General features: G+C 57.9%; 57 protein-coding genes and 1 tRNA gene (2 of these 58 running past the window's edge). 39 read left to right on the top strand and 19 right to left on the bottom strand.

All coding sequences use genetic code 11. From position 1 onward, the window contains the following. From Mal15_RS10620 to Mal15_RS10455, 34 genes are all read left to right on the top strand, one after another. A protein-coding gene (locus Mal15_RS10620) for a DNA polymerase (protein WP_147867737.1) crosses the window boundary here: on the top strand, positions 1–776 show its final stretch. It extends 1,348 nt beyond the left edge of the window; 776 of the gene's 2,124 nt are visible here — the last part of the coding sequence; the start codon falls outside the window, past its left edge; its stop codon occupies positions 774–776. Between the two features lie 229 nt (positions 777–1,005). Beyond that, the gene (locus tag Mal15_RS10615; RefSeq protein ID WP_147867736.1) at positions 1,006–2,127 is read left to right on the top strand and encodes a site-specific DNA-methyltransferase; all 1,122 of its coding nucleotides are present in this window, start codon (positions 1,006–1,008) and stop codon (positions 2,125–2,127) included. Beyond that, entirely contained in the window at positions 2,124–2,402 is a 279-nt protein-coding gene (locus Mal15_RS10610; RefSeq protein WP_147867735.1) for a PDDEXK family nuclease, read from the top strand. The genes Mal15_RS10615 and Mal15_RS10610 overlap by 4 nt, the downstream gene beginning before the upstream one ends. Further along, positions 2,399–3,796 (top strand): DEAD/DEAH box helicase, encoded by a 1,398-nt coding sequence (locus tag Mal15_RS10605; protein ID WP_147867734.1) that lies wholly within the window; start codon positions 2,399–2,401, stop codon positions 3,794–3,796. Before Mal15_RS10610 ends, Mal15_RS10605 begins: the two co-directional genes overlap by 4 nt. Next, positions 3,759–5,726, top strand: a complete 1,968-nt coding sequence (locus Mal15_RS10600; protein WP_147867733.1) for an AAA family ATPase — start codon at positions 3,759–3,761, stop codon at positions 5,724–5,726. Before Mal15_RS10605 ends, Mal15_RS10600 begins: the two co-directional genes overlap by 38 nt. Positions 5,727–5,957: 231 nt before the next feature. Beyond that, complete coding sequence (locus Mal15_RS10595; protein ID WP_147867732.1) at positions 5,958–6,230, top strand: hypothetical protein; 273 nt, start codon at positions 5,958–5,960, stop codon at positions 6,228–6,230. A 30-nt stretch (positions 6,231–6,260) separates the two neighbouring features. Further along, positions 6,261–6,605, top strand: coding sequence for a hypothetical protein (locus tag Mal15_RS10590; protein ID WP_147867731.1), 345 nt, complete (start codon positions 6,261–6,263; stop codon positions 6,603–6,605). Positions 6,606–6,618: 13 nt separating this feature from the next. Then, the gene (locus tag Mal15_RS10585) at positions 6,619–7,362 is read left to right on the top strand and encodes a hypothetical protein (protein ID WP_147867730.1); all 744 of its coding nucleotides are present in this window, start codon (positions 6,619–6,621) and stop codon (positions 7,360–7,362) included. 1 nt (position 7,363) lies between these two features. Beyond that, a complete protein-coding gene (locus Mal15_RS10580) occupies positions 7,364–8,305 on the top strand; it encodes a hypothetical protein (protein ID WP_147867729.1) in 942 nt (313 codons plus the stop codon). A gap of 88 nt (positions 8,306–8,393) precedes the next feature. Then, positions 8,394–8,990, top strand: coding sequence for an SAM-dependent methyltransferase (locus Mal15_RS10575; protein ID WP_167546723.1), 597 nt, complete (start codon positions 8,394–8,396; stop codon positions 8,988–8,990). A 77-nt stretch (positions 8,991–9,067) separates the two neighbouring features. Beyond that, on the top strand, positions 9,068–9,367 hold the full coding sequence (locus Mal15_RS10570) for a hypothetical protein (protein ID WP_147867727.1): 300 nt from the start codon (positions 9,068–9,070) through the stop codon (positions 9,365–9,367). After that, a complete protein-coding gene (locus Mal15_RS10565) occupies positions 9,364–11,706 on the top strand; it encodes a G8 domain-containing protein (protein WP_167546722.1) in 2,343 nt (780 codons plus the stop codon). The genes Mal15_RS10570 and Mal15_RS10565 overlap by 4 nt, the downstream gene beginning before the upstream one ends. Further along, entirely contained in the window at positions 11,706–12,149 is a 444-nt protein-coding gene (locus tag Mal15_RS10560) for a hypothetical protein (RefSeq protein ID WP_147867725.1), read from the top strand. The genes Mal15_RS10565 and Mal15_RS10560 overlap by 1 nt, the downstream gene beginning before the upstream one ends. Before the next feature lie 92 nt (positions 12,150–12,241). Next, entirely contained in the window at positions 12,242–13,462 is a 1,221-nt protein-coding gene (locus tag Mal15_RS10555) for a hypothetical protein (RefSeq protein ID WP_147867724.1), read from the top strand. 4 nt (positions 13,463–13,466) lie between these two features. After that, on the top strand, positions 13,467–13,874 hold the full coding sequence (locus Mal15_RS10550) for a hypothetical protein (protein WP_147867723.1): 408 nt from the start codon (positions 13,467–13,469) through the stop codon (positions 13,872–13,874). 15 nt (positions 13,875–13,889) lie between these two features. Then, positions 13,890–14,567, top strand: coding sequence for a hypothetical protein (locus Mal15_RS10545; RefSeq protein ID WP_147867722.1), 678 nt, complete (start codon positions 13,890–13,892; stop codon positions 14,565–14,567). A 20-nt stretch (positions 14,568–14,587) separates the two neighbouring features. Further along, a complete protein-coding gene (locus tag Mal15_RS10540) occupies positions 14,588–15,106 on the top strand; it encodes a hypothetical protein (protein ID WP_147867721.1) in 519 nt (172 codons plus the stop codon). Continuing rightward, positions 15,096–17,087: a terminase gpA endonuclease subunit gene (locus Mal15_RS10535; protein WP_147867720.1), complete on the top strand. Its 1,992-nt coding sequence runs from the start codon at positions 15,096–15,098 to the stop codon at positions 17,085–17,087. The genes Mal15_RS10540 and Mal15_RS10535 overlap by 11 nt, the downstream gene beginning before the upstream one ends. 485 nt (positions 17,088–17,572) lie before the next feature. After that, positions 17,573–19,348, top strand: coding sequence for a phage portal protein (locus Mal15_RS10530; RefSeq protein ID WP_147867719.1), 1,776 nt, complete (start codon positions 17,573–17,575; stop codon positions 19,346–19,348). Next, on the top strand, positions 19,345–20,598 hold the full coding sequence (locus Mal15_RS10525; RefSeq protein WP_147867718.1) for a hypothetical protein: 1,254 nt from the start codon (positions 19,345–19,347) through the stop codon (positions 20,596–20,598). The genes Mal15_RS10530 and Mal15_RS10525 overlap by 4 nt, the downstream gene beginning before the upstream one ends. A 57-nt stretch (positions 20,599–20,655) precedes the next feature. Then, the gene (locus tag Mal15_RS10520) at positions 20,656–21,063 is read left to right on the top strand and encodes a hypothetical protein (protein ID WP_147867717.1); all 408 of its coding nucleotides are present in this window, start codon (positions 20,656–20,658) and stop codon (positions 21,061–21,063) included. Between the two features lie 60 nt (positions 21,064–21,123). Beyond that, on the top strand, positions 21,124–22,056 hold the full coding sequence (locus tag Mal15_RS10515; RefSeq protein WP_147867716.1) for a Mu-like prophage major head subunit gpT family protein: 933 nt from the start codon (positions 21,124–21,126) through the stop codon (positions 22,054–22,056). A 77-nt stretch (positions 22,057–22,133) separates the two neighbouring features. Continuing rightward, positions 22,134–22,487 (top strand): hypothetical protein, encoded by a 354-nt coding sequence (locus Mal15_RS10510; RefSeq protein ID WP_147867715.1) that lies wholly within the window; start codon positions 22,134–22,136, stop codon positions 22,485–22,487. Positions 22,488–22,496: 9 nt separating this feature from the next. Next, positions 22,497–22,934 (top strand): hypothetical protein, encoded by a 438-nt coding sequence (locus tag Mal15_RS10505; protein WP_147867714.1) that lies wholly within the window; start codon positions 22,497–22,499, stop codon positions 22,932–22,934. Further along, entirely contained in the window at positions 22,934–23,479 is a 546-nt protein-coding gene (locus tag Mal15_RS10500) for a hypothetical protein (RefSeq protein WP_147867713.1), read from the top strand. Before Mal15_RS10505 ends, Mal15_RS10500 begins: the two co-directional genes overlap by 1 nt. Further along, entirely contained in the window at positions 23,479–23,964 is a 486-nt protein-coding gene (locus tag Mal15_RS10495) for a hypothetical protein (RefSeq protein ID WP_147867712.1), read from the top strand. The genes Mal15_RS10500 and Mal15_RS10495 overlap by 1 nt, the downstream gene beginning before the upstream one ends. Continuing rightward, positions 23,961–24,908, top strand: coding sequence for a hypothetical protein (locus Mal15_RS10490; protein WP_147867711.1), 948 nt, complete (start codon positions 23,961–23,963; stop codon positions 24,906–24,908). The genes Mal15_RS10495 and Mal15_RS10490 overlap by 4 nt, the downstream gene beginning before the upstream one ends. A 38-nt stretch (positions 24,909–24,946) precedes the next feature. Further along, the gene (locus tag Mal15_RS10485; RefSeq protein WP_147867710.1) at positions 24,947–25,264 is read left to right on the top strand and encodes a hypothetical protein; all 318 of its coding nucleotides are present in this window, start codon (positions 24,947–24,949) and stop codon (positions 25,262–25,264) included. Positions 25,265–25,280: 16 nt separating this feature from the next. Continuing rightward, the gene (locus Mal15_RS10480) at positions 25,281–26,072 is read left to right on the top strand and encodes a hypothetical protein (protein ID WP_147867709.1); all 792 of its coding nucleotides are present in this window, start codon (positions 25,281–25,283) and stop codon (positions 26,070–26,072) included. A gap of 18 nt (positions 26,073–26,090) precedes the next feature. Continuing rightward, a complete protein-coding gene (locus Mal15_RS10475) occupies positions 26,091–29,096 on the top strand; it encodes a coiled-coil domain-containing protein (protein ID WP_147867708.1) in 3,006 nt (1,001 codons plus the stop codon). Continuing rightward, positions 29,093–29,515, top strand: a complete 423-nt coding sequence (locus Mal15_RS10470) for a hypothetical protein (protein ID WP_147867707.1) — start codon at positions 29,093–29,095, stop codon at positions 29,513–29,515. The genes Mal15_RS10475 and Mal15_RS10470 overlap by 4 nt, the downstream gene beginning before the upstream one ends. A gap of 9 nt (positions 29,516–29,524) precedes the next feature. Further along, positions 29,525–31,672: a hypothetical protein gene (locus tag Mal15_RS10465; RefSeq protein WP_147867706.1), complete on the top strand. Its 2,148-nt coding sequence runs from the start codon at positions 29,525–29,527 to the stop codon at positions 31,670–31,672. Continuing rightward, positions 31,669–31,965 (top strand): hypothetical protein, encoded by a 297-nt coding sequence (locus Mal15_RS10460; protein ID WP_147867705.1) that lies wholly within the window; start codon positions 31,669–31,671, stop codon positions 31,963–31,965. Before Mal15_RS10465 ends, Mal15_RS10460 begins: the two co-directional genes overlap by 4 nt. A gap of 10 nt (positions 31,966–31,975) precedes the next feature. Beyond that, entirely contained in the window at positions 31,976–33,259 is a 1,284-nt protein-coding gene (locus Mal15_RS10455; protein WP_147867704.1) for a hypothetical protein, read from the top strand. A gap of 389 nt (positions 33,260–33,648) precedes the next feature. On the opposite strand, the gene Mal15_RS10450 is transcribed toward Mal15_RS10455, so the two are convergent. From Mal15_RS10450 to Mal15_RS10435, 6 genes are all read right to left on the bottom strand, one after another. Next, a complete protein-coding gene (locus tag Mal15_RS10450; RefSeq protein ID WP_147867703.1) occupies positions 33,649–33,990 on the bottom strand; it encodes a hypothetical protein in 342 nt (113 codons plus the stop codon). A 1,501-nt stretch (positions 33,991–35,491) separates the two neighbouring features. Then, entirely contained in the window at positions 35,492–35,650 is a 159-nt protein-coding gene (locus Mal15_RS34010) for a hypothetical protein (protein WP_167546720.1), read from the bottom strand. A 57-nt stretch (positions 35,651–35,707) separates the two neighbouring features. Continuing rightward, positions 35,708–36,382: a GP88 family protein gene (locus Mal15_RS35250; protein WP_449336652.1), complete on the bottom strand. Its 675-nt coding sequence runs from the start codon at positions 36,380–36,382 to the stop codon at positions 35,708–35,710. Positions 36,383–36,405: 23 nt separating this feature from the next. Then, positions 36,406–36,642 carry a hypothetical protein gene (locus Mal15_RS10445; protein WP_147867702.1) on the bottom strand — a complete coding sequence of 79 codons (237 nt, stop codon included), beginning with the start codon at positions 36,640–36,642 and terminating at the stop codon, positions 36,406–36,408. Beyond that, the gene (locus tag Mal15_RS10440; protein WP_233903395.1) at positions 36,642–37,430 is read right to left on the bottom strand and encodes a JAB domain-containing protein; all 789 of its coding nucleotides are present in this window, start codon (positions 37,428–37,430) and stop codon (positions 36,642–36,644) included. Before Mal15_RS10440 ends, Mal15_RS10445 begins: the two co-directional genes overlap by 1 nt. Before the next feature lie 341 nt (positions 37,431–37,771). Beyond that, positions 37,772–38,347, bottom strand: coding sequence for a hypothetical protein (locus Mal15_RS10435; RefSeq protein WP_147867701.1), 576 nt, complete (start codon positions 38,345–38,347; stop codon positions 37,772–37,774). Positions 38,348–39,017: 670 nt separating this feature from the next. Here Mal15_RS10435 and Mal15_RS10430 point away from each other — a divergent pair. Then, complete coding sequence (locus Mal15_RS10430; RefSeq protein ID WP_147867700.1) at positions 39,018–39,425, top strand: hypothetical protein; 408 nt, start codon at positions 39,018–39,020, stop codon at positions 39,423–39,425. Continuing rightward, positions 39,400–40,581, top strand: coding sequence for a site-specific integrase (locus Mal15_RS10425; protein WP_147867699.1), 1,182 nt, complete (start codon positions 39,400–39,402; stop codon positions 40,579–40,581). Before Mal15_RS10430 ends, Mal15_RS10425 begins: the two co-directional genes overlap by 26 nt. A 372-nt stretch (positions 40,582–40,953) precedes the next feature. Here the strand turns inward: Mal15_RS10425 and Mal15_RS10420 are convergent. Next, positions 40,954–41,028 (bottom strand) — tRNA-Val (locus Mal15_RS10420). 235 nt (positions 41,029–41,263) lie between these two features. Then, positions 41,264–41,458 (bottom strand): 30S ribosomal protein S21, encoded by a 195-nt coding sequence (gene rpsU, locus Mal15_RS10415; RefSeq protein WP_094417928.1) that lies wholly within the window; start codon positions 41,456–41,458, stop codon positions 41,264–41,266. A gap of 407 nt (positions 41,459–41,865) precedes the next feature. Between rpsU and Mal15_RS10410 the strand changes: the two genes are divergently transcribed. After that, the gene (locus Mal15_RS10410; protein WP_147867698.1) at positions 41,866–42,201 is read left to right on the top strand and encodes a hypothetical protein; all 336 of its coding nucleotides are present in this window, start codon (positions 41,866–41,868) and stop codon (positions 42,199–42,201) included. A gap of 314 nt (positions 42,202–42,515) precedes the next feature. Here the strand turns inward: Mal15_RS10410 and Mal15_RS10405 are convergent, their stop codons facing one another. From Mal15_RS10405 to Mal15_RS10390, 4 genes are all read right to left on the bottom strand, one after another. Continuing rightward, positions 42,516–43,778 carry a (Fe-S)-binding protein gene (locus Mal15_RS10405; protein ID WP_147867697.1) on the bottom strand — a complete coding sequence of 421 codons (1,263 nt, stop codon included), beginning with the start codon at positions 43,776–43,778 and terminating at the stop codon, positions 42,516–42,518. A 2-nt stretch (positions 43,779–43,780) separates the two neighbouring features. Then, positions 43,781–44,929, bottom strand: a complete 1,149-nt coding sequence (locus Mal15_RS10400) for an FAD-binding protein (RefSeq protein WP_199773841.1) — start codon at positions 44,927–44,929, stop codon at positions 43,781–43,783. Next, positions 44,922–46,367 (bottom strand): FAD-binding oxidoreductase, encoded by a 1,446-nt coding sequence (locus Mal15_RS10395; protein ID WP_147867696.1) that lies wholly within the window; start codon positions 46,365–46,367, stop codon positions 44,922–44,924. The genes Mal15_RS10400 and Mal15_RS10395 overlap by 8 nt, the downstream gene beginning before the upstream one ends. Before the next feature lie 446 nt (positions 46,368–46,813). Beyond that, complete coding sequence (locus Mal15_RS10390) at positions 46,814–47,893, bottom strand: pyridoxal-phosphate-dependent aminotransferase family protein (protein ID WP_233903394.1); 1,080 nt, start codon at positions 47,891–47,893, stop codon at positions 46,814–46,816. Positions 47,894–48,125: 232 nt separating this feature from the next. Here Mal15_RS10390 and Mal15_RS10385 point away from each other — a divergent pair, with 232 nt between their 5' ends. Continuing rightward, positions 48,126–48,341 (top strand): SlyX family protein, encoded by a 216-nt coding sequence (locus tag Mal15_RS10385; protein WP_167546719.1) that lies wholly within the window; start codon positions 48,126–48,128, stop codon positions 48,339–48,341. A 53-nt stretch (positions 48,342–48,394) separates the two neighbouring features. On the opposite strand, the gene Mal15_RS10380 is transcribed toward Mal15_RS10385, so the two are convergent. The 5 genes from Mal15_RS10380 to Mal15_RS10360 form a co-directional block, all read right to left on the bottom strand. Further along, positions 48,395–50,731: a hypothetical protein gene (locus tag Mal15_RS10380; RefSeq protein ID WP_147867693.1), complete on the bottom strand. Its 2,337-nt coding sequence runs from the start codon at positions 50,729–50,731 to the stop codon at positions 48,395–48,397. A gap of 552 nt (positions 50,732–51,283) precedes the next feature. Beyond that, positions 51,284–51,730: a hypothetical protein gene (locus Mal15_RS10375; protein WP_147867692.1), complete on the bottom strand. Its 447-nt coding sequence runs from the start codon at positions 51,728–51,730 to the stop codon at positions 51,284–51,286. A 376-nt stretch (positions 51,731–52,106) separates the two neighbouring features. Next, positions 52,107–53,384 carry a hypothetical protein gene (locus Mal15_RS10370; RefSeq protein ID WP_147867691.1) on the bottom strand — a complete coding sequence of 426 codons (1,278 nt, stop codon included), beginning with the start codon at positions 53,382–53,384 and terminating at the stop codon, positions 52,107–52,109. Between the two features lie 272 nt (positions 53,385–53,656). After that, the gene (locus Mal15_RS10365) at positions 53,657–54,289 is read right to left on the bottom strand and encodes a TVP38/TMEM64 family protein (RefSeq protein WP_147867690.1); all 633 of its coding nucleotides are present in this window, start codon (positions 54,287–54,289) and stop codon (positions 53,657–53,659) included. Next, positions 54,282–54,743 carry a pyridoxamine 5'-phosphate oxidase family protein gene (locus tag Mal15_RS10360; protein ID WP_147867689.1) on the bottom strand — a complete coding sequence of 154 codons (462 nt, stop codon included), beginning with the start codon at positions 54,741–54,743 and terminating at the stop codon, positions 54,282–54,284. The genes Mal15_RS10365 and Mal15_RS10360 overlap by 8 nt, the downstream gene beginning before the upstream one ends. Before the next feature lie 126 nt (positions 54,744–54,869). Here Mal15_RS10360 and Mal15_RS10355 point away from each other — a divergent pair, with 126 nt between their 5' ends. Next, positions 54,870–56,096, top strand: a complete 1,227-nt coding sequence (locus tag Mal15_RS10355; protein ID WP_147867688.1) for an outer membrane protein assembly factor BamB family protein — start codon at positions 54,870–54,872, stop codon at positions 56,094–56,096. 125 nt (positions 56,097–56,221) lie between these two features. Here Mal15_RS10355 and Mal15_RS10350 read toward each other — a convergent pair whose 3' ends face one another. Both Mal15_RS10350 and Mal15_RS10345 read right to left on the bottom strand, forming a co-directional pair. Beyond that, positions 56,222–57,490 carry a lactonase family protein gene (locus tag Mal15_RS10350; protein WP_147867687.1) on the bottom strand — a complete coding sequence of 423 codons (1,269 nt, stop codon included), beginning with the start codon at positions 57,488–57,490 and terminating at the stop codon, positions 56,222–56,224. 171 nt (positions 57,491–57,661) lie between these two features. Then, on the bottom strand, positions 57,662–57,671 hold the 3' portion of the coding sequence (locus Mal15_RS10345) for a BPL-N domain-containing protein (protein WP_167546718.1). The gene runs 1,631 nt beyond the window's last position; 10 of the gene's 1,641 nt are visible here — the last part of the coding sequence; the start codon falls outside the window, past its right edge; the stop codon is at positions 57,662–57,664.

The raw sequence follows: 57,671 nt of genomic DNA, 5'->3' as shown, positions 1-57,671 counted from the left end.
GGTCGTTCCGGTCGGCCTGTAAACTGATGGCGGGCGTTCTGATCGATAACAAGTTCGCGCGCCAAGTTGTGAAAACTTACCGCGAATCTAACTCGGCAATCAAAGACTTTTGGGCATCGATCGGTACCGCGTGCGTCCGCGCCGTGGAAACACACCAGCCGCACCGGGTGGGACGCCTGGAGATCACGGCCAATGCGAAATGGATGCAAATCAGATTGCCCAGTGGTCGCCAGTTGCATTACTGCAAGCCTCATCTGGTGGATGTGGTGGCTCCATGGAGCGAAGGGTACTTCGGTGCCATCATCGCCCCCGAAGAGGCGACTGAGCAACTCGAAGACATGGGCATTGATTTGGGCGAACGGCAGACGGATCGATGGATTGAATGCAGTGTTCCTAAGGGCGGCAGGACGCTACTACAAAAGGCGAACATTCGATCTGAACTGCAACCGAAAGAACCCCAGTACATCAAGCAGATTCAGTTCTGGGCAGTCAATTCAAAGACCCGCAAATGGTCCAAAGAACGGACCTATGGGGGCAAGTTGACGGAGAACGTGGTCCAGGCAATCGCCCGTGACTTTCTTTGCGAGGCGATGCTGCGGGTCGAGCGTGAACGCTACCCGATCGTCGCCACGGTACATGACGAAATCATCTGCGAAGTGCCCGATCAATTCGGCGATTTGAGAACGTTCGAACGCATTATGAAACAAATCCCGGTATGGGGCCGGGGGTGTCCCATCGAAGTCGAAGGTTTTGAAGCAAAGAGGTACCGAAAATGACCGGTTTGACCGCTAGACAGTGGACCAAAGTGGCGAACGAAGTGTGCGAGTACGACGGCGCGATAAAGGTGGCGGAATCAGGAGACGCCGAGCACCTATTCCCTAAGGATGAGCACGTACCAGGGGTGGGGGGGCTTCGAAGGCGAATCAGGGAAAGACCTGAACTGATTGTTGAAGCGTGCCGCGTGGCTCGACGTAGAAAGATTGGCGTTTTTAAGGAGCAATAACTATGAAATGGGAAGTTTTGCAAGGCGATTGCAACCAGTTGGCTGAATCGCTAGACGACGAATCTATTGATTGTGTGGTTACCAGTCCGCCGTATTTCAACCAGAGAGTTTACAGCGAGTTTTTCGATGGCAATGAAATCGGAAACGAAAAGACTCTTGGTCAATACGTTGACGCACTGGTGGCACTGTTTGGCCGTCTGCGACCAAAGTTGAAACCGACCGCAACGGTCTACCTGAACCTCGGGGACAAATACAAAAACAAGCAGTTGCTTGGCGTCCCCTGGAAAGTCGCGTTCGCACTCAGTTCTTACGGATGGGTTTTGCGAAATGACATCATTTGGCATAAACCAAACCCGATGCCCTCGAGCGCGAAAGATCGATTCACGCCCTCGCACGAATATGTGTTCTTTTTTGGCAAAAGTAAGAACTACTATTTTGAACAAGTGTTGGAACCTATAACGTATGACTTCCGCAACAAACGCGACGTGTGGAGTATCAAACCAGCCACAGCAAACGGCGTCCACACTGCGGTCTTTCCCGAGGAGCTGGTAGAGCCTTGCATCGAGTCCGGTTGCCCGATCGGCGGGACGGTGCTGGACCCGTTTTCAGGCCTTGGCACAACCGGAAAAGTGGCCAAGCGTTTGGGGCGTTCTTACATCGGATTCGAGCTAAATCCAGAATTCGCCGAGACCTCACGTCATTGGATCGCCGGTGCGGATCTGCCGAAGTTGGACCCGACTAAATCACACGCAACGATGCAACGGGCCAAGGTCGCTCTCGGTGACGACGCGTCCGAGGAAGATTTGCATGATCTGATTCACCTCGTCTGCGATGTGATGCGTGAATACCAGGACGACGCGGAGACGTTCAATCAGTTGATCACGAATCTGTTGGGGTTCGGAGTTTCGTTGAATGAAATCCGCAGGGCCGAAGACCCAGATGGCGTTTGCGGGTTTGATGAAATCGTCGACGTGGTTCTACGTGATCCTGGCACGTATGGGCGGATCGGATCATGCGAGCAATCGATTTTTGAAACTCTACGCGAAGGCAAACGCCCCGTTCCCACGCTCAAGGATGAATGGGTTTGGGATCTTGCCATGGATCGCATGGTTCAGTTGCTATGACACTTGAAGCGGACATTGAATCAGCCTTTGTCGCTTACGCCGATCGCAAAGGCTGCCTGGCTTTGAAACTACGCATCGACGGGGCCAACGGATTCCCCGATCGCACGGTGATAACGCCCAGGGGCATTTTCTTTGCAGAGTTCAAAAAGCCAGGTGGCAAGCTCCGGCCGGCTCAAAAACGCATCGCAGAGGAATTGAGAAGGCTTGGTTTCCAAGTCATCACACCGACGGAAATAGGGCAAGCAGAAAAGGCATTGGATGAGTTTTTGCAGTGAAGTTTTTTAGCCCTCACGAATATCAACACCACGCCCTGGCTTGGCTTATCCGACGCACCATCGTCGAAGGTCAATCAGGCGGGGCATTATTCCTCGACCCTGGACTTGGAAAAACCGCTACAACGCTTTGTTGGCTGCGTCTTTTGAAATCGCTCGGCCTATCGCGCAAGACTCTGGTGGTCGCTCCGCTGCGAGTGGTCTACAGCGTTTGGGGCCAAGAGTGCAAAAAATGGTCTCAGTTCGCTGGGATGACGTGCTCGATCGTGCACGGGTCTAGTACGCATCGCATGAAAGCCCTGTCAGTTGATGCCGATTTGTACCTGATCAATCCAGAAGGCATCCCTTGGTTGCAAACCTACTATGCCAAGCGACCTTTGCCATTTGGCACCCTGGTTGTGGATGAATCGAGCAAGTTCAAAAACTGGTCTGCGTTGCGTACTAAAGCCCTCCGCAAGATGCTTGGCGGATTCCGGTACCGATTGATTTTGACCGGGACGCCATCACCAAACGGGATCGCCGATTTGTTTTCCCAGGTGTTCATTCTCGACCAAGGGGAAGCCTTGGGAACAGGTGTGACCAAGTTCCGTAACCGGTATTTTTATCGGGGTGGATTTGGAGGCTACAAGTGGATTCTGAATGAGGGCAGTCAAAAGCGGATCGAACAGAAAATTGATCATTTGTGCTTGCGACTTTCGGCTGAAGACCATTTGGACCTACCTGAAATGCTGATCAATGACGTTTGGATTGATCTGCCGACCAAGGCGCTCAAGGAGTATCGCCGTCTCGAACGCGAAATGTTTCTGGAGCTGGACGCGGGTGATGACCTTGTTCTTTCCAATGCCGGGGCCAAATACAACGCCTGCCGTCAAATGGCCGGAGGCGGGATCTACGACGAAGACAAGAAGGCGACTCCGTTGCACTCCGCCAAAATGGATGCGGTGGTTGATCTGGTTGATGAACTGCAAGGAAAACCGGCGTTGGTCGCATACAGTTACACGCACGAACTGGAGCGACTGCGGAAGGTATTCCCTTCGTGCAAAGCCATCTATGGAGCGACAAAAGGAAAGGAAGCTGATGCGTTAATTGAGCAATGGAACAAGGGCGAGCTGCATTTGCTCGCAGTCCAACCGAAGTCTCTCAGTCACGGGATCAACATGCAAGCGGGGCCTGGCCGCGACATCATTTGGTTTGGCCTGACGGATAACCTCGAAGACTACCAGCAACTCAACGCGCGAATCCACCGGCAAGGGGTTGATGGCAACGTCCGAATCCACCGCATCCTTGCGCGAGAAACCATAGACGAAGCAATTGCGGAAAGAATCGAATCAAAAGACCAGGCACAATCAGCCCTACTCGATGCACTCAACAAATACAGGGGCCGGTATGGAGCCTAAGCCCGACACAATCGGCGTCCGACTGGACAAGATCCCCGAAGCGATCCGAGTCCTCGATCGGTGGATACTTTGGAGCCTCGAATGGAAGAGGCGAGGCGACGGGTCAGAGAAGTGGACCAAGATCCCAAAGCAGCCCAGTGGCCGTTGGGCCGCGGTCAATTCACCCGAAACATGGTGCTCATTCGATGAGGCCACGCAGGCGATGGAAAGTGGGAAGTTTTCAGGCCTTGGCCTCGTCCTACCCCCTGGGATCGTCGGCGTCGATCTGGATGACTGCTACAGCGGTGAGGGGTTCAGCGAACAGGCCAAGATGATTCTTGCCATGATGCCGACCTACGCCGAAATCAGCCCCAGCGGAAGCGGCGTTAAACTCCTGGCCGCCGGGGCGCTGAGTGCCGAGATGCGAAAGATCTCACACGGCAGGGGCGTGGAGCTTTACGACGGGGCGTCCACGGGTCGATTCTTCTGCATTACAGGCCATGCGCTCGAGAAGGAGAGGCATCACCAAATCACGTCTCAACGGGACAGCCTGCACGCCGTTCAGGCGATGATCAGTGAACCCAAGAAGCTACAGGAAAAGTACGACCGAGACCCGGCCAAGATCTCCAAGGCAATCGAGTACCTGGAGCATTTGGACGAAAGCCGGTGCGAGGAATACTCCGATTGGCTGAGTGTCGGGATGGCTTTGCATTGGTGCGATCCCTCGGAGGAAATGTTCCGGCACTGGTGCCGCTGGAGCCAACAGAGCGCCAAATTCGATGAAGACGACGCTTTGCAGACGTGGGAATCCTTCCGTCGCGAAGAAGGGGAGCGGGTCATCACAATCGGATGGCTCGAGCGCGCCGCGAAAGATGACGGGTTTGATCCAGACCGCTTTCGAACCGGGATGCAGTCAGGTACGAGCTTACTGGCCAAGAAAATCACCCGAGATTTCCTGGTTGAGGATTTCATGGTCCGCGGGGAGCCAATGATCATTGGCGGTGCGGCCAAGGCGCTAAAAACAACCGTGGCATTAGAGTTGGCGGTATCGATCGCCACAGGAACGCCGTTCCTGGGGACGTACAACGTACCGAAACGGGAACGAGTGCTATTCATCAGCGGGGAGTCGGGAGAGTCGACATTGCAGGAGAATCTGCGTCTAATCGCCGAATCCAAAGGGCTATCGGGGGCTGATTTGGCGGATTTCCAAATCAGTTTCAAACTGCCAAAGCTGGACGATGCAACGATTGTGGAGGATCTGATAGAGGAGCTGCGTGAGTCTGAAGTGGACATCGTTTTCGTGGACCCACTTTACAGGTCGTTGCGGGTCGGGGATTCCGCCAGCAATGTTTACTCCATGGGCGAGCAGCTGGAGTTGATCGCCGAACAGATTCACCGGGCCGGAATTACGGTGGTGCTGTTGCACCACTTCAAAAAACAGGGCAAGAGCTTCGCGGACCCACCGGAGTTGGAAGATTTAAGCCAATCGGGCGTTGCCGAGTTCGGCCGGCAGTTTCTTCTGATCAAACGCCGCGAGGCGTATCAAATGGATGGCAACCACACGCTCTGGTTCCACTGGGGCGGATCTGCCGGGCACCAAGGGATGAAGATGCTCGAAGCCTGCACGGGAACGCGCGCCACGGGTCTGACGTGGGCCACGACACTGCGGAGCCCCCAGGAGTGGAAAGCAGTCCGCGAGGAGCTACAGGCCGCTGAAAAGGACCAGGAGAGTGAAGATTTGAAAGACCGGGTCTACGCATTCATCGGTCAGCATCAAGGATGTACCAAAGCCGAAGTCGAACAAGGCATCGCAGGACGAGGAAAGCAAATCCGTGACGTAATTGCAGCCCTTATCAACGAGGACGAAGTGGTGGTTAAAAAGGGCGCCCACAATAAACATCTACTTTTCCAGATCGTCCCGGACGAACTGGACGAACTGGACGAACTATGAAACACAGATCCCTGAAACACCCAATTCCAGTTCGTCCCGTTCAGTTCGTCCCTATAGATAAATACAACGGGACGAACTGGAAAACTGAGCTACCAGATAGAACGTCCCAGTTCGTCCCAGTTCGTCCCGACAATTTGTCATTCGACCCTCGAAGGGCCACGGTAGGAGGGAGTCCGCTGCGCTCCCTCCTACCTACCGGGAGCCCGAAGAGAAAGGGTCAAGGCGGCCGCCATGCTTGAACTCCACCGCGTCGATCTCCGCATCGTTGAAGCCGCTGGAGGGTTCCGCCGCGGCGCGACAGTTCAGCAGATTCAAACTGCTATGGCGGACCCGGTGTCGATCGATTCGATCAAGAGGCATCTGCCCGGCCTGGTCCGCCTCGGCGCGCTGCGGGGCGCCAAAGACTTCCGTGACGAGCAGATGGTGACGGTCTGGATTTCCATCCCCGCCGAACGGGAGAGGGAGCGGACCCAACTTTTTTCCGCAAACTCACAGAATGCGTGAGAGAGCGATGAAATGCGTAGGGGGTTTGCCATGATTGCGGGTGCACGCTCCCGGGGTTGGCGATCGTTGGGTGCGATCACCGCCCGCGGGGGCATCTATTCTCGCACCACGATCAATCGGATGACTCGAACCGGCGAATCGACCAGTGAAGTGATTGCAGCGATCGTGATCGCGATTGTGTTCTTCACTGTGTCGCTGCTCCTGGAGCCGTTGGCCAATTCTTACCGTGCCCGCGATTCTCGCGGACGGGAATATCGCATCCACGCCGACGATGTGCCGTGGTATCGCAAAGAGCAGATCCGCAGCGGCGAGCGAGAGTACGCGGTAGACCGATGGGGCGCGCCGGAAAAAGAAGCCAATTATTGGGGCAATTGAAAAGAGGGAAATCATGAAACGAGTGATTTGTGGATTGTTGATCGTCACCACGATGCTGACTGCTGTCGGGTTCTCCGACGGCCCGCTTCGTCGGTTGTTCTTCGGAAACCGCACGGCTTCGCGTGAAGTGACGCGAAAGGTGTGCACCGGGCCGGACTGCCCGCTGGTTCAGACCAAGATGTGCCCTGGGCCGGACTGCCCACAGGTGCAGACTTATGCGGTCACGCAGTCCCACTCATCACGACTTGCCAACGGTTCGGTTGTCACGGGCGGCTACGTTTTCCCGACCGAAGTCACCGGGACACAGCGTCCGGTCAAAGTTCTTACGGTAAGCGATCCCCCGGCGTTCACGCCGATCGTTGCCAAGACGGAACCGTATCGAACACCACCGCCGGCCGACCGAGATTTGACTTTCACGTCGATGTCGGATCACTTCATCGAGACAGAAGCAACGGACGGTTTCCGACGATCGGTGATCAAAGCGGCTCGCGCCGCGGCGAAATCGGGAACGATCACGCGCCGTGATGCACTTCGAATCCGAGTCGCGATGTTTTCGCCGGCATTTCGCGAGCAGGCGCAAGACCTTTGCGTCGTGCAGATGGCGTTTTCCGGCGAAGCTGCTGCCGATGAATTGCCGCGAAAAGCAAACGGCGAAATTGACCAAGCGGCAATCGATTGGGATCAATTCGCATCCTTCCTGGAGCGAATCATCCCGATCATTCTCGATCTGCTGATTGCCTTCGGCGCGGGGGCATAGCATGAGCAGCGAACATGACCTGGGCGAATTGTCCGCCGAAGAACTCGCCAGCCATTCAACGACACCGTTTGGTCCATCGTCCGATTCGATCTGCCGTGTGACCAACGGCAACGTTTGCGGTTCCGGCTGCATCGTCGGCCAACGTGGCGGCAAGTCGTTGATTCTGACCAATGCTCACGTCGCCGGCACCCGGATCGGCAAGCTGGAGTCTTGCTACTTTCCGAAGCTGCAGAAAAGCTATCAGGTCCGCGTCATCATGGCCGGGTACTCCGACCGCGTGATGATGGACTGGGCGATCTTGGAAGCGGAGGAAGTCATTCCGCTGCCGATCGTGAAGCTGGTCAAAGAGACGCCGCAGGGCGACCACTACACCGGCGGCTATCCACGTTGCCGCGGACCATACTACCAGCGTCTCGAAACCCGAGGTTTCACCTACAACGGCACCGTTTGGAAGTGGCAACCGAACGCGATCGGCGGCCAATCTGGATCGAGCGTCCATTCGTTCCGGGACAACCTTTGCTATGGGTTGCTGACCTGGTCATGGGGCGGCGACGGTGCCGGCCAGACGGTTCGATCGATCTGGTTCCAATATGCCAATCGTTCGGTCATCGGTTTTCCGAAGCCACCGGATCTGATCGAGCTGGCCGACAACCGGCCGCCGGCGGATGAGTTGGAGGAGGGGTTCTTTCAGCAATCCAACATCACGACGTTGCCGATTTGGGCACACCTGGATGAGCCCGATGATCCGGCAGACCCGGATGACCCCGATGAGCCCGGTGTGCCGAATGACGAAGCAGTCAAGTCGATCGGCGAATACCTGGAAGCAACCAGCAAGGATCGCGACAAGCTGATTGAGGATTATCGACGGTTCAAGGGGACGGTCGATAACCCGGCGGATGATGAGGACAACACGCAATCCGATGGACCTTTGTTTGGGCTGTAATATGATTCGATTCGCACTCATCGTACTGCTCGCATGGTCAACGGCGAGCGCCGGCTGGCCGTGGTATCGGACGTCCGACGGGTTCGTGATGTCCGGTCGCAAATACACGTTGGGTGTGGACGATTATTGCTGCGGTCGCGCGTCGTGCCGGATGCAACGTGAGCTTTGGGCCGCGTTCGAAAAGGCACGAACGTCCCCGCCGACGATTCTGGATGCGATGGATCCGCTGCAGAAGGTCCGGCATTCCTTCGCCCCGAGTCCGACGACGGCGGTGGATGCACTCTGGCAGATCATCCGGCCGCAGTCGGGTCAGATCATCCTGGATCCTGGATGCGGTGATGCACGCATCCTGGTTGACGCCGCGCGTCGGTTCGGTGCGTATGGCATGGGAATCGAGATCAATCCGCAAACCGCGGCCCTTGCACGATCCGCGGTGCAGTCGGCCGGCGTGCGGTCCCTGGTGTCGATCACCGAGGGGGACAGCCGGCGGTATCGCTTTTACAAAGCGGACTACGTCGTGATGTACCTCTACGACGATTTGATTCGGGAACTGTTGCCGAAACTGAAGTCGTTGCGGCGGGGAACTGTGGTCGTTTCATACCTGCATCCGCTTCCGGCGGAACTGCCCGGACAACAGCGGATCACGGTTGGTGAGCATGTTTTCTTTGTGTGGATTCATCCATAGGAAGGACGCAGACTTAGTCGAACACTTCACACGAACAGCCGGCGACTATCGGCGGAGACGAGGCAGTGAGTAAGGACATGCTGGGCGACGGGCAACTATCAGAACTCGGACAACACGGCATCGTAGCGATGATGGCTGGTGTGATCGGATATCTGTTCCGTCTCTTGCAGACTCACGAAACGCGTGAACGCAATCAACTGATCAAACAGCACAGCAAGGAAATTGAAACGCTCCGATCAGACATGACCGTCCAAAAAGAAGAAACCCGAAAGTGCAATGAGCACCGCGAGAAACTTCAGCAGGAAGTGAACCAATGCAACGTCCAGATTGCGTTGCTTGGCGGATCTGCTCAATCAAATCCAAGCGAACACGAATGAAAACGCTACTCATCTGGCTGGCCCTTTCAGGCGTCGCGTCAGCTCACATCACCGTCACTGATTCGGAAATCATCACCCACCACGGCGAGCACGTCCCACGCTTCGCCTCCAACCCAGACTGCGTCGCGGTTCAATCCGGTCGATGGAGTGATCCGGAAACCTGGGGATCAACTCCAGTGCCCGATTGCGACAACGAAGAAACGGCACGGGCCATCGAGGCCGGCATCGATCCCCTGGTCGCTCACGAAGGCCACGACGTTTACATCCCCGAGGGTTTCGTCGTCACGTATGACCTGCGGTCGACCGTCAAACTCGGCTCGATCGAGATCGCGGGGACCCTTCGCAATGACGCGGACAACAAGACGCTCCTCCACTGCGACAACCTGGTCATCCTGCCGACGGGGACGTTACAGCAAGGGGCACCCGGTCAACCTGCCGTGATGAAGGTCGTTATCAACGACAAACCGATCGACCTGGCCGTCGATCCCGGCCAGTGGGGACAGGGCGTTTTGAACTTCGGCGGCCAGTGGGTGATCTATGGCAAACCCAAAACCGCGGCCGTCTGGTCCGTCGGCGGCATCGATCCCGGTCAAATGACGCTGCATCTAATGTCGCCCCCCGAGGGTTGGGAGGTCGGCGACGAGCTCTATTTGCCGGACACCGAACACTGGGGCCAAGAAAAGAGCGTCGCCAACGGGCCGCGATACGGATCACCGCCGGCACCGATCCCACGCTGGTACGCCGACCGTGCCGAGACCGGTTCGGATTGGTTGCTTGGGTATCGAAAAGGGTCGATCCGATGGGAGAAAAACCCGGTCTATCGGCTCGGCGAATCCGTCACGGTTGCCGCGATCGATGGAAACGTCGTCACGCTCGAAACTCCGATCGTCAACCGCCACCCCGCCGCGATCGATCCCGACGGCGTGCTGCGGATGCCGCCGATCGTTTTGAACAAAACCCGCTCGGTCGAAATCACCAGCGAAAACCCCAACGGAACCCGTGGGCACACGTTGAACAACGGCGCCGCGATCGTCGACCACAACTTCGCATCGTTCCCGGCGATGGGTCGGACCGAGATGGCCTGGCCCATCAACGTCAGCTACGCCGACGTCTTCGACATCGGTATCGAAGGGACGAACATCAAAGCGCGCTACAACTGGCACCTGCACCACGTCAGCGGCCGCGGTCCCAACTTCGACGGGTTCATCGGCCGGTGCCGCGGCTGTGTGACTTGGGACGGGCCGAAATGGACCCATGTCGTCCACGGGACCAGCCATTTTTTGATCGAAGACTGCATCAGCGGCGATTCACTGGACGCGGCGTTTACGACCGAGGACGGCAACGAGACCGAAAACGTCTACCACAACTGCCACGCCGCGGGAATGTGTCGCCGCGGGTACTGGGCCGCGGGGCACGCCAATTCGTGGATCAACTGCGCCGCCCACGGGACCTCGACCGGTTGGTGGATCGGCAAAGCGGGCTACCGCAAAATGATGGCCCACGACATCCACGGCGACATGCAGCCGTTCGACTATCCGACACATTCCTGGATTGAATTCCGGGGCTGCTACGTCATGGGCGTCGGCGAAGCGCTCGGCGTCTCCGACCGTGTCGGGGACTGGACGGACGGGCTCCGGATCCGGCCCGACACTCGGCGGAACATTATCCACGATTTCGGCTGCTACCACTCGCAACGCTGCGTCGGCAACTACGGCGAAACGTCCATCGAAATCGACGGGCTGGTTCACATCGCAGCGCTGGAGCCGCTGGAAAGCCGCTATGGTCCGTCCAAGTGGTGCATCACCAGCAACGGATCGACGACCGTCGAAGTCATCGTCCGAAACGGCTACATTGCAAACTGCGACCTTGCGATCCGGCTGCGATCGCGCGGCAATGCGGAGCTGAACCATTTTGAAAACCTGACGCTGGTCAACAACCAAACCGCCGTCCACCGGATGACCTGGACGCGTGACGGTTTCAGCGGACGCGGGATCGTCCACCGATTCGTCGATTGTGATTTCATCGACAACGACATCAACATCGACTGCGACTTCGGCTACGGCAACAAATCGACGTTCCACCTGTTCGCGCCGGACCGAATGTTTCTCGAAACCGACGGTCAAGTCTCCCAAGTGTTCTTTGAACCGCAGCGACCGGGCTGGGTGATCGGCGATCAAAACAACCGCGACGCGGCAGGGGTTTTGCATGACGCCGACGGACTGACCACTCGGCAAGCCGCCGACCAGCTGGGCGTCGCAGTCCTGGGCGACATCGCCCCGGCCGAAACTCGCGTCGACAAATTCCAAAACTGTTTCGTCTGCCCGGTGGAGAAAAACTGATGGCATTTCGTGCAAGCAACGTCATCCCAAGCGAAGCGTACACGCTTGTTAAGCGTGCGGCGGTGCAGCTGAAGCTGTCACTCCAGGGATTCAACGCTCAGTTGGCCGCAGAGGGTGCCGACTACCCTTTTCTTCTAACGATCTACTTGACGCTGGATCGTGCGGAAAACCAGTTCATCACCCTCAAAGACACGCCGGGCCTGTCGACGTTTGCGAAGGAGCAAGAGAGCGATTTACTCTACAGCGTCACGGCAGAGTTTGCGTCGATGCTTTCGTCGATCACCGCGGCGAAAAACTGGATGGACAGCAACGTCCCGACAAACGTCACCATCAAAAGCCCTGCTCAGTGGAGCGAGGGCACGATGATTTTGAGCACGTTTACCGCTGGGCAAACAGCAGGTCTTCGAACAGCACTCTCCGCGGTGATCTCAGCGATTGAATGACTTTCGTACAAGCATGGACGACTGATAGCGGTGCGAGTGCCGGGACCACCGGGACCGTAACCGTATCAGGAGCCACAGCAAACAATTTGCTAGTGGCTGTTGTCGCATGCCGGTTTGGCGAGGAGCCATTTACAACGCCGTCGGGGTGGACACTTCTTGAATCAGGGGACGGATCAGACGGGGCCGGGGCAACCTATTATCGTGTTGCATCGGGCACGAGTGCCGACAACTTTTCGCCGTCGTGGACGAACACCGCACGCTACAAACTGATCGTTTGCGAATACTCGGGGCTTGATTCGACGCCAGTGATGGAGGACAGCGGACAGACGCTGAACATGTCGTCCGATGTCGACACGATCGGGACCGGTTCTGCAACACCAGCGACCGCCGACGGCAAGGCGATCGCGTTTTTCGCCTGTGCGTGGGACTTCTTGAGCCCGACCATCGACGGCGGATTCACGGTTAATCAGAACCTTGCCTCCGATCAGTCGTTTCGGCCTGGTGCAGCGATCGCGAGCGTGGATTACTCGTCCACGTCACCCATTAGCGCCACATGGACGAAGCTGTCCGGATCCGGTGGCCCGGCGTTTGGGGCGATAGCGGTTTTTAAGGATGCGGGCGGCGGTGGTGGCATCACTGGCACGTCAGCGATCACGCTCGACGACGTCACGACGACGTCCACGGGTGGACTGGCGATCGATGCGTCTGCCACGGTCACGATCGATGACATTACGACCGCGTCAGCTGGTGAACTGGCAATCGTCGCAACAGCGTCGGCAACCCTGGACGACATCACGACTACGGGCACCGGCGTCTCTTCCAACTCCGGTTCTGCAGCAATTGTGCTGGATGACGTCACAGCGTCATCGGCGGGCTCACTATTAATTTCTGGCATCGCAGCGGCGACACTCGACGACGTAACGAGCGATTCCGATGGGACAAGCCAATCGACCGGCACGGCAGCGGCAACACTCGACGACGTGACTTCTAGCGCTGCGGGCGAACTCGCAATTGCAGGATCGTCTGCGTCGACCCTGGACGACATTACGAGCGACTCGGCCGGAAAGGTGTCGATCACGGGGGCATCGGCGACAACGATCGACGACATTACGACCGACGCAGTTGGGGCTTCCGCAAATACAGGATCGGCATCGGTTTCGATTGATGATCTAACAACGACCGCTGCCGGAGCGTTGCAAATCCGAGGATCTTCTGCGTTTTCACTCGACGATTTCACGGTGGATGCTCTGGGCGGCGAAACACCCCCGGTACATCCGGCGTATTACTACTACACCATGCTCTTGGGAGCCTAGAAACATGGCAATCAAACTTTCTGAAGCCGTCCGCAATGCAATGCTCGATGCGATTGAAACCGCAATTGGCGCATCTGCGATTCTAAAAATTCGAACGGGAGCAGCCCCGGCCAATGCAGCGGCGGCGGACTCGGGCACCGTGGTCGCAACGCTCAACCTACCGTCTGATTATCTTGCGGCGGCGTCTGGTGGCTCAAAAGCCAAGAGCGGCACCTGGGATGATTCGTCAGCAGATGCCGACGGGACCGCCGCGCACTATCGGCTGTATGCCAACGACGGCACGACGTGCCACCTGCAGGGAACTGTCGGAGGGACCGGAAGCGGCGCAGACATGGAAGTCGATAACACCAGTTTTGTCACCGGCCAATCCTTCACGATCACGTCGTTTTCGATTGGCGCTGGAAACGCATAACCAAGCTGTAGAGCCATGCTCAAGAACACCGCCGGTCAATTCTGGAGAGTCTTCGCATTCGTCACGGCTACCGGTGCACCGATGGAGGATGACCAAGACAACATCACCGCGACAATCAAGCTCGATTCGGGATCGCCGGCGGCGACGAATGACGTCAACCCGACGCAAGCGGTTGGCAAGGGCGGCTACTACGATTTTGCTTTGACGCAGGCGGAGACGAATGCCAATCAGGTGTGGATCACGCCGGTGTCGGCAACGTCTGGCGTGACGGTTATCGGTGTGCCTGGGGAGTACTCGCCATCGGTCAACGTCGCCCCTGTCGCACCGTACACGTCGCGCACGAGCAAAGTAACGCTGACCAAGCTGTCGGACTACAAGACCGGCACGCCGGTTGGCCCGCTGCAGATCCCGATCACCGCCATCAATGTTGCGGTCAATGACGTGGTTGCGTTCGGTGCGGAACTGTGCGATGAGAACGGTGTGACCGATCGGATCTACATCGAGGGCGTGGTGGTTTCCAGCGGCGGTTCGTTTTACGCCCAGTTCGAGATTGAAGGGTCGACAGACCTGGACGTGACGCCGTCACCGTTTTGGCATTGGGGGCTGGAACACACAAACGACGATGGCGACGTGTCCGCGATCGTTGGAGACAAGGAATTGATCGTGCTGCCCGACCGGGTGGTGAGTGCTTAGTGATTGGCTGCGACTGATGGATGAGCGACGACGTACAACCTGTATTTGCCGAGACGATCGCCGAGGCGGCCAAGTCGCTGGGGGTCCATGAACGCACGCTGAAAAGCTGGCTGGCCGAGGGGGCGCCGCCGAAGACCGACGACGGGTACAACGTCGATGCAATCCTGCAGTGGCGGGCGGCAAATCGGAAGACTTCGGATTTGTCGCTGGAGGATCCGGACGAATTCAAGCTCCGCATGGCCCTGGCGAAGCTGAAAGAGCAAGAGGGCAAGGCCGACAAGGTCACCGAAGAGGCGGCCATCGCGGCCTACAAAAAGCACCTGCTGGCCGAGGGGCTGATTCACGCGTCGTCGGCCAATAACACATTCGCCAACGCACTCAAGAACATTCGCAACCGCTTGCAGAGGATCCCCGTTGAATTGGCCGCAGGATACGCACCGGAAATCCAAAGGCAGCTGGAGCGTGATCTTGCTCAGCGGATTGATATCGCTCTGCGCGCTCTTCGCATCGAACTCGAAAGCGGGATCGATGATGATTGAAATCGCTCCCTACGTGCCCGATTCCCGCACGCTCGATTGCATCCTGCCGATCGAACCGATCAACACGTGGGAGTGGATGAAGGAGAACAGCTACACCAAGAAGGGTGTGCCGTTCAACTATTTCGACTACCCATGGGTCAAGGGCATCGCGGAGGCGTGGGACAATCCCGATGTGAAGCGGATCTTCTTCATGGCCGGTAGCCGGCTCGGGAAGACCGAAGACGGTTTGTCGTTCATGCACGCCGCTCAGGACCACAATCCCGACGTCGGGATGATCATCGGGCCCGACCAAAAGATCGTGGAGGAAACGATTGGTGACCGGTTTTGGCCGATGTTGGAGAAATCGCCGAAGACCCGTGGTTTGTGCCCGCATCCATCCAGGCGGGCGAAGCAAAAGGTCAAGACAGCAACGTTCACAATCTACGGCGCGTGGTCGGGATCGCCGGCGACGTTGGGCGACAAGGATCCGCGATACTTGGCCCTGTTCGAGATCGACAAGTACACCAAGGACAAGTCGGAAGAGTCCGACCCGTTCAACTTGGCAATGGCGCGCGGTGCGGAAATCCCCGACCGCAAACTTTACGCGGAATCGACGCCGACGATCGAGGGGCGATCGCGGATCGCGAAGTACGTCGCACTGGGGACCAATCGGAGATTCCACGTCCCCTGCCCGCATTGCGGTCACCACCAAGAATTGGTTTGGAACGAGGGGACGGACCGCTCGGCCGGCGGGTTGTGGTGGGATCGCGACGAGAACGGGAACGCCAATCCTAACGTCGCCGCATCGACCGCGGTCTACATCTGCATCGAATGTGGTGACGAGATCAAGGAGGAGCAACGCCGGGCGATCATTAGCCGCGGGGTTTGGTGTGCAGAGGGTCAATATGTCGACGACGATGGCAAACTGGTCGGCCGCCCGGTCAACGATGGGTCCGATGAATCATTCCAGATTTCACGACTCTACGGCCCGACATTCAGTTTCAGCGAATGCGCGAAAGCCTACGCCGAATCCCGCGGGACCCCGGAGGGAGAGCAATCATTCGAGAACGATTGGCGGGGCATGCCTTGGGTGCCGTTGGTCGTCCAGATGCAAGCCGAGGACCTGGCCAAGAAACTCTGTGTCGGGGATTGGGACGTTGGAACGGTGCCGAAGCCGTGTGTGTTCGTCACGACGGCCGTCGACGTCCAGTTGGACCACTTCGTGCTCGGGACCTTTGGATGGGACCGTCAGGCGACCGGCTATCTGATTCGACACGACACGGTCCCCAGTTGGAACGATGTCGAGGCATGGCTGAAAACACCCTGGCCGCACGAAGACGGGCACCCGATTTTCAGCCTGATCAATCTGGTCGACTCGAAAGACGGCAACCGGCAAGAAGAGGTCTTTTCGTTTTGCATGTCGGTGAACAATCCTCGCAGTCCTTGGACCTGGCCGCTGGAAGGTGCTCGGTACGGCCACATGGGCGTCAAGATGTTCAACAAACGTGAACTGGAGAACAAGTTCGGCAGCAACGGCAACAAGAAGAAACGCAAGAACGAAATCGCTGGCCTGCATTGCATCCAGGTCAACACGATGATGACCCAAAACTGGCTGGACAATGCGATGGTCCGCCGGATGCCGGGCGACCCGATGTCGATCATCCTTCCGCGCCAGATCATTGGTGACACTGATTTGTTCGACCAGCTGCTCAATGAACGGTACGACCCGCGCGAGGGCAAGCACGTCCGGATTGACGAATCGACGATCCCCGTCGACTTCCGTGACGTGTTCCGATATTCGCGGACTGCGGCCGAGGTGTTCACGAACGGACGGTGGGAGCGTCTTCCGAAAGATCGCCCGGTGAGCTCAGGATTGAATGTTGGTGCTGCAAGTCAGCAGTTTCAGACACCTCGAGTCATCAATGCTGATTTAGACGACGCGGTTACGAAGCCAGGGTTCATTCGCAAGCCAAAGAACCCATTTTTGAGGGGTCGCCGATGAACGCCAACATCTGCCCAAGCTGCGGAATTGGAACTCTCCGAGTGGAAACGACGAGAATCAACGAGCAATCGGAGACTCGTACGCGATGGCGGAAATGTTGCTATTGCGGGTATCGGCCTGATCACAAGCAGATTGTTCCGCTGTCAGCTGCGCCGCCGCGAATCGCGATGAAGCGAGTCTGGAAGCGTCGCAGGTAGATGCAAGTCCTAAATATAGGACTTACGCGGTTGAATGAGATATTGAGTCGGTAATGCTTTTTGCATGGCGCAAACTCGACTCGCACGACTGACAAGCCTCCGCGACTTCATTGAACAACAACTCGATGATGGCAAGGACTACATCGAGCTCGAGGTTCGTGGCAGGCGTGTCGCTCGGAAAGATGCAATTGATCGTCTTGAGTATCTCAACTCACAGATCAAGGAACTTCAACGGGTTGCAAATGCCCGCCTTGGTCCAGCAACCAATCGCGCGAGGTTGCATCGATCATGATTCCGTTATTGATGTGGGGAAAGAAACGGCGGAAGCGTCCGCCGGCTGAAAAGAAACGCTGGTCAGAGCGACTTGGTGCGACAATTGATACACTCGCAGCCGACTTAGCGCCGGCATGGGGCAACAAGAGGCAGTCATGCCGTCATCGTCGCCGGATGATGGAAAAGCAGATCTCATTGCTGGACAAAATGGGATCCCATTGGCCGGGTGTCACTGAAAGTAGCTTGCGTGACAATCGCTACATCGGCTCGCAAGTCAGCCCAGATGGTGCGATCGAAGATGATCTCGAGGAACTCCGAGAGCGATGCGTTGAACTCTACCGCGGGAATACGGTTGCTCATTCAGCGGTCGAGGGTCGTGTCGCCAATGAAGTTGGAACCGGAATCACTTGCCAGCCGCGAGTCCGCGAAAGCGAGTCCATCAGCAAAGAACGCGCTGCCGCGATCAACGACAAGCTCAAAGAGGTTTGCAAGCGTTGGAGCGATCACGGAGTTGATAAGCGTCGTCGACTGTCGCTTCCGGCGATTCAGCGACTGATCTGCAGAACCTACGCGATTTACGGCGAAGCGTTCCTGATCCTCGGTCAGGCATCGTTCCGCGGCAGTATCGGACTGACGATCGATGTGATTAGTCCGGAGCGGGTGGAAACACCGCCCGAATTCATGACTGATCCGCAGGTTCGGATGGGGATTCGTTACAGCGAAAACGATGACATCATCGGTTATTACGTGCGTTATACGCACCCACACGAAGATGGCGTTCGCTATAGCACCGATTACGAGTTCGTCAAGCGATTTGATGAAACCGGCCATGCAAGGATGATCCACATCTTCGACCCGATGTTCCCCGAGCAATCACGCGGTATTCCGTGGATGGCTACGGCGATGAATCGGCTGAAAGACTTGGACGACTTCTTCGAGGCAGAACTGATCGCCAAGCAAATCGAGGCAGCGTTCGGGCTGATCTTTAAGCATGGCGAACGCGGCGGGGATCCGTATGACTATGCGCTCGGTGCGACATCAAATCGCCCGACTAGCAATGAGATGAAAGAGCAGGATGTTCATCCTGGGTTCATTCACCACACCTACGATGATTCAGATGTTGTAACCGTCGATCCTCAACGCCCAGGATCAACGTTTGTTCCGTTTGTGAGTTCATCACAGCGGACAATTTCCGGTGCGTTGGCGTATCCCTACGAACTGTTGGCGAAGGATTACAAGGGCGTGACGTTCTCGAGCGGCCGTCTGTCGATGCTCGACGGCTGGATGTCGTTCTCGATGCGACAGTCGGTGATCATCGAACAAGGGCTTCAGCCGGTTTACAGACGCGTCGTCAACGATGCTGTGTTCATTGGCGAAATGGACGGGTTGATCGACATCGTCGAATACCTTGAGCAACCGCACATTTTTGAACGCCACAAGTGGACTGGTCAGGGCAAAGGGTTCATCGATCCCGACAAGGAAGTTCGGGCGCATGTTCGTGCCAACGAGGGAGGGATCGAAACGAAGTCGACGATCTACGGCGAGAAGGGAGAAGACTGGGAAGACGCCGAAGAACAGCTCGATGCCGAAGAACGCAAGAAGACCGAACTCCGAATGGATCGTGAAGTCTGGGAAAACGAAGAACGTGAAAAACGTGGTCTTCCACCATTGAAGCGAACCTATACCGAGAACATCGGCGGCGCGAGCAAGGAATCGACGGATCTGGACGCCGAAACTGACGCAGAAACAGAACCGGCTGATGCCGAAGAACCAGCAGGTGCGGGAGCATGAAGTTCGAAATAACTAAATCGCCGCATATGTTCCGTGCCGGCACCGTCGCCAGCGACAAGCAGGTGGGCGTTGACCGCAAGTCAAACGTCATCCGCGGCTATGCCGTCGCCGAAGAGGGGCGAACAAAGACACCTGGACGCGGGGAGTTCGATCTCGAGTCGCTCGAGACACTGAAGAAACTTGGTAATGCAGATCCCCGAGGCGTTCGCATCCGCTTTCAGCATCCGTCGATGAGTGATGACGGACTGGGGAAATTTATGGGACGCGCCAAGAACTTCCGGATCGACAAACGCGAGGGGCGTCACATCCTGCGTGCAGACGCTCATATCGACAAAACAGCAATGGAACCTGGTCCGGATGGATCCAAGGCACGCGGAGCGTATTTGATGGATTTGGCAGAGTCCGATCCAGGTGCGTTTCAGTCAAGCGTCGTCATCACCACCGATAAGCTCGAGCGTGAACCAGACGAGGATGGCAATCGACGGCCGCCGCTTTTCCGTCCGACAAAGTTCTGGGCAACCGACTTTGTCGACGAAGGCGATGCCGTTCACGGCGACATCTTCTCGAGCGAAGAATCACTCGATGAATTCTTCGAAGGTTCCGCGCGACGTCTGCCGAGCAAAATCGCTTTGGCTGCGTCGCAGTATTTGGACCAAATCTTTCCTGATTCGGATCGCGAGGTCGTTGAATCTCGATTCAACGCGTTTCGCGATCGCTACCTTTTGCGGCGGTATGGTTCCGCCGAGTTCTCCATTGAACCCGAGGATCCTGGCATGGACCAAGAAACCAAAGACGCGTTGAACAAGACGAACGAGGCTCTCGAAAGTCTTGCAAAGTCGACCACCGAAAAGCTCTCCGAATTGACGGAATTGATTTCCCAGGACCGCGCCGAGCGAAAAGCCGAGCTCTCCGCAAGTGAGCGGGCATCAGAAATCACTGGCATTTGCGAAATGTCAGGATGCGTCGAGAAAGGCGAAGCGGCCAAGTGGATTGCTGACGACAAGATGTCAGCCGGTGACGTTCGAAAGATCTTGTTCGGTCGGATGTGCGAGAAGAATAAGCCTGTCGGAGACGACAAGAGCGACAAGTTCTCGACCAAAAAGGCAGCGAGAGACGAGAACGAAAAATTCCGTCAGGAGTACGCCGAGCACCAGTCGATCCACGAGCAACTCGGTGTGTCGATTGATCGCTACATCGCCGAACGGCGAGAAGAGGAAGGGCTGCCGGTCCAAGAGTCGGCCGCAGCGTAACCGACTCTCTGATACGCGTTCATCACAAATCAATCGCACTCAATTCAGGTAACAGACGTGGCAACCACAACCAGTAAGAAAATCGAGCGGGCCGACAGCAACAAGGGGTTCATCCCGGTAGCGGCCACGATCAAGCTCCCTCAAGCGTCGTTGGTTTTCCGTGACGCGAACGGATACGGGACCAACGTCATTAACTCGGGGGCAAACCCGTTCGTCGGCGTTGCTGAGACGGAGGCAGACAACACCAACGGCGCAAATGGCGACATCAACGCTGAGTTGTTTCAGGAAGGCAAGTTCCCCGTGATCATGGCCGGATTGACTCAGGCGGACGTCGGCAAGAAAGCCTACGCAACCGACAACGACACCGCTTCGTTGACGTCAACGAGTCGCACCTACATCGGAACGATCGCCGAAGTGGTTTCCGCCACGAAAGCGTTCGTGCAAATCGACATTCAACTTCCGTAATCGTGCGGGTCTGTTGCTGATTAACCGCTTTCCAAAATTCCTTTTTTAGAGTTCAAAATCATGTCCACTGGAGTTGCATCCTACAAGGCGATCGCACGAGATGTGACCGTCAAGGTGAAGGACGGGATCAAGTCGGCCACGCCGTTTTACCCACAACTTGCCACCATCGTTCCGAGCACCGGCGCGAGCGAGAAGTATTCCTGGCTCGGTTCGATGCCGGGGATGCGTGAATGGCTCGGCCCTCGTCAATTCAAGCAAATTGAAGGGGCGGACTACGAGCTCAAAAACAAGAAATGGGAAAGCTCCCTCGAGTTGCTCAAGGACGACATTGACGACGACCAGATCGGCATGTTGGGAAATCTCGGCATGCAACTGGGAACAGAGGCAGCGTACCACCCTGATGAGCTGATGATCGATGTCATGACAGCCGGCGAATCTTCGCTTTGCTTCGACGGCCAGTATTTCTTCGATACCGATCACGTCTGGGGCGACTCGGGAACGCAGTCGAACGACCTGGCCAAGACGGTTGTCGACCGGGATGACATCACCCCGGCGGAATTCCGTACCCTCTGGCATGAAGCGTTGGTCGCGATGCTCGGTTTCAAGCGTGACAACGGGAAACCGTACATGCGTCCGCGGATCAAGCAACTCGACGGATTGATCATCGCGGTTCCGTTGTCGATGTATATCGTTGCGGAAAAGGCGTTGAATCAGCCGATCGTTGTTGAAGGCGGCGCAGGCGTTAGCAATTTCGTTGTCAACAAACCGATGTTGCTGCCGTTGGCAACGATGCCGGATTACAAGTTCGACTTGTACCACACCGCGGATCCGATCAAGCCGTTTACGTTCCAGGCTCGAAAGCCATTAAAAGTCCAAACCAAGGGGATGGACGATATCGAGTTCAAGGAAATGAAGGTCATGACCGAGGCTCGCTACAACCTCGGCTATCTCGCCTGGTTCAAGGCAGTGCGAACGACGATCAGCACCGCGTGATCGGTTGCCGGCGCTTTGGTGCCGGCCGGTAATCTTGCTGGCCGGCTTCTCGTTCTCATTCGCAAACACACTGAATCATGGCAAAACAGAAATCAAAATCGACCGGCGTCTTGGTGATGCTTCGCCCAGGATCGACAACTCCGTTTCGTCGGAGTCGTCGTGACAAGATTGGCAATGTCTTGGAGACGCAGGTCTTTGAACCGGGCCAACCATTTGATGTCACCGAAGATTGGCTCGAACCGCTTCGCCGAGACATCGGTCGCGCGTTGGTGATCGTCAACTTGGTCGAAAAGAACGGAATGCGACTCCCGCGTGTTGATCACAAGGCGACCGAGGATGTCGTCATCGATCGAGACGGCCCGCAGACCGAACCAGAAACTTCAGCAACCGTTACGGAAGTGGAAACGACGTCCGAAGACGACGCCCAATAGGTCACTCTCTTGTCACTCCACGATGCCATTTCCGAGCTGAACGACATCATCTTCGACACCGATGGGTTTGCGGAGACGATCGAGTATTGGCCGTTGGGTGTGGAGGCGAACAAGTTTGAGGTTGATGCTGTCGTCGATTGGAGCGACGAAGAGGGGTCCAACCAGGTCCGCGGCGACGGCCGCAGTAGCTTGAACGCGGACAAGGGGCGTGAGGTCCGGCGAACTGCGATCATCGAATTGCCGATCGAACGGGTCGATGACAGCGGGGCCACGGTTCGTCTGTCGGTCAGCGAATCGGGGAAGGACCGGATTGTAGTCACCGAGGGCGATTCGCAATTCAAATTGCGGGTCAAGCGGATCATCGGGCATGACGAGGCGGTGCAAACCGTGTTGGCGACTCGATCGACGGAGTACCAGGCCGGCAAACGTTTTGAGCGAAAGGGCTGATGTACACTCCGACCGGAATCTTTTCGACCAAACATCAGATGCGACTGTTGCTCTCGCAATGCGCAACGGTTCAATCGGTGCTCGGCGCGGCCGACGCCGCCGAGGCATTGCCCAAGATCCAAACGCACGCGCCGATGTGGATTCCTGACGATGGTGGGACAATCCTGGTTCCGCCGTTCCAGTACCCGCGGTTCATGATCGACAGCGAAGGCGTCGAATTCGAGACCAGTCCCGAGGGATCGATCACCGACGTCGGATCCCGCGTCATGATGATCGCCGCCGGTTTCTATGTCCCCGATCTTGCGGAGATCGAAGACGAAAGTGACCAAGAGGCGTGGGTGGACGATCAATTCGGATCGATCCTGGAAGAGGCGATGACGCTGCAGGGGACCGGCGAGTCGATTCCCGGCCAATCGCACCTTTGCCTATTGAATCCATCCTACGGCGGCGCGACACCCCAAGCGGATGACGAACGGGACGAGGAAATGGATTCCGATCCGGACCGGCCGCGATGGCTCGGCATGCTTCGATTTGAGGTGCGCTGATGGCAACGCTGCAGAACCATATCAAGATCCACGGCCCAGGTGTCGGCCGCAGTCTTCGCCAAGCGTATGTGGCCGCGTCAGAGCCGGCCTGGAAGGACACAGGACAGGATTTCCACGTCCGCTATCGACCCAAACGGTTCACGCACGCCCACGCGACTGAGGCCGGGTATGCGAAGCGAAAAACGAAATACGTGCGTGAAAAGTTCCGCCGGTATGGGCACACCTATCCCCTGGTCAAAACCGGCGAGGCCCGCCGGCTGGCGGCAACGGCCCGCATTACGACCCGATCCGGCACCGGGCAAGTCGACAATCGTGGCGGCGTGAAAATCAGCTATCCATCGCTGCGCAAATTGAATTTTCGGCACCCCGATTCTGACATCAACATGGCGGACGAATTCCGCCGCATTCCTGACCGGGAATCTGTTTTGCTCGGTCACTATTTCATCGCCCGATTTGTGCCCCGATTTGAAGGAAATTTCCGATGACACGTAACACGTCCTACGCCATCGAACTTCGCGCCGGCGATCCGCTGCCGGCGTCATCGACGTGGATCGGTGGCATTTCAAACCAGAGCATTCGGCCCGGTGTCCAAGTCAATACGGAAGTCACCGCGGGAAGCGAGAACGCGTCCTACGGCGAGATCGGCAATATCCAGCCCGATGCGACGTTCACAACCATGGACATCAAAACGCTGTTGACCGCGATCGGCACGAAAGGTGAGTGCTTGATCGGTGTCAATGATCTCGGATTCAAGATGTGGGCGATCAAACGCAAACCGTGTGGAACGATCGACACGTCCGGAACGCCTGGCGTGCACACCAGCTGGACGATCCCCAATGGGTTGATCATTCCGCAGACGTTGTCAGTGTCCCACGGAAGTCGCGCGTCACTGTCCGCCCAGGTGTTCTCGTTGTGGGACGAATCGAACGACTCGTTGATCATCGCCGAAGACCTCGCGGCGCCTTCGCCGGCGTCGCCCATCCTGGACGTCAACGGGTACCACCTCGGCCCTGTCAATGTGGCCGGAATCTCGATGACCGAAAAGACATCGATCTCGATGGGATTCGGGATGGTGGTTCAGCCGCAGTCGGCCGACGGCGATGTGAACGCCAAATCACTGTTCGTCGCGGAACGCAAACCATTTGTCCAAATCACCTGCTATGACGTCTCGAAGTTCGCTGACATCGAATTGGTCGGCAAGCATGCGACCCACGCAAACACAGCGATCGTGCTGCGCAAAAAGCTGCTCGGAAGTGGGGCATTCATGTCCGGGGCCGAGCATGCGGAATTCACCGCTGATGGTGTCCTGAGCGTCCAGGAAATCGGTGCAGACGGTCATGCACCACACGCGATGCAGGTGACGCTGAGCGCACTTGACGACGGGAACAACGACATGATCGTCATGGATCTCTCGCACACGTTGTCGTAAACAAACGGCCCTTTCCACGTCTCCATCCAGGTGCCACCATGGCCAAAAAGCAAGAAGAGAAGAAACCGAAGGTCAAACGCGACTTGCCGTTCGTGATCCGTGCTATGACCGGATGCAGCGTTCCAACATCGCAACATCAGGCAAGCAAAATCCCAAAGGAGGATGCTTCCAAGATCATGGAAGCATACGAAAAGAAGTCAGGCCGGCAGGTACTTCTTGATGTCTTGCAAAAGATCGACAAATCGTCATCGAGCAACGGACAAGCTGTTCAGCATCCCGCGGCAAACACGAATGCCGACAACAAGGGAGACGGCAAAAGCGACAACACGCCGGCCGACAACAAAACCGTGTCCTAATTCTTGACTGGTTTCAATGCCACTTCTGTATTTCATCCCAACCAATCTGCACCAAATCAGCGCCGAAGAGATTCGGCGACTTGGGCTCGAGTATGCGATCGACCATCCGACCAATCGTGGCTGCACTGGGCCGGACGGTCGGCATGGTTTTCTGATGGAGAAGGACCGCCAAAAGCTCCACAACTTCGATGAACAGTCACAGACCTGGATTCCGGCACCGAAGCAAGGCGCCGATTCGGTGCCCTACTGGGTCGGCTACGAAACGTTGCCGACCGCGGAGGAATTGCAGCGAGAGGAACTGGTCGACGGGGAGTGGATTGAGACCACGGGCGGGTATCGCTGGTTGGTTCCCAGACTGATGATGTGGAAAACTGGTGACACAGTCCCCGCGGTCTACCATTCGAACCTGCCCGTCTGCATCGACATCGACGACGACGGGAATCCGATCGATGGTGCGATCGTCCCGAAGTATCGCGACCTGTTTGACATCGGTTTGCGTGTGCTGACCAAGTTGGCCGGCGGAAATGAAGAGGGACTGACCAGCAAGCAGGTGATCACGTTCGCCGCGAACTGTATCGGAATGAATTACCGCGTCTCACTGTTGGAATTGTCCAGCCGTGTGCTCGGGTGTCTGTCAACGGAAGATGCGATGCGCGTGATTTACTCCGCAGTCGATTGGCAGGGCTACCAGGACGCGGTGGGAAACTGGGATGGCCGGCAAGGCCGGCCGACTACCGATATGGAATCTGGATCCGACAAATCAACGCAGGCCAACCCAACGATTTCCGACCGACCGTTGGCCAGCTAGCCGCATGGGTGGAGTGTCATGGCAGCTAAATCCACTCTGATCGTCGAGCTGACGAGCGACGAAAAGCGTCTGCTTGACGGTTTCCGAAAGTCGCAAGCCGCCGACGATGACTTTCGTGCCGGTTTAAAGAAAACCGGGATGGAGATGGAATCGACTGGAAAGGCGATGGTCGATGCCATGCTGGGGGCGGCAAAGTCGTCGGAGGTCGCGTCGGACAAGATCGTCAAGCAGCTCCGCGGTGCCGGCGCCGAGGGCAAAAAGCTGTTCGGAGAGCTGAGCAAGACCGGCAAGCAATCCGTCGACGACATCTTGAAAAAGCTGGACAAAGTCGATTCCAAACTCTCGGCCCAGGCTCGCAACATCCTGGCCGAATGGTCCAAGGTCGACCAGGCCAACAAGTTTGAAAAGACCCGTGCCGAGCTGGATGCGTTGGGGGGCGATTTCAAGGCCCTGGGTGGTGAGATCAAGAAGGCCGTCGAAATTCCGGAGGACCGCATCGCAGCGGCGCGGCAGTTGGTGGACGAGCTGCGAAAGATCGACCCGACGAAAGCGGACATGATCGCCAAGGCGATGGAGCGTGCGCGAGAGTCGGTCTACCAAACTCGATTGGACCAGTTCGTCTCCAAGTTGGCCGGCGGCAACCGGGAGGCTCAAGAGCTGGCCAAGGTGCTCGGCGTCGACATGAAGGACGCATCACTGGCGGCCGAGGGCGGCATCGACGGGATTGCGAAGAAGATCATCGCGTTGCGCCCCGAGCTGGAAGCATCGGTCAACAAGTGGAAAGCCGACATGGCCGAGGCGGCGAAGTTCGGTGAAGGTCAATACAAGCAGGCCCTCGACGCGTTGCGTGCCGGCGACAAGATCAGCCAGCAGGTCGCCGAGGACATCAAGTCGCACCTGGTTTCCGCGGGGAAGATTGTCGAACGCACGTTCGAGGACATGATCAAACCGCTGGAGAAGATCAATCCGACGCTGGCGGCCGAGGCCAAGAAGTGGCACAAAGAGCTCGAGGAAAACGAAAAGAAGAGCAAGGGATCATTCGGCCGAATTTCCAAGTACGCGATCGCCGAAATCGCATCGATCGCGACCGCGTACATTGGGATTCAAGAGGCGGTGCAGTTCGTCACCGAAACGATGCGTGAGCAGCAAGCAGTGCTGCAGAAAGCATCGGACAGCCAGAAGACGTTGGCGGCGGCACAGAAGGATGCTCAGAAGAACCTTGCGAAGTTCAGCGAAGACCACCAAAAGTCATTGTTGCTGGAATTGGTGCCGGCCACGGCCAAAGCGGCGGTCTTCTCTGACCTGGCCGGCCTGACCAAGGCGATTGGTGACACGGCGTCGGCCGGCGGTACGTTTGAGCAGATCCAACAAATTCTGCCGATCGCTGCGGGGCTGACGCGAGAGACGCCAGACTTTGTGGATGAGACGGCGACCGCGATGGCCGACGCGTTGTACGCGACCAAGGAAAAGGACGTCCGACTGGCGGTCACCAAAGACCTGCTGACCGGGTCCATGTCACGTGTGACCGACCCCGGCAAACTGCTGCGGAACTTGGCCCCAGTCAAGGTCGCGGCGTCAGAGGCTGTCCCTGAGGCTCTGAGAATCGAGTCGGCGATGCAGTCGCAAGCGGCATTCGCGGCGTTCACCAAGGCCGGTGCGGATCCCCAGGGTGACGCATCGCAGACTGCGGTGATTCAATTCATGGCCCGATTGCGAGGGTTCTTCAAAGACCTGGGGAAGGACGCCACCAAGGCCCAAGCGGAACTTGACGCGTTGAAGGATCCGATCACGGCGACCGACCGACATCGATTGTCGGTGCTGAGTGACAAAGAAGCCCGCGCGGAGCAAACGTCTGCACAGATCCAAACGCTGCGCGAGCAACGGGAAGCAATTCAAAATCGCTTGGACTATGAAGACATCGACAGCGGGACGCGTCGCAGTTTGTCGGTGGAAAAACGAAGGCTGACCGAACGATTGACTGGTTTGCGACGTGTCGAGTTTACCGATGATGAACGTGCCCAGTTGTCGGACCTGCGAATGCGGATCGGTGATAAGGAGGAATCCTACCAAGCAAAAAGATCAGAATTGGAAGGGCGAATCGCAGCGGCCCAAATCAAGGGATTCAAAGGCAAGGCTCCTATCCTGTTGTTTGATCAAATCCGTGCGATCCAAAACAACCCAGTCCTGGCCGAAGCGTTTGGGGACGTGAGCTTTGGCGAACAGCGATTCCGATCCGCCGGCGAGCAGTTCATCAGTGGTGGGACCGCGTTCCAGACGGCGTTGCAGACATACGATCTGCTGAAACGTGAAGGGAGGGACACATCGATCATCGATCGATTGTTGAGCCAAGAGAGGTTCTTGACTCCCCAGCAAGAGACGGCGTTCTTGCGCGAAAAGTCGGCCGTTGGTGAAGCGATTCGACTGGGTTTCGATACTTACGGCGGCTCGATGGGGCAGCAACGCGAGGATCTGGCCCGAACGCTGGCGGAAAACCGATCGGATGGCTATCTGTCACCGTTTATCGAAGCGTTTGATGAAACCGGGATCCGTTCTGGATTCTCACTTTACGGCGGAACACGCCTTGAAGAGACGGTTAGCTCGATCGGAAAGTTGGCGCGACGCCGGTCCGCGATCCGAAGCGGTGGCGTGACCGAATTGGAAGCACCACGGCTACAAAACATCGAAAATGAAATCGATACGTTCTTGCGACGTGTCAGTTCATCGATTTCATTGAGCGAAAGCCCCGAAACATTACAGGCACTCGATTCAAAGTATTCGCGAATTGGATCCGCGATCCGCCGCAATGATTACAGCAGGTTGTCGAATGGCGAATTCCAAAGCGTCAACGGCAACCAGGCCGTGTTTCTGCGACTTGAACAGGCCCTCAGCGACCTGGCGGAACTGCAGCGTCTACAGTTGGAAGCGGCCAAAGAGACGGCGGCAAACACCAGTCCCAACCAACGCCGGCCGACCGATTCGATGCGAGACTCTGCGCGAGCATCCGATAGGAGGCGGGCACCATGATTTTGATTGACGCTGTTGAATTCGATTTGAAAATCGGTGAGATCCTGTTGCCAGAAAAGGATGCGATTCCCTTCCGCTCACAGTCGATCGACGGAATCGGTATCCAGGTCACACAGGAGCGATCGCCGGCATTCACGTTGACTCTGGTTCGGTTCACTAACCCGTCGTTATTGGTGGCCGAGCGGAACACCGTTCGCGGGAAGATCGGGACCGAAGTCTCGTTGACGGAGTATGTCAACGGCTCGGCGATCCAATATTCGTTGCCGGGCGGACACACGTTCGCGGTCACCCAGGCACGCATCGTCAACTGGAATGTGTCGCCGGCCTGGTACGGGTATCGACCAGCCGGATACACCAGTTTCAGTCCGGTTCTGCGGATGGTCAGCCAGTGGACGATGTACGCCGTCAGCAACCCGTAAGAAAACGCAATGTCGACGATCGACCTGAATTCTCTCGGCAATCCGACCAATGCGAAGATCTTGGTATTTACCAAGGCGACGTGGGCTGATGCGTTTGCGTATGCGCCGAACCTGATCGTCGAAGAGATTGTTTGGGCGGTCGCACCACAGGTCAGTGTGGCGTCGCTGCAGTGGCGATATGGCGATTCGGTGTTTGCGCCGGGGGCGACGGCAGCGGCCGCTGTGCCGAAAGTCACGGCGCGAGGCTACTACGTTTTGATCATGCAACAGACGGGGGCCAGCGAATGGCTGTCGTGGCTCGGGTACGCCGACTCGGCGGTGATCATCCAGGAGGATAGCGCCAGCGGCGTGCAACGGATCCCGTGTTTCGGATTCGATCGGGCACTGCAGTATTCGATGATCACTTCGACGGTCCACGTCGACCCTGGCGATGCGACGAAGTGGAAGCGAAAAGACCGTGGGGCAGTCTTCAATGCTCACACCAAGGGCAACCGGACTTCGGCAAAGGTCAAGGTGAACGATGCCGATCCGACGCCGACGGTTTACGCATTCGAGAATCCGTCGGTCGATTCTCGCGAGTGGTGGTCCAGCCAAGACATTGTCCAACATCTGGCCACGTTCCACTTGCCCACGATGACCGAGATCCCCGGCACGATTCCGTGGTCGATCGTTGGTTTTGATCGGCTTCCGGATTGGGACCACCCAAAATTGGAGACGGATGAAAAGTCGATCTTCACCTGCTTATCTGAAATCGCGTCGATCGAGCAGCTGCTCGGATGGCGTGTGATGCCAACGATCAGCGGGACTGATCCCCTGGTGACGCCGCCGACGGTGACGGCGGTCAATATCGAGTTCTTCACCCATGCATCGGCCGCGGTCGTTCTGCCAGGTGTGACCAACTTGCCGGCCAATCATGACATCCAGGTGTGGACGCATTCGTCTGACCGATTGACGGATTCATCGATCGATGAGGATGATGCCGACACGGTGGACCAGGTGATCGTCCGAGGACCACGGGAAGTCGCAGTAGGAACGTTCCGATACAGTGACGAGTGGATCAATGGTTGGACGCCGGCGGAACTGACCGAGTACAACGAGACATATTCTGGACAGGGTTTCTGGGCGTCGGCATCGGCCGCTGAAAAGCGGGAGTGGAATCAGTTTTTCCGATCTCTGACGAAGTATCAGGACGTCTACAGAAACTTCCCGATCCGTGACGACTGGGATGGGGAACTGAACGGTGAGTCGCTGTTCTGGAAATCGGATCCCGGTGATGATGCCTACATCCCCTATCTCGGCAACACCTATTTCATGGACCGGTTGCCGTTGTTCAGGGGGATCGATTATTCAGGATCGGTTGCATCCGTCGATGAGTCCCGCGGCCGACACACGTTGCCAATCCTGGCTTACATCGAAACTCCGGATGATCCGACGAAGTACTGGCAGCTGCAGACCATCTTCACTGACATCGGTGCTTCGCGGGTCAAACACCCGAATTCGCTCGACTTCGATATCAGTGTCGGTCCCTACTTTGATCGCGGCCCCGGATTCACGATCGACGTTCAAGGTGCTCCCCAGCACGCTCACCGGCCATCGTTCACGGGTAATGATGGTGATCCGGAAAAGACGAACCCGAAGATGTGGGGCGAGATCGACAGCGAAACGATGCTGATTACCGCCGCAATGGTCGGCGACCGTCGACCAGAGGTCCGGCTGCCGGCATCAGTGTCGGCCGACTTCGTGCGCCGCAAGTACATCACGTTTGAGCATCCGGGGCTGCAACACATCGAAATCAGCCCCGGATGCGTGGTCGGTCACGATCGCTTCGGCGTGTTGGAAACCAGTGACGGCGGAACGCTGCGCGATCCATTCGAAATGCTGACCGCTTTGGCAACACTGGCCGGCGAGCGTTTCTTGTCGGCCCGCAAGGTCGCCAAAATCCGGACTGGCCGACAGTTGAACATCCAAACGGGAGCGATGATCGGTTCCATCAACGGAACGACGGTCAATGCGGTGATCAACGAGGTCCGCGTTTCAACGCCGGTTGTCGAGTCGGAATCGCCGCCGTCCTACTCGATGCACATCACTGCGGTTGATAACGATCTGGATGTCGTCGCCCTGGTCGCCCGTGTCCCCGTACCCGAGGCCGTCCGATGAACCCACGGCCCGGATTTGCATTTGAGGCGATCGCAACGAGCACTGCGCTGGCATTTGAGGAGGGTGCCGGTCCGGACGGCGAAGACAAATTCTATTTCTTCAATGCCAAGCCGATCGAGTACACCGAATCGAATGTGAGTGCCGGGGTGGTTCAGTGGCAATACGGCGAACAATCGACTGCCGACCCAGTTCGCACACGCAACGCGATCAACAACAACATTGTCGTCGGTGACCGATTGGTGATCATGCTCGGCGCTGACGGACTCGGTATCGTTCTCGTGAAGTTATGCTGAGGGTGATGCGATGGGCGATTGCTTGAGCGGAAGCGGCTGCTGCTGTGTCGACCTGACGGTTACCGAAGGCGACAACGAAAGCAAGTGGGAGCGAACGGACGATAGTGGCGTTACGACGGTGACGATCTTGGTGCCGATCGACATTTGCAATTTCCGATTTTGGTTCCAAGGCGAGCAACCAGAAGTCAACCCGACGCCCGCCGCAGACTTCGATTTTGACGGCACCGCAACAATCCTGTTTCTCGAAAGTCCTAGTGATGATGATGCGGACGCGATTGGAACAATAACGTTTCAAAACGAGGCCGCGTGGGATTACGTCGGTGGATCGTACCCCTATGATCGAAAGTCAGGATTTACGCTTCCGTTCTGGGAACCGACTTGGTCGCTGGCGTGGCACTCTGGCGAGGCGACGATTAACGAAGGCGACCCAACCGCCGGAACGTGCGAAATCGACGTAGATGACTGGGGGTTCGCGTCAATCCAGACACTGAATCATTCGGGATCTGTGTTTGATGGGTTACGGCTTGAGTCTTATGACGGTGTTCTGCTGCTTGGCACTGATAGCAGCAACTCAAACACGCAAATCTGGCCCGAAGCTGGAGTGGCCACCCAGGTTTGGTGGAAAGGCGGTCCAGCGGTGACGGATGTGGAAACACTGAGCGGACAACCGTGTGTCTTTGCCCGTCCTGGCTGCACGTCCCGAAAGGTCTACGTCCGTTACAAAACCGAAGGTGACTTCACGGCTACTAACACATCATTCATTTTGCAATCGGTCAACGATCCAGGCGAAGAAACTTGCCGCACGGAAAGCAGTTACTACGACCCAACCGATGAAGAGGGGAATTGTGAGACACCAACGGATACGTGTTTGGTACTTCCCACTCGACAGTCGCTATTCGTCAAAGCGAGACTTGAAATTACTGATTGGGACGGAACAGGGCCGACGGGAGGACACGACATCGACGAGGTGCTCTGGCTCAAAAGACCTTCGACCGAAGAGCGGCATAAGTGTTGGGCTGAGCAATTACTGAAGCTCCATGGGGAATTCGAGTTTGCCCCAGGCAACTATTACGGTTGGTGGTACGTCATCTTTGCTGAGTTGGTATGTGATGACGGCGTGATGGTCCTTGAAGTTTCACTGAGACGAGCGGGGCAAACGATGCGCGATGCTATATGGCACATCGAACTTGATTACGACGTGACCCACCCAAGCGAGATTCCGACAAGGGTTCTGAACTCATCAAACGCGCTCGACACGCCAGAAAATTCGTCAACGGTAATCACGATCAACTGATGCAAGAGTTTTGCGAGAACTGCCGGCGGATTCATAGCGGGAACCATGTTTGCCGGAAATCAGGTCCGGCAGCATCAGGCAATCCATCTCGATGGGAGTGGCGGCAGGCCGTTCGCAAAGTCTGTAACGAATCTTGCGAGCACTGGGGCAGCGTCAACGGATCGAAAGGATGCACGCTTATTCCAAAGTTGCACCCAGGCAAGAAGCCGTGTGACATCGGCCCCTATTTCCACGCTAAGGGGCTGGCGTGCTTGGCCGATCCGCCGAAGTATCAATCCCGCGATGAAGTTTGCCAGATTGCGTTTCCTGAGTTTCGCCACGAATGCCAGGGCGGATCGCTGGCAATCGTCACAGCGATGATCGGTGATCAGGCAAAGGAGCTTGGGGAATTAACGCTGCCGCCAATGCAGGCTTACGCCGATCGATGTGGTGCCGATTTGGTCGTGATCGACAGGGATCAATTCCCCGCTTGGCCAATCGCAAATAAGTTCGCTGTCGAATCGATCGCCGAAAAGTATGACCGCACGTTGTTTCTGGACATCGATTGCTACGTGCGAGACACGTGCCCCAATCTTTTCGAACGATGCGGGCGTGGCGCAATCTGGATGCACCCAGATCGCCCATTCATTGGCAGCGACAAGTTCCTCAGAAAAGATGCCCGAATCCTCGGCAAGCAAGGCCAGCGACTGCAATGCTACAACACAGGTGTTGCTCTGATGGATCGAGAACACGCCAGCGTTTGGCACCCGCCCGAATGCGTGTCGGAAACAACGCACACGTTAGAACAATCGTCGGTTGAAGTGCGAGCGGTTGATGCCGGACACGCAATCCGCAACCTGCCGACACGATTCAATTCTCAGTATTGGATGGGCCAGCGGTTTTGGCGATCGGTTGATGACGCTCAGATCATCCATTTCGCAAACGCTGACCATTCAACACGCCTCGCTCAGATTGAGCGTCTGGTCAATGGATCCTGGGTTCAACCGATCGTGGTGATGACTACCCCAAGAACCGGTAGCAACCTACTGGTCGACTCATTGGCGACACATCCTCAGGCGGTTTCCGCAAGTGAATGGTTCAGCCCCACATTGACCGGGGTACCGGCTGCCAATCGAGCACGGGGATTGGGCTATTGCAACCTCTTTAAGGTCTTCGAATCCGAGCGTCAGATGGACGGATTCAAAGAGATACGCGATCGCAGTTTTCGAATCTATCTCTACCGACGCGATGTTGATGCGCAGTTAACCAGTTGGAGGCTCGCATGTGAATCCGGGTGGTTCGTAGCGGAGACGCGAGACAAACCTGTTCCGTTCCCAGCAAATGCGACAGAACAAATCGCAGCAGCGGAACGCGTATTTCGCGCGGACGCAGACTTGGCAATCGCTTACGAGGACATGATCGCCAATTGGAACGACACGATCGCAAACATCCTACGTCTTGCCAAATGGAAACTTGCGACTCTCCAACAAGCGAGGCGAAGGATCAAACCTCGCGCTGTCGTTGGTCGCTGAAACGACACCCCTTCCCCTGGAATCACGTCACCGGCGATCGATCGAAACGATTTTGAATCTCGCATCACGCCAAAAAATATGGAATATCCGGACGATAAAGCTCTGTGACGCGGGCACGCTCAATTCCCTCGGGAATGCACACCGAAACGCACGGTCGAAAACTCTGCTACACCGCATCCCCTGTGGGGGGCCTGGGTGGCGTTTTCAGGGATCCCCGCCATTTTCCCCGCGTTTTACGGGGTGAATCGGCGCGCATCGTCCCGCGCAGCGGCAAGCTATCCGCGCCCGAGATGGCCGGAAAATATTTCTGAAATATTTCCGCACCCGCCTGTCCTCGTTTCGAATTGTCCACGTCGACAGGCGGAGGAATCCCGCCGCCGGCGGCGCTGCAGCAATCCGCAACGCCGCGGGGAGCTCCCGCCGGCATCGTTGCCAGAAACGCGGGAGGCGGCCGCGTTGTTAGATTCAAGAATGCCGGCGGCCCGTTGTTGACGGTCTGCGGGGGATCGCGGCCAGCAAGTCGACAGGCGGCCGCTATCGGCCGCGGCGGGAGTAGGGGGCGATGCATCATCAGCGCATAAAAAACGGGGGGAGCGTAGCGATACGCTCCCCCGTAAACGCAACGAGGGGAGCGCAACGCGGACCGATCACATTGGATCGGAACCTGTCACACTCCCCAGCGCTGGGGTTCCCCTCTAATTTGCGCGACTATCGCTAGCCGTTATTCCTCTTCGTCGTCACCCTCCCGATAGTTTCCGTTTATCGCATCGGTGATATCTCCCGAGAGCTCTTGCGCCGCCTCCCGCGTTTCCGGGGAGGTTTCGGGCGCATCGATCACGTGATAGAGAAACGCGGCGACGCGCTGAAGTAAGTGTTTCACGAGTGTCCCCCTCCAATTGCAAACTTCGTTTTTCGGGCACGCGACTTTGCCGCGTTGTTACCCTTTAAGCGTAAACCAACAACAACGCCGCGGCCGTCGATCGACGGTAGACGAATGTCGTGCTTGTCCCCATCGATCACCGGCCATTGTCGGCCATGAATGCGGACCGTTGCGGGGAGCTCCCCCCACGCGGCCGCATTGCGGGTTGTATTCGACGTCGAACACTTGGGCGACATTCCCGCCGCGGCGCAAATAGCTTGCGATGGTGGCGGTATGGTGTCGCTCGTGACGGCTGAACGTCAACGCGTAGTTTGGCGGGAGCTCCCCCGCCAAGTAGGACGCAAACCGGGAGCGTATCTTCGTGTAATCGTAAAATTGCACCCCCGGCCATCGTTCAATAACGTCTGTCCAATCTAAGTCGCTCGCAACGTTCAAGCGTACGACAGGCACGAATTGATCGCGTTCCGCGCGTCGCACGTGGTTTGCGATATCGCGGTTCAATTGGTTGATGAACGATCGACGATGACCGAATAGCCATTGCGTGTCACGCGTTGCCGCGTTGCGACTTGTCGACGTACCACGCAACCCCGCAAACCATAGCACGCATGATGCGGCGCAACCCTTCGATGCCCCCGCGCAAACGTTGTGCCCCGACAGGTTGTGCGGCGCCAACGTGACACCAGCCGACAAGTAGGGGCGCCCCGTTGCAGTATCAACCAACGTTTTCGCCATTTTGGCGTTTTGACGTAGCAACATTATTCTCCACCCTCCCCGCAATCGTCCGCATTGAGCTCGACAGAATCACCGGGCACCATTCCCAGCGTTTCGAATGCCGCAACGATGTGCGAAGCGTAGTCGCACGTTTCGAGCGACTTGTCAGCATTCCAGCCGATCACCGCGCCGTCATCGTCTATTTCCAAAAACGTCAAACGATGAACGTAGGCGACGAATCCCCGCAAATCGTCAAACGATAGTTGTGATGCCGTTTTCACTATGCCGCCTCCCGGATGCTCGTTGCGCGATCGCCACCGATCACCAGGTGATCCAAAACCGTAATGCCCAACATTTTGCCGCATTCGGTCAATTTGTCCGTCACGGCTTTATCTTCCCGACTCGGGGTGGTATCGCCCGAGGGGTGATTGTGAATCAGGATGATAGCGGCCGCGCTGGCTGCGATCGCAGCGCGGAACACTTCCCGCGGGTGCACTAGGGACGCGTCCAACGTTCCGCGGGTGATGCGGACAACGCCGGTCGGCACGTGCTTAGTGTTCAACGTCACAATCGCGAATTCCTCACAATCGCAACGGTCCGCGAAGTAGTCGTGCAGCAAACCCGGAAGCGTATCGCATGCGATGTGCGTTGATGTGATCGGCGTTTCATAGCGGCCCGATCCCTCGTGAATCTTCGCGAGACGCGTTTCAAACACCGGGAGGGCATTGGTGATCTTGTCACGTTGCCGCCGGAGCTCGACATTCAATAGCACGTTGCGACGATTCCACGCCCCATAGCCACGCACACGCGATGCATTGTTAGCCGGGGGTGCTTCAGTGATCGACGGCCGGCGGCCGAATTCGGTCACATACGCCGCGATGAACGCGGGCGCGTCGTTGTCCTCCTCCAAGTATGCGATGGCATCACGGACATAGCTAAACCGACTGATTCTGTCCTCCAATCGCAGCGACACAATGTCGGCCATCGGCACGCGCAACCAGCCATGCGACGGGTCGGAAAGGAAACGGTAGCGGCGTTTCGCCAAGCGTTTTCGGGTATCATCGTTCACGGTGAGAACCTCTAGGGGGTTCGAGCAAGTCGCCGCCCGAGTCTTGACCACTCGGGCGGCGGCGTTTCTTCACGCGTCACGTGACGCGTTTCCGCGGGCATCATCGGCCGATTCCGGCCCCCGTCAACACCGATCGACGCGGCAAAACGCCGATCCGATCGACGATGACCCCGCGCCCCCGCCCCTGTCACCCAGCGGGTCCTTCCGGGGGGGCCACCCCGGCCGTCGCGGGTTCCGCCTCGAACAGCTTTCGCTGGCACCCGCAAAAAAAATCACCGCCACCACCACCACGTAGGAATGGGGGAGGGGCGGTGAATTCGGAGAAAACGGGGGAGTGATCCTTATTTGATCACCGATTCCAGCACATCAAATTGGGTGTCCCGTGCGCGTTGATCCTCAAACGCCTGTTTTTGCTTTTTGATGTGGTCCGCGCGAGCATTGACGATTGAACGCATGACGTCGGATACCAGTGCATCGTCCGATACCTTCTCTTCAATGATCAGTTCCAGCAGCGTTTCGTAGATTTCGCTGGATACCTGCAGCATTTCGAATCGCCGAACGTTCGGTTGGATCACAAACCCGATGTTTTCGTACGCGACGTGTTGACGGCGTTCTCGGGGTGACGCGTCTCTCCATTGACCGATGGTGCAGTTTGGGATTGGCGTCCACAGCCCTGGGAAATCCCCATTCTTGATGCCCTGATTCTTTTTGATGTGTTCGCGAATTCTGTCTTGCGAGACGCTGTCCAAGTTTTCGAGCGGAACTCGTTGTGGGATCAGAAAAGTGACCGTGTCCGTTGTCGCGTCGACTTCCAGTATCTCCGCGCGAAAGGCCTTCCCGTTTGTGAGTTTCCAAGCCTCGATTCCTTGTCCGGAGGCAACAGACGACAACGCTAGGAACACGAGAACGAATCGCATCGCAAATCCTTGTAGGGTGACTTCGATTACTGAGCGGATACTAAAGGGGCATCCTAGCAGGGGTGAAGTCACCAAGAGTGGGATTTTCTGTCGCGAATTCCCCATCCACTGGCCTGATCAAAACTTGCGGCCGAGCGCTGACGGGTTTCCCACCGCCCCGAAAAGCCTGCCTGACCGGACGTGTCAGACGGGGTGCATTTTATACCCCGGCAGACAGAAAGAAATGAGCTGATCGCTAAACCCCGGCGATCGCGGCACGGATGGGCAGTGGGGCCAGACGCACTACTTTGATTGACAACAGTGTTCAAGCGTCGCTATGTTGGCGATGTTCAAAAATAACGGCGGGCCGGCGAGGTGTGTCACCACCAGCGCCGGAACCGCGACTCAACCATCCGCGTACACGGACGGGAATCATGGCCACTTCCGCGCCGCTGCCTTTCGGCAGCCATTTTCTACCGCATTGCCGCGGTCCGCCGGAACCCCTATGCGCACGAAAAAAGCACCGCCGACAGACGGTGCCCTTCGTGTTTTATTGTCGCTGGCTGACCAAGTTTCTCAGGCCAAATCAACCAGCAATTACCACCCGTTTTGAAATCACCGTATAGGGTGCTCGCAACCGGTCTACACAAAAAGTACCACCTGACCGGCGGCGCGTCAAAAGGAAATTGTCATGCCGGGGAAAATATTGGTCAATCGGTTACGCGAATTATTAACACAGCAGGCAGCAATTCAGAAACAAGAACTAGACCTGCGGGTGGAGATTCAGATTGTCGAAAGGCAACTTCAATTGCTATCTCTTGGTGGCGGCACGTCGGTCGTGCCGGTTGACGAAAACCAGCAATTCATCGAGAAGTACCGCGATCAGCTGGAGCCCGAGGATATTGAATTTTTGTCCAAGAAGTACCGCAGCACGAAGGAAGTGGTCGAGTACACGGGATTCCCTCGCACATCATTGCGGCGGGATGCGTTGGAACGCGGGACCATCGAATACCGGAAGGATGAAAACGGAAACATCCGATACAAAACCATCTCCGTGATGCGGAAATTGCTGAATGTCAAAGCCGAGGAAAAACGATAGCGGCGCTTGGACGCTGGTGGTGCAGTACGCCGGCCAGCGTCGGAAACTGACACTTGGCAAAGTGCCGAAATCACACGTTGACGACTTTTGCCGCAACGTGGAGGCGATCATCGAGCACGTCAAATACGGAGGAAAATCGCTCGGTCCAAGGCTGCAAACGTGGATCAACAACCTCGCCGACCGACACCGTTTGCAGCTATCGGAAATCGGTCTTTTTGAGTACCAGACGGCCCTGACAGTTGGCCAGCTGGCGGACCTGTACGTCGCGGATTACAAAAAGCAGAGCCACGCCGACTCGACGAAAACGAAGGTCAAAAGCACGGTCAAGAATCGCCTCGGAAAGCTGCGAGAGATCTCGCTATCGGACATTGAGCCAGTCCAGCGGTCCGCCCGGCAAAACGCGGAGCCGGTATTCTCCGACGCGGCGAAGTCCACCCTGGCCGACTTCAATTCCTGGCAGCGGAACCACTATTCGGCCGCAACGTGGACCCGCGACAATAAGCTGCTTTCGTCGATCGGGATCTGGGCGGTAAAACACGGCTACTGCGATCACAACCCGTTCGTTGGGATGCCCACGGCGTCGATGGTCAACGAGGAACGGCTGGAATACATCTCGGCCGAGATGGCGATCGACGCGATGGAGCAGTGCTACAGCCCCGACATCCGCCTGACGATCGCGATGGGGCGATTCGCCGGGATGCGGACGGATTCCGAGGTCCGCACGATGAAGTGGTCCCACGTCGACGTGGACGGCGGCATCCTGACCGTCATCGACAGCAAGAAGAAAGAACCCCGAAAAATGCCGCTATTTCAGCGGATTCGCGACGAATTGGAGCGACAGCGGGCGGTCACCGGGCACACCCGCTACGTGGCGTCGTCTGACATGCGGCGGGCGTCGTCATCGACGAATTACCAGCGGATCAAGGAAGCGGTCGAGCGATCGGGCCAGACGGCGTGGCCCCGGCTGCGGCAGAATCTGCGATCGAGCTGCGAGAATGACTTGCTTGAGATCTTCGATGAACGGCTGGTGACGCAGTGGATTGGGCATACAGTCACCGTAAGCCGGAAGCATTACCAGAAACTTCGCCCGAGCGATTACACCAATGCGATCGAGGTAGCAGCGTCACACGGCCTGAATAAAGTCTTAGACGAATAAGATCTTGGGCAGGCACAAAAAAACGCCCAGCATCCGCTGGGCGTCGGGCCGAAGATCTCTCTCAAGTCTCTCCGGTGGTGTCTGGAAGTAGCCTGAACCGGTTCTCATTGGCTAAGTCCGCCATCATTCTACTTGATCCCAGGTGCGCGCCAAACACCCCCAGGTGCGCATCGGGTGCGTTTGCCGAAAACACGCCAAACCTCTCTTTTCGCCGGTCGCTCTCTTGGCCGGCAGCGTCCACGACGCTGAAAACCTGCAATTGTCCAGCTAAAAACGCCGGACGCTGAGCGCCCGGATGTACCAAAAAGCTGGGCGCCCGCGCCCAAGCGAAAAATAGTCGGGACTCAAAAAACCCGTGTTTTAGATGGGTAATGGGCGTTGAGGGACTCGAACCCCCGACCCCCTCGGTGTAAACGAGGTGCTCTGAACCAACTGAGCTAAACGCCCGAGCGATTGAGGGAAGCGCCGCGGTGGACACGGAGCGGGATGTGACAGCGCCGTCACGGATTGGGCCGCAGCGGGTGGCTCGCTGACGCAACCGGTCGGACAACCGGGCCACATCGATTACGCTTCGCTCGTGGACGCACTTCGCGTCCGGGATGTTGTGGAAAGCATCGACCGGGGAGTGTCGGGCAGTGACAGAATTCCGCCCCATGGACAAGTTTTCCCGTGATGCCGATTCCTAGCGACCGAGCATTCGTGCTCGCTTGTTGCGTCGCTCGGCCTGGATCTTCTGGCGGCGACGGATTTCGCTGGGTTTTTGGTAATGCTCGCGGCGACGCATTTCTTTTTTAATTCCGCTGCGTTCGACCAATTTGCGGAACCTTCGGACTGCCTCTTGGATTGTTTCGCTGTCACGGACCATCAACTTAACCATTGTTTCTCCATCTGCATCGTTGGAACCTCTGATTTCGACCTGGAATCGCTACCACACCCAATTCACCCTCGCGATGCTTGCCGCCGCCCACCAGCGGGTGGTGCCGGACCGCAAAATTCACTTGAGGGGTCAACTGAGAGACGCGGGAGTGTAACGATCGGCATACCACTCCCGCAACGGCCATCCTTTTCGGTTTGACCAGATTTCCTCGGGTTTTTGCGGTTTTGTGTCCATTTTGCTCGCGGGGTCGTGGATTGAGCAGATTTTCAGCAGCCGGCAATCTTTACCCAGTCGAGCTGACTGGTTTGTTTGGAGCCGCACGCACTTTCCCACCCCAATTCGTCCGATGGCACTTTCGTTCGAAGACCTGACACCCTTTGCGACGACAACGACGAAAGCTGCTGCCGATGGCCGTTCCTCCACATCATTTCGACGACGAACCCGCTGAATCACAGCCCGGTGGACTGCTGGGCGAATTGGAACGGCGGCAGGATGAAGTGCTGGACAAGCTGGACGACCTGGACGCCAAACTGTCCGAAGTCCTGAAAGGTCTGGAGTCGTCGTCTGATCAGGCGGGCTCGGATCGGGCGGGCATCTTCTCCGCCGGCCGACCGTCCGGAGACGCCGGATTCCAACTGGGCGATCTGGTGGAGACGCTGCTTGACGAGGAGGCCGCGGATGAGGCGGCTGACGACGAAGACGATGACGATGACGATTTCGAGTCGGCCGAGGATTGGGCGTAGCGGTGGACTGTGTACAGACGCTCGCATTTGCTCTGTTCCAGAGGCGTCTGACGTGCCCCCCCACGGATGTGATGCAGCCAATGATCCGTGGGTTCGCGCTGCCACCGGTGGGTTTTCAACCGTCGGCCTTGTTCCCCAGCCCGTGTTCGCAGCCCGTGTTCCCAGGTTCCACCTGAGGTCGGGAGGTGCCTCGGAGGCTCCGCTTGCCAATGACGCGCGAGGCGGGAGCCTCTGGAGCGGTGCGTTACAAGGCGGGAGCCTTGTAACGAGTTGGATGAGTTGGATGACGAGGCAGGGACACGCGGGGAGGCGGATCACGTTGCCTGATAGGCGTCGCGCAGGATCTGCATCGTGTGCCTGGGGCGGATCGCCGAATCGCGACGCTCCAAGTGGTTGGCGATCTGGGTCAGGCAGCCGATGTTGCCCATCGCCACGACGTCCGCTTCGGTCGCCACGATGTTGTCGGCCTTTTGACGCCCCAGCGAATCGGCGATCTCGGGCTGATCGATGTTGTAGGTTCCGGCCGAACCACAACACAGGTGCCCGTCGGCAATCTCCAGTAACTTCAGCCCCGGCACCTGCTGGAGCAATTGTCTGGGCTGAGCCCGAATCCCTTGCGCGTTGGCCAAGTGACAGGCGTCGTGATAAGCGACCGTCAACGTCGATTGCGATTCGGGAAACGGCGCAAGCCTGCCCAGGCGACTCAAGTAGACCGAGACGTCACAAACCCGCTTGGTGAATTCGACCGCACGGGATTCATCCGCGGTGCCCTTGAGAATCAAGGCGTACTCGTGCAATCCGCTGCCGCAGCCGGCCGCGTTGGTCACGATCGCATCGACATCGCTGGGAAACGCGTCCAAATTCTGTTTCGCGAACTTCTGTGCTTGGGCCAGGTTTCCTACATGCCAGGACAACGCGCCGCAACAGCCCTGTGACTTCGGCACGACCACTTCGACGCCGTTCCGGTTCAGCACGTCGATCGTCGCGGCATTGATGTCGGGGTCCAAAACGGTTTGCGCACAACCGGCCAGCAGCGCGACGCGTCCGCGCCGCTCTCCGAGCGCCGGATAGACCTCGCGCAGTGGAATCGATTTGGGCAGCGCCGGAGGCAACAGTTCCAGCATCACGCGGATCGGCCCCGGCATCAGTCTGGCAAACGGTTTCACCAAGCGCCCGGTACGCGCCGCCATGCGGAACCGCGCCGGGTACGGCAGCGTCCACTGGGCCAGTGTGCGTTTAAATCGTTCGGCCAACGTTCGCTTCCGTTTCGGTTCTTGGATCGCGCGAAACGGGCTGATCAAATCGCCATAGGGGACTTCCGAGGGGCAGGCGGGGACACAGGCCAAACACCCCAAGCAGGCGTCGATGTGCGGCGCCGCGGTTTCGATCGGCAGCGAGCCCTCCAAGACCTCCTTCATCAAAATGATTCGGCCGCGCGGCGAATCCGTCTCGCGTCCCAACTCCTGATAGGTCGGACAGGCTGACAAACAGAACCCGCAGTGGACGCAGGTGCTGACGGCCTTGGCCATCGTCTCGCCCATCGGGCCGTGCTGGGCGGTCTTAATGTCGTGTCGCATCCTTATCCTTCCAGGCCGGGGAAACGACCGGGTGGGTCCATCGCATGTTTGATCCTGCCATCGATTGCGGCGGCGCGTTTGGCACCAATCGTCCAGCGGCCGAGCGGTCCTTGGTCGTCGCGGATCACCAATCCGGTCAGCGAGGATTCGGCAAGGAACGCATCGACGTCGTCCAGCATGCCGCCAGCGGCGGCCAGCCATCCGATGCTTCCGGCGACGCTGGTGTGTAAACAAACGCGGTCGCGACGTTCGTCACACCAAGTTGCCAAACGCTGCATCTGTTGCAAGTCCATCGGAACCTTCACGATCGCGGGCCGATCCGGTCCGCCGAAGCGGAGATTCATTAGCGGCGCCCATGCCTGGGCGGATTGCTCGCCGGACATCGGGATCAGGTCACGGTTTCCGATCGAACGTGCCATGTCCGCGATGATCGCATCGCAGACGGTTTTGGGGCCGCCCATGCGAACCCAGATGGATCGAGATTGGCAATGATAGTCGATCGCATCGAGCTCCCATCGACCGCGCGCCGCATCACCGATCGCGGTCGCAGCATCCTGGTGGTCGTCGCATTGCAATTGGTAGCTGTGAAAGTCGCTCGGGCGCGGGAAGACTTTGAAGGTCAATGCGGTGATCGCTCCCAGCCGGCCACAGCTGCCGACCAACAGTTTGGGAATATCAAAGCCCGCCGCATTCTTGACAACTTTCCCGCCAGAATGGATCAGATTCCCGTCGCCGGCGATGAATTGGGCGCCGAGGACAAAATCGCGGATGCCGCCGTAGCGGTGACGCCCCGGGCCGCTCAGTCCCGCGGCCAGCGTTCCGGCGATCGTCGCGTCGGATTCGACGAGCATCGGATCAAAGGGCAGGTATTGATCCTTTTCCGCCAGAGTTGCATTGATCTCACGAAGCGTGGTTCCCGCCAGCGCGGTGAACGTAAACTCCGACGGCTCGTATTCGATGATCCCTGTCAGCGACCGTGTGGTGACACGCTGTGTCGATTCCGCCGCGGCCGAGAGCGCGGGTTTGCTGCGGTTGCCGACGACCACGATCGAATCGCTGCTGCGCACCAGCTCCTGCAACGCCGCGACCGAATCGACTTCGACAAGGCCACTCGGCTGCGCGCCGGCACGGTTGGATTGCAATTCACTCACGGCTGATCACCCCGGCCTTTTCCAGCGGATGCAAGCCGTGACCGGACAACGCGGGAGCCTCCGCGCCGGGAAACATCTTGCCCGGATTGGCGATCGTCTTTGGGTCGAACGCGGCTCTTAAACGATGCATCAATTCCATCGTCGCAGAATCGTACATCTTGGGCAGAAAGTCCCGCTTCTCCATCCCGACGCCATGTTCGCCCGTGATCGAGCCGCCCATTTGGACGCACAGGTTCAGGATCTTTCCGGCCAACGCTTCGGCACGCTCTAATTCTCCGTCGACCGAATCATCAAACAGGATCAACGGATGCAAGTTTCCGTCGCCGGCGTGAAAGACATTGGCCACACGCAGCCCGGAGTCCTTGGAGAAAGCCTCGATCGCTTCGAGTGCTTCGCCCAATCGTTTCCGCGGGACGACTCCGTCTTGGACCAGAAAATCGGGGCTGAGTTTTCCGACCGCGGAAAAGGCACTTTTACGACCGGCCCAAATCCCGTCGCGTTGCCGGGCGTCGGCCGCGACGACGGTTTCGAATGCCTCGGTTGACGCAATGACCGATTCGAGCTGCTTCCGTTCGGCGTCGATCTTTTCACGCGGCCCCTCGAGTTCGACGATCAGTACCGCCGCGGCCCCCTTGGGGTACCCGCACGACGTCGCCGCTTCGGCCGCTTCGATCGCCAGCGCCTCCATGATTTCCATCGCACCGGGCAACAGCCCCGAATCGATGACCGCCGACACGGCGTCGCCGGCGGCGCGCAGCGACCGGTACCCGACCAGGACGGTGTGGAAACATTCCGGCTTGGGGAGTAATCGCAACGTGATGTCGAGCGCCACCCCGAACAAACCTTCGCTGCCGCAGAACAGTCCGGTGAAATCCGGACCGACCGATTCGAGGCTTGGACCACCGAAGGACACGATTTCGCCGCTGGCGGTGACCGCGCGAATCCCGATCACGTGGTTGCTGGTCATGCCGTATTTCAGGCAGTGGGCGCCGCCGGAATTGAAAGCGATATTGCCGCCGATCGTGCAGATTTTTTGGCTGGACGGGTCCGGTGCGTAGTACAAGCCGTACGGTGCCGCGGCGGCGGATACCTGCAGGTTGATCACGCCGGGCTGTACGACAGCGATGCGGTTGTCCGGATCGACCTTGATGATTTGCCGCAGACGATTCAGCGAGATCACGATGCCGTCGGCCACCGGCATCGATCCACCGGACAAACTGGTACCACTGCCGCGCGCGACGAAGGGGATCGAGTGCTCGTGGCACCAACGCACCGTTTGGACGACTTCCGCTTCGTTCTGCGGAATGACAACACCCAGCGGCCGACAACGGAACGCGGTCAGCCCGTCGGACTCGAACGCCGCCCGCGACGCAGCGTCTTCGCTGAGCCGACCGGGCGGCAACAGTTTGCGAAGTGATTCAAGGGCGGTCGAGGACATGGTCGGGAGGGTGTGGAGGCGGGCGGATGACGCGCTACGATCAAAGCGTGACAAGGGCTGTACGGGTATCTTACCCCGGGGAGACCGGGGAACGCAGGGGCACTGGCGCGAAGTTGTGACGCGAAGTCACCAACAGCACGATAAAAACGTCACTGAGGAGGTCGCGCATTTGCTCCCCGACCGGCCCGAATCTCAAGGGCGGTCAATGCCCACGGATGGCAGCGCGAACCCACGGATGTTATGCGGTCGGGGATCCGCGGGTTCGCGCTGCCATCCGTGGGCTTGTTTGGTTTCCCCGAACCTCCATCCCGAACGCCCCCCGAGGAAAACAGGCCCCGACAGGGAACGATGATTCTTGGGGTGGTGCGCACGGCGATCAGAGATCGCGGGGCGACCGCCTGGAAAGGCCGTCGTACTTGGATGTGCAAGCGTGACAGGCGGGTGGCTTATCCCGCCGGGAGGCAATCTTTGAGTGCGGCGAGCAGGGTGGTGACGTTTCTCTTGGATGCCGATTCGCCCATCAACCCGATCCGCCACGCTTTTCCGGCAAACACGCCCAAGCCGCCTCCGATTTCGATGTCGTACTCGTCGAGCAAACGCCGGCGGATGGCTGCTTCATCGATGCCGTCGGGGACCGCAACGCAATTCAACGTGCAAAGTGAGTGATCAGGAATGTAGCTGAGGCCCAGCCCCTCCAGGCCCTCGCGAAGCAAACCGTGCATTTCCCGGTGGCGTGCGATCCTGGCGTCCAAGCCCTCTTCGAGCACGATCGCCAGGGCTTCGCGGAGCGCGTAGATCATGTTGATCGGCGCGGTATGGTGATACGCCCGGCCGCCACCGCCGGTGTAATAGTTCTTCAGCATCGAGACGTCCAAGTACCAGGAACGCGACTTGCTGGATCGTGCTTCCATCGTTTCGATGGCCCGGTCGGAAAAGGAGACCGGAGACAGTCCCGGTGGACAGGAAAGGCACTTCTGGGTTCCGGAATAAATTGCGTCGATCCCCCACTCGTCGACGCGGACGTCATGACCGCCGAGCGAGGTGACAGCGTCGACGGCAAACAGCATTCCGGCGTCGTGCAACAGATCGCCGACCCCGCTGAGATCTTGCAAGGCGCCGGTGGAGGTTTCGGCATGGACCACGCCCAGCATCTTTGCCTTGGGGTGTGCGGCGACGGCTTCGGCGAATTGATCCGGCGTGAACGATTTTCCCCAGGGAATCTCGACGGCGTGGACGCTCGCGCCGCAACGTTCCATGTTGTCTTTCATGCGGCCGCCGAAGACGCCGTTGATCATCACGATCGCTTCGTCGCCGGGTTCGAGCAGGTTGACCAGGATCGTTTCCATTCCGGCCATTCCGGTCCCGGAGACGGGAAAGGTGAGCGCGTTTTTGGTACGGTAGACTTGGCGAATCATCTCGCAGGTCTCGTCCATGTACCCGATGTACTGGGGGTCGAGGTGCCCGAGCGTGGGAGCGGAAATCGCTTGTAAAATCCGCGCCGGCACCGTGCTGGGGCCTGGCCCCATGAGCAATCGTTGTCGAGGATGAAGTGGAGAGACCATCGTAGATAGGACAGATTAAAGGCTGGTGGGCAAAGACATCGTGGAGGATTCTACGCGAAACCCGTCCCCGCTTCGACCGCCGACCGCCACAATGCCCAGGACCGGGACCGGGACCGGGACCAGGACCAGGACCGTGTCTGTCACCTAACCGACGCGCAATCGCTTGGCGAAACCGAGATCAATGAACAACCCTCCGATGAACGACGAAACCGAACGAATCAAGCATCTGGAGATGCAACTGGCCCATTTGCAACGTCAATACGACGTGCTGAACGACGTCGTGACGGAACAGTCGATGCTCTTGGACCGAGTCAACAAACGCATCTCCAAGTGGGAACAAGAGGTCGACCGGATCAAGAACGTGACCGATTCGGAATCTCATCCGTTGGACGAGAAACCGCCGCATTATTGACTGGGATCCGCAACGCAAAGTTGCCGCCCAGGCGCAGCGACGTGAACAGGGCTTTAGTCGCGGGGGGATTTCATCGCCAACGCGACTTCGGGACGAAGGCGTGAGAAAGCTTCGATGCCGTCGACCGAGACGTCAGTGCCCATCAGGCCGATCGAGACCAATTGGGGCGAATTGGACAGCCGCAGCAACGTGTCGTTGTCGAGTTTGCAGTCGCGAAAGGAGAAACCGGTGGTCAACGGCAATTCGACGTCCGCTGATGCGGGCAAATTGACGTGGCAGTCGACGAAGTTCAGATTCGTGGAAAGCCGTCCGAGCGTGTTGATGGCTTCGGGGGTGAGTGTGGCGAATTGCACCTCGACGCCGTCGATCTCCCAATCATGGTGGCGCTGCTCGCAATTTCCGAATCGCGGTTTGACCAGGGTGACGTAGTCCAGGTTTTTGATCCCACGCAAGGACCGGATCAATTCGTCGTCGACGATGGCGTTGGTCAACCAAATCCGTTCCAACTGGGGCAATTGGGCAACTTCTTCGGCGACGGGGCGATGCTGGCAATCGAAATGCAGGTCGATCAGACGCGGAAAGTGCGCCATCGCCGTCAGCGCTTTGCCATCCAAATAGCCTCCTTCGACATGCAGCGTCCACAGGCTGTCGGTCGCGTCGATCCGCGAAAGCGCCTCGGCATTGACGTCAAACGCCTGTTGCTGACGTGATGCCAGCCCCAGCCACTGGACTTCTTCCAAACACCATCGATCGATGTTCTTCTTCGAAAATGATTCATACGAGACCGCCGCTCGATTCGCTCTTCCGGACCAGGCCTCGCCGAACACCTGGCTCAGCCGCATCGGCAGGTACAACCCTTCTTCGTCAAGATGCCACATCCCCATCTCGACTTGGCCGCCCATTTCCCGCACTTCACTGATCATTCGCTGTCGCACTTGAATGCGTTTGATCCCTTTGCTGTAACCGCCGAAACAAATCGCCAGACACGTGGCGGCAAAAAGCGCAAGTCGAATCGAGATCTGTTTCTGTCCAATCAACAGGACCGTCACCACGATCCACGTCAGACCGAACAACCCGACCAGCATCATCGTCAATCCATACGTCGTCCATCCCGGCGGATAGCTGCTGAGGTACGCGACGGCGGCGGTCAAAGCGATGCCGCTGGTGCCCAGCAAGGTGCGATGCCGACCGAGGAACTGGCGCAACGCCGCACCCAACCGTGTCGCTTTGAACCAGATCGCCAGCGCAGCGAGGACGAAGACAAACGCGAACATCCCTCCGCCGGCCCGTTGCGGCTCGAAAACCTGTCGCATCATCATCGAATTCGAACCCGGACCGGACAATTCCGTCAACACCGGAACCGGGGCGTATTTGGCGACGATCGGCTTGGGTGGAGCGGCGTGTTTCGCATTCACCACCGGTGCATCGGAGTAGATGGTGGTGTCGGCAAAACGATTGTCGATTTCAAATCGGATCCGCGTTGGCTGCATTTGCGAATTCCATCGCCTGCGCGCGGTGACCTGTTCGGGGTACCAAAGCCCGCTCGCAGAATCGATTTGAAAAGCATCGATTTCGATCGTTTTGAGTTCCGGCCACCGATCACCCGCAGGGGTCGAATAAGACTGTCGCAGCGGAAGAAGCGATCGATCTTTCGCCAGATAAACTTCGCAATCCGAGACGACATCCAGATCTTCGTTGTTGATCCCGAACCAGCTGACTCGCCAACACGGATGGCCATTGAATTGAACCTCTTCAACACTTGGTTGACCGATCACGGATTCCGGTGGGAACAACTGTTTCTCATGGTCGGCGAGAACCAACCAGTTCAGATGCCGCGAATAATAGAATTCGACAAGAACGCCATGTGGCAACCTCGGAGCACCGTTCCGTTCTTGGGCATACACGTTCGGCGACAGCGGACGATTCGTTATGCCATGGAAAAAACGCATCCGTCCGATCTGGCCGTCGTAGGCGAACACCATCTTCTGCTGAAGCGGTTGGAGACGCTCCGCCCGAAATCGGTCTCCCAATCGCAGAAAATCGTCGCTGTATGAAACCACCGGCGTTCGTTCGGACCAGTCCGTCGATCCGACCGAATCTTGCGATGAATCGTCGCGGACCGTCGGATAGGTTTTGATCGTTCGCTTTAATCCCCATCCCTTGTACGCTTGGCGGATCATGGCGATTTCCGCTTTCAACCGACTCTCACCACTCGCCGATGTCGGCGACAGGGCTTGGCCGTCCGTGATCGATGGCGGTGAAATCTTGCTGATCAACGACGGGGAATCCGCCGTCGCCGCACAGGCGGTTGAGATAAAAACGACGAGGCAGGCGACCAAGCGGAGCTTGTCAATGCGGCGTTCTGAACGCGGCGCTGAGTTTAATTCCACGCAATGAGTCGAGTCTTGAATGAACATCGTGGCTCACAGGTTGCATCGTGCGAACGCTTCGAAAAGCGGGATAAGGTTGGTACACGATAGCGAATCGGCCAGCGCCGAGTCAAAAAGTTTGAGACCGCGGGGAGAAATCAAACGCCTAATCTGGGGTGATCAACGAGCGGGCTTGTCAGGGAATACACTCGACGCACTTGATTTCCGTCGTTGTACCGTCCGTCGATTCAGCGGAGCGGTTCATTGGCGGAGGAGCATGCTGGCGAAAACTCGCCAAGGCGTTCACCCCAACTTGGTCGTTCGTTCCGCCGTCGTGCGAAACGTCACTTAGCGGACTGTCCACGGGAAACGCCGCGAGGAAGAGTCCCATCGCTAGATGTGGCGCAGTCCAGCTGGCAGGGCGCAAAGAAAGAACCGACAACACAACGAGCGTGTTGCCGGTTCTCCATCTGATCAGCCAGTCGTCGATTGAAACGCGACATCCAGCAATTGTGATCGACGCGAGCCGGGTGACGTTCCCGAGCACGCGTTCACACATTGCTGCATCGATCGCTACTCTTTCTTTGCCAGCTCAAAGCCTTTCTTGAACGACTTGTCGCTGTAGATCAGCTTCAATCGGGCTTCGTCATCTTCGGCGCCTTCCGCTTTGCCTTTGCAATTATTGCAGCAGAACGCGACTTCGGTGCCGGCCAACTTGATCGCAGTCGACTCGTTCAATTTCCCACCGCTAAACGGACACTTCTTTTGCACGTATTGCTTGGTCGCGACCAACTGGTGATTGGCTTTGACGGCATACTTTTCGGTGTCCTTGGCAAACTTGCCGGCGCAACCGTTGCAGCAGAAATAGACTTTGGCGTCTTTATAGTCGGCGGACTTGCTCGCGTCGGCGGCTTTTTTCGCCACCACGCATTGGATGTCTTTCAGGTCCACGTCGGCGGTCAAGGTGGTGGCAGTCGCGACGACCAGAACCGCGACGGCAGAGGCAAGAAATCGTTTCATGGTTGGACTCATTTGAGGGGGTGAAACGGAGAGATCGGCAGCCCGAAAGGCGGCGGACACCTTCACAATAGGCAAATTCTCGCTCCAAAACCAATCCTGAGTGCCGTCAGAACGGGAAAAATCCGCAAAATCTGCCGCCGCCGGTCGCCCTCGTCCCCGGGCTCCGCCTCCCGACGATGCGCGAGGCGGAGCCTCGCAACCCGTGCGTGACAAGGCGGAGCCTTGTCACGAGGACCGTCCCACGTGTGATCAGCCGTATCGCGCGAGCGTACGGGCATGGACCATTGAGAGAACGCACCGGGCCCGTAGGCTCGCGCCAAACGGCTGATTAAATCGACAGGCCGTGACGCTTCCCGCTGGCATGGATGGGCGATTCTTAGGATGCTTCGGCGTTTGTCCATGACACGGGCAGGTCGTCTAGAGTCGCGCGCAGAATCTGCAAGATGTCGCCACGGTCCTGCGAACTCAAGTGCCCGTACTCCGGGGAGACATCCTGCCCGGAGAGCACCTGCCACAACCGCTGAAAGACGCGGTCTTTGAGCTGCGAATCCAAGGCTGCGAACGCGGGCGAATAGATCGTGTAGCTGCACGGGTACCGAAACAGCCGCCGCTTGAGATCGAACTGTCGCAGCGATCTGCCGTCCCTGGTCGTCGGGCCCTTTGTTGCGAAGTCGTCGGCGAACGTGTTGGAACACTGGATCTCGGATTCCAATTTCGCTTCATCGACAAACAGCAGGTGATCGACAACCTGCTTGGCCGATCGATCGATGACGGTATCCAAATCCGCCACCTCGTCGGCTGGATCGGTTGATGCGTATCGCGCTCGTCGCACGGCAAAGTTTGCACTGGCGAGTTGATTGTGCATTTCCACCTGATGTTCCAACACCATCAGCGCCACGATGTCGCTGCTGGCGACGGGCCATCGCGACAGGTCAAACTGCCCCTGCAGCGTTTCGGCATCGGACGGGCCCAACGAAACGAGTTGGTCGCCCTCGAGAAACGCGTTGCCCATGTGTTTCATCAAGCCGTGGCCGCCGGTCACGTACCATCCACCCCAGCGCTCGGCGATCGGGCTGGTGTGATCGGTGACGAAAGAATCGAGCAACAGATTGATCTTGCCGCTGCTTCGCGCCATCACACTTTGGATCGTGTGAACCGGCACCTTGCCATGATCGTCGGTCCGTTCGTGGCAGCCCAAGCAGCGAAAATTCTCGCGTCGCATCGAAGGGCGCCGCGGGGACATTTGAATGGTGTAATACACCGCACCCAGTTTGGGATCGGCGGCGGAGATTTCCAACAACGAACTGCCGCGGACCCAGCCGACGTAGACATCGTCGCCGAAAAAAATCGCCCGCGGGTTGGTCGGTGAAATCCGCCCCGTCTGCAAACTGGTTTTCGAGAACACGAGTGCCTGGGACGAGACCGGAACCTGCAGCTCGTCGAGGATCGATCGCAGGTACCCGTAGCCGTCTTCGTAAATTAAATCGAGTTCACCCGAGTCAACCTTGTCGATCATCGCCGACACGCGGTTTTCACCCTTGGTCTCGGTGTAATTGATCGGCGCTTCGTCCAGTCGCGACTGGGCGTGGCAAAACGATTGCACGCTGAAGAAGAACAGCAGTGCTGAAAACCGGAGGGATCGGAGGTCGTGCATCGGAGGTGGGATCGATCTGCAGGGGGATGCCGGACGATGGGGCGAGCAGGGAAGGAACTCCTCGCCTGCGCCGCCAGTTTATCCTACCGATCAAGCAAACGCATCAGCAGCACAAAAGTGGACGCGGAAAGCCGCTTCGTCGTTTTTTCCAGTCAGCTGCGGTCGGATTGGTCAGAAAATTTGTTGGTCAAAAAATGGGAGGCAGGAAGCTCCGATCGCCACCGGTTCAGCCCCCATCTTTTGACCAACAAAGTTTTTGACCACCCCATCTTTCACTCCGGAAGCCACCGTTTTGCCGCCGCGGCGATCAGAACCGGCAACCCGATCGACACGCCCAGCGCGAACGGCAGCCACTGGTGACGTTGGGCGTATTCACCGAGGGCCGAATAGGCGATCGCGATGCCCAGGTTGCTCAGCAGGATCGCCGGCAGGAATCTCCGCCAGGAAAGCTGATGGATTCCCGAAATCAACACGCTCGCTTCGGCGAACACCGGCATCGCCCGCGTCAGCACCAGCACCAGCGGTCCGTAACGCTCGCTGACCTCGCGCATCCGATCAAGATCTTTGCCGCTGGAAAACCACAACGCGAAGGGCTGGCCCCAACGCCGGGCCAACGCAAAGCCGATCACGGCGCCAAGATTCATTCCCACCCAAGTTGCCAGCGTTCCCCGCCACCACCCGAGTTGCCAACCGCTCAGCGTGCTGACCACGCTGGAAGGAATCGGCAGCAAGATGTCCGTTGCCAGCAACCCGATCACCAAAGCCGCGGTCGCGGCGACCGACGGCGGATCTTCGGCGACACCGCGCAGCCAATCTTCCAATTGGCCGCCGAAAAACAGGAACGGCAAGACCGGAACCAACAAAACGACGCACATCAACGGCAACGTGCGGAACAATTCACGCATCACCGGCCTGTCGGAAATCCACCTCGTGATACTCCAACGCCCACTCACGCATGAAGCGGACCTGAACCGGATCGACGCGATAAACGATCAGCTCGGGATTGTCGATCGATCCCAAGTAATTCCGCAGCAACGGATTCGCGTCCCAAATTTGTTGCATGACATCCGCGTCATCCAAGACGGCAGCAACCCCGGTGATGCGAACCTGGTCGTGGCTGTCGTTCAAGTAACACAGCTCGACTTTCGGGTTGGCCGCGATTTCCCCGGTTTTGTGATAGCTCCGCAAATTGGCCACATAAACGGTGAACCCGTCGGTGCGGACCGGCGAGACGGGACGAACGCGGGGTTGATCGCCGTCGATCGACGCCAAATAGGGAAAGCGATCCTGTTTCAAGACCGCTTTGGCAAGCCCGACGACTTGGCCGGGCGCGATCGGTTCGGGCTGGGGCTTGGTCATCACCTGAGTATAGCGAATCGGAACCGGACCGCGTTCCAGTTGAGAACGCGTCGCGGGCGACCTATGATTGCAGGCTCGACAACGCCTTCCCATTTTCGCCCACCCGATCGCCTGGATCACCTACTGATGCGCAGCACCGCCGCCGTCCTCCTGGTGACAGTCTTCACTGTCACGTCATTTGCATCCAACTGGCCCGAATTCCGAGGCCCTTCCGGCGATGGCCAAGCCGGCGACGCGGACCTGCCCGTCGCGATCGACGATTCGGTCGTCAAATGGAAGACGCCGATCCACGGTAAAGGATGGTCATCGCCGGTGGTGTGGGGCGAGCAGATCTGGTTGACGACGGCCACCGAGGACGGCACGAAAATGTCCGTCCTGTGTGTCGACCGCAAAAGCGGTGCGATCGTGCACGACAAGGTGCTGATGGAAAACGAATCGCCGGCCTTTTGTCACCCGATGAACAGCTACGCGACGCCGACACCGGTGATCGAAGCCGGGCGCGTTTACATCCACTTCGGCAGCTACCTGACGGCTTGCCTGGACACCGCCAATGCCGAAGTGATTTGGAAACGCGAGGACCTGGAATGTGATCACCACCGCGGCCCCGCGTCGTCGCCGATCCTGCACGACGGCAAACTGTTCATCGCCTATGACGGTTACGATGTCCAGTATGTCGTCGCGCTCGATAAAGAAACGGGCGAAACAGTCTGGAAAAAAGAACGCCAGATCGACTACGGCACCAACGACGGCGACCGGATGAAAGCGTATTGCACCGGCCATGTGATCACCGTCAACGGTCAAGAGCAACTCGTCTACCCCAGCGCCGTGGCAACGATCGCCTATGATCCGTCGGGCGGTGACACCCTGTGGACGGTCTATCACGAAGGCATGAACGCCTCGGCGCGGCCGTTGTACGGTGATGGGCTGGTGTTCATCACCAACGGCATGGGTTCGATGGTCGCCGTCCGTCCCGACGGCAAGGGAGACGTGACGGGGACACACATCGAGTGGTCCGGTCGAAAAAGTGTCGCCAAGAAGTCGTCCCAGTTGCTCGTCGACGGTTTGCTGTACATGAACAGCGACGACGGCGTTGTCACCGCTCGCGACCCAAGGACCGGCGACGTGGTTTGGCAAGAACGCGCCGGCGGTTCCTTCGCCGCCTCACCGATCTACGCCGGCGGCCGGATTTATGCCTTCAGCACCGAAGGCGACATCCTGACCATCAAGCCCGGCCAAGATTATCAGGAATTGGCCAAGACGAAACTCGGCGACGGCTTCATGGCCTCCCCCGCCGTCGTCGACGACCAACTGATCCTACGCAGCAAGTCGCATCTGTATTTGATCGAGCGGTGACGCTGCCGGCTGACCGGCCGGTTGATTTACTAGCCCACGGCGCGAGCAAGGGGCGAGGCCGTCGTTCAAAAAACTGGCTGGTCAAAAAATGGAGGCCGGCGGTGTGGGTGTTCCTGGTGGCGTTCTCATTGAACAGCCAGATCCAGGAACACCATGTGCGATGGGTTTCCCACGGCGGCGTAGTGGCCGGTGAAATCCAGTGCGCCGGTTTGGCGATTCACCTCGAAAATCGCGATGTTGTCGGCGCGTTGGTTCAGGCAATAAAAGAACCGCCCCGACGGGTCAAAACTGAAGCTACGTGGATAGTTTCCCCGCGTCCACTCTTCGCCGACGTAGCTGAGTTCTCCCGTTTGACCGACCGAAAAGATCCCCACACTGTCGTGCAATCGGTTGCCGGCGTAGACGAATCGTCCATCGGCGGAGACCAGGATCTCGGAGCAGAAGTTGCTGCCGACAAACTCGGCCGGTAGCGTCGAGATGGTTTGTCGCTCCGTCAATCGTCCCGCATCGGAGTCGTAGTCGAACAGCACGATCGTCGACCCTTCTTCTTGAATGCTGTAGAACCATCGCCCTTCCGGATGAAAATGAAAGTGTCGCGGCCCGTCGCCCGGCGGCAGCGAAATCGACGGCGGATCGTTGGCGGTCAGCGTTCCTGTTTGGTCGTCGAATCGCCATATAAAGATCTTGTCCAGCCCCAAGTCGCAGTGCAGCACATACCGTCCCGACGGATCGGATTGAATCATGTGGGCATGCGTTCGGTCGTGACCGCTGATGGCAAAGCTTCCCGGCGGGGAGTTGGTGGCTTGTGTCGGGCCGATCGTTCCGGCGTCCTGTTTGACGTCGACCGGTTCCCCCAGCTGTCCGTCCGCGGCGACCGGCAACACCGCCACGCTGCCGCCGAAGTAGTTGGCGACCAGTAGGAACCGCCCGCTCGGATGCAAGCTGATGTAGGTCGGGCCGGCACCGCCGCTGCGAACCGTCCCCATCGGCGTCAGTTCACCGGAAGATCGATCGATCGAAAACGTGCTGACCGAACCCTCCTTGGCCGCTCCGACACGATCGGTTTCGTTGGCCGAATACAATCGCGTGCCAGCCTCATTGACGGCCAAGCAGCTGGGGCTGGTCCCCATCCGCTGCGTCCCGATCGCGGACAGCTGCCCCGTCGTTCGATCGACGCGAAACAGATGAATGCCGCGCCCGTTGCCCGGCGGCAAGTCGACCTGAGTCGGCAAGACATCCTGAAGCGGCGAACTGAACGTGCCGACGTACGCGATCAACGGCGGCGAGTCTTCATCGCCCTGTGCATGGACAAGCCCACCGACAAATGGACTCGCTGCCGCCAAGGTGACCGTGGTTCTCAGGAAGGAACGTCGGGAACGGAAGGGTTGATTCATCGCAAAAAAGGTCGTGGAGGTGGGGCAAAACAGGAGAGGTAGCAAAGACGCAGCCGCGACATTGTAATCCATACGTGTTGGTGTTCAGGCTTTAGCCGCCCGGGGTCGCTGCTATGCAGCGAGGGGGAATCGCCTAAAGGCTAAACACCAACCTGCGCTAGACCATCGATCCTACCGCGGA

The sequence above is a fragment of the Stieleria maiorica genome (assembly GCF_008035925.1).
Lineage (GTDB): Bacteria > Planctomycetota > Planctomycetia > Pirellulales > Pirellulaceae > Stieleria > Stieleria maiorica.
Note: the sequence above shows the minus strand (reverse complement) of the source record. Positions and strands in the feature narration are given on the sequence as shown.

Bases quoted from the DNA above. Each gene is read 5' to 3' on its own strand.
- Mal15_RS10480 (WP_147867709.1), top strand. From the start codon at position 25,281: ATGCCACTTCTGTATTTCATCCCAACCAATCTGCACCAAATCAGCGCC.
- Mal15_RS10435 (WP_147867701.1), bottom strand. From the start codon at position 38,347: ATGCGATTCGTTCTCGTGTTCCTAGCGTTGTCGTCTGTTGCCTCCGGA.
- rpsU (WP_094417928.1), bottom strand. From the start codon at position 41,458: ATGGTTAAGTTGATGGTCCGTGACAGCGAAACAATCCAAGAGGCAGTC.
- Mal15_RS10490 (WP_147867711.1), top strand. From the start codon at position 23,961: ATGACACGTAACACGTCCTACGCCATCGAACTTCGCGCCGGCGATCCG.
- Mal15_RS10355 (WP_147867688.1), top strand. From the start codon at position 54,870: ATGCGCAGCACCGCCGCCGTCCTCCTGGTGACAGTCTTCACTGTCACG.
- Mal15_RS10525 (WP_147867718.1), top strand. From the start codon at position 19,345: ATGAAGTTCGAAATAACTAAATCGCCGCATATGTTCCGTGCCGGCACC.
- Mal15_RS10370 (WP_147867691.1), bottom strand. From the start codon at position 53,384: ATGCACGACCTCCGATCCCTCCGGTTTTCAGCACTGCTGTTCTTCTTC.
- Mal15_RS10600 (WP_147867733.1), top strand. From the start codon at position 3,759: ATGCACTCAACAAATACAGGGGCCGGTATGGAGCCTAAGCCCGACACA.
- Mal15_RS10570 (WP_147867727.1), top strand. From the start codon at position 9,068: ATGCTGGGCGACGGGCAACTATCAGAACTCGGACAACACGGCATCGTA.
- Mal15_RS10610 (WP_147867735.1), top strand. From the start codon at position 2,124: ATGACACTTGAAGCGGACATTGAATCAGCCTTTGTCGCTTACGCCGAT.
- Mal15_RS10360 (WP_147867689.1), bottom strand. From the start codon at position 54,743: ATGACCAAGCCCCAGCCCGAACCGATCGCGCCCGGCCAAGTCGTCGGG.
- Mal15_RS10405 (WP_147867697.1), bottom strand. From the start codon at position 43,778: ATGCGACACGACATTAAGACCGCCCAGCACGGCCCGATGGGCGAGACG.
- Mal15_RS10510 (WP_147867715.1), top strand. From the start codon at position 22,134: ATGGCAAAACAGAAATCAAAATCGACCGGCGTCTTGGTGATGCTTCGC.
- Mal15_RS10545 (WP_147867722.1), top strand. From the start codon at position 13,890: ATGCTCAAGAACACCGCCGGTCAATTCTGGAGAGTCTTCGCATTCGTC.
- Mal15_RS10485 (WP_147867710.1), top strand. From the start codon at position 24,947: ATGGCCAAAAAGCAAGAAGAGAAGAAACCGAAGGTCAAACGCGACTTG.
- Mal15_RS10580 (WP_147867729.1), top strand. From the start codon at position 7,364: ATGAGCAGCGAACATGACCTGGGCGAATTGTCCGCCGAAGAACTCGCC.
- Mal15_RS10495 (WP_147867712.1), top strand. From the start codon at position 23,479: ATGGCAACGCTGCAGAACCATATCAAGATCCACGGCCCAGGTGTCGGC.
- Mal15_RS10615 (WP_147867736.1), top strand. From the start codon at position 1,006: ATGAAATGGGAAGTTTTGCAAGGCGATTGCAACCAGTTGGCTGAATCG.
- Mal15_RS10385 (WP_167546719.1), top strand. From the start codon at position 48,126: ATGAACGACGAAACCGAACGAATCAAGCATCTGGAGATGCAACTGGCC.
- Mal15_RS10395 (WP_147867696.1), bottom strand. From the start codon at position 46,367: ATGTCCTCGACCGCCCTTGAATCACTTCGCAAACTGTTGCCGCCCGGT.
- Mal15_RS10410 (WP_147867698.1), top strand. From the start codon at position 41,866: ATGGCCGTTCCTCCACATCATTTCGACGACGAACCCGCTGAATCACAG.
- Mal15_RS35250 (WP_449336652.1), bottom strand. From the start codon at position 36,382: ATGGCGAAAACGTTGGTTGATACTGCAACGGGGCGCCCCTACTTGTCG.
- Mal15_RS10535 (WP_147867720.1), top strand. From the start codon at position 15,096: ATGATGATTGAAATCGCTCCCTACGTGCCCGATTCCCGCACGCTCGAT.
- Mal15_RS10595 (WP_147867732.1), top strand. From the start codon at position 5,958: ATGCTTGAACTCCACCGCGTCGATCTCCGCATCGTTGAAGCCGCTGGA.
- Mal15_RS10350 (WP_147867687.1), bottom strand. From the start codon at position 57,490: ATGAATCAACCCTTCCGTTCCCGACGTTCCTTCCTGAGAACCACGGTC.
- Mal15_RS10390 (WP_233903394.1), bottom strand. From the start codon at position 47,893: ATGGGGCCAGGCCCCAGCACGGTGCCGGCGCGGATTTTACAAGCGATT.
- Mal15_RS10460 (WP_147867705.1), top strand. From the start codon at position 31,669: ATGAACCCACGGCCCGGATTTGCATTTGAGGCGATCGCAACGAGCACT.
- Mal15_RS10365 (WP_147867690.1), bottom strand. From the start codon at position 54,289: ATGCGTGAATTGTTCCGCACGTTGCCGTTGATGTGCGTCGTTTTGTTG.
- Mal15_RS10425 (WP_147867699.1), top strand. From the start codon at position 39,400: ATGTCAAAGCCGAGGAAAAACGATAGCGGCGCTTGGACGCTGGTGGTG.
- Mal15_RS10540 (WP_147867721.1), top strand. From the start codon at position 14,588: ATGAGCGACGACGTACAACCTGTATTTGCCGAGACGATCGCCGAGGCG.
- Mal15_RS10375 (WP_147867692.1), bottom strand. From the start codon at position 51,730: ATGAAACGATTTCTTGCCTCTGCCGTCGCGGTTCTGGTCGTCGCGACT.
- Mal15_RS10430 (WP_147867700.1), top strand. From the start codon at position 39,018: ATGCCGGGGAAAATATTGGTCAATCGGTTACGCGAATTATTAACACAG.
- Mal15_RS10530 (WP_147867719.1), top strand. From the start codon at position 17,573: ATGATTCCGTTATTGATGTGGGGAAAGAAACGGCGGAAGCGTCCGCCG.
- Mal15_RS10575 (WP_167546723.1), top strand. From the start codon at position 8,394: ATGTCCGGTCGCAAATACACGTTGGGTGTGGACGATTATTGCTGCGGT.
- Mal15_RS10585 (WP_147867730.1), top strand. From the start codon at position 6,619: ATGAAACGAGTGATTTGTGGATTGTTGATCGTCACCACGATGCTGACT.
- Mal15_RS10455 (WP_147867704.1), top strand. From the start codon at position 31,976: ATGGGCGATTGCTTGAGCGGAAGCGGCTGCTGCTGTGTCGACCTGACG.
- Mal15_RS10470 (WP_147867707.1), top strand. From the start codon at position 29,093: ATGATTTTGATTGACGCTGTTGAATTCGATTTGAAAATCGGTGAGATC.
- Mal15_RS10500 (WP_147867713.1), top strand. From the start codon at position 22,934: ATGTACACTCCGACCGGAATCTTTTCGACCAAACATCAGATGCGACTG.
- Mal15_RS10515 (WP_147867716.1), top strand. From the start codon at position 21,124: ATGTCCACTGGAGTTGCATCCTACAAGGCGATCGCACGAGATGTGACC.
- Mal15_RS10560 (WP_147867725.1), top strand. From the start codon at position 11,706: ATGGCATTTCGTGCAAGCAACGTCATCCCAAGCGAAGCGTACACGCTT.
- Mal15_RS10475 (WP_147867708.1), top strand. From the start codon at position 26,091: ATGGCAGCTAAATCCACTCTGATCGTCGAGCTGACGAGCGACGAAAAG.
- Mal15_RS10565 (WP_167546722.1), top strand. From the start codon at position 9,364: ATGAAAACGCTACTCATCTGGCTGGCCCTTTCAGGCGTCGCGTCAGCT.
- Mal15_RS10590 (WP_147867731.1), top strand. From the start codon at position 6,261: ATGATTGCGGGTGCACGCTCCCGGGGTTGGCGATCGTTGGGTGCGATC.
- Mal15_RS10550 (WP_147867723.1), top strand. From the start codon at position 13,467: ATGGCAATCAAACTTTCTGAAGCCGTCCGCAATGCAATGCTCGATGCG.
- Mal15_RS10465 (WP_147867706.1), top strand. From the start codon at position 29,525: ATGTCGACGATCGACCTGAATTCTCTCGGCAATCCGACCAATGCGAAG.